The 57,671-nt window shown below is 64.1% G+C and carries 49 protein-coding genes (2 of these 49 cut by a window edge); 13 read left to right on the forward strand and 36 right to left on the reverse strand.

Annotation, left to right across the window (positions count from 1 at the left end):
• Positions 1–646, forward strand: partial view of a DUF559 domain-containing protein gene (locus tag QF015_RS08425; protein WP_310206805.1) — the 3' portion only. 317 nt of this gene lie to the left of the window's left edge; the window shows 646 of its 963 coding nt (coding positions 318–963); its start codon lies beyond the left edge, outside the window; its stop codon occupies positions 644–646.
• 283 nt (positions 647–929) lie between these two features.
• On the opposite strand, the gene QF015_RS08430 is transcribed toward QF015_RS08425, so the two are convergent.
• The 11 genes from QF015_RS08430 to QF015_RS08480 form a co-directional block, all read right to left on the reverse strand.
• Positions 930–1,028 carry a 30S ribosomal protein bS22 gene (locus tag QF015_RS08430; RefSeq protein ID WP_003792170.1) on the reverse strand — a complete coding sequence of 33 codons (99 nt, stop codon included), beginning with the start codon at positions 1,026–1,028 and terminating at the stop codon, positions 930–932.
• 162 nt (positions 1,029–1,190) lie between these two features.
• Positions 1,191–1,403 (reverse strand): helix-turn-helix domain-containing protein, encoded by a 213-nt coding sequence (locus QF015_RS08435; RefSeq protein ID WP_017199160.1) that lies wholly within the window; start codon positions 1,401–1,403, stop codon positions 1,191–1,193.
• A gap of 248 nt (positions 1,404–1,651) precedes the next feature.
• Positions 1,652–2,800, reverse strand: a complete 1,149-nt coding sequence (locus QF015_RS08440; RefSeq protein WP_429388352.1) for a 3-deoxy-7-phosphoheptulonate synthase — start codon at positions 2,798–2,800, stop codon at positions 1,652–1,654.
• Positions 2,801–3,023: 223 nt separating this feature from the next.
• Positions 3,024–4,040: an acetylxylan esterase gene (locus tag QF015_RS08445; protein ID WP_310206810.1), complete on the reverse strand. Its 1,017-nt coding sequence runs from the start codon at positions 4,038–4,040 to the stop codon at positions 3,024–3,026.
• A 14-nt stretch (positions 4,041–4,054) separates the two neighbouring features.
• Positions 4,055–4,783, reverse strand: coding sequence for a DUF1961 family protein (locus tag QF015_RS08450; protein ID WP_429388354.1), 729 nt, complete (start codon positions 4,781–4,783; stop codon positions 4,055–4,057).
• Positions 4,780–5,451 (reverse strand): rhamnogalacturonan acetylesterase, encoded by a 672-nt coding sequence (locus QF015_RS08455; RefSeq protein WP_429388356.1) that lies wholly within the window; start codon positions 5,449–5,451, stop codon positions 4,780–4,782. Before QF015_RS08455 ends, QF015_RS08450 begins: the two co-directional genes overlap by 4 nt.
• A 43-nt stretch (positions 5,452–5,494) precedes the next feature.
• Positions 5,495–6,367, reverse strand: coding sequence for a carbohydrate ABC transporter permease (locus QF015_RS08460; protein ID WP_429388358.1), 873 nt, complete (start codon positions 6,365–6,367; stop codon positions 5,495–5,497).
• Positions 6,367–7,341, reverse strand: a complete 975-nt coding sequence (locus QF015_RS08465; RefSeq protein WP_429388360.1) for an ABC transporter permease — start codon at positions 7,339–7,341, stop codon at positions 6,367–6,369. The genes QF015_RS08460 and QF015_RS08465 overlap by 1 nt, the downstream gene beginning before the upstream one ends.
• Positions 7,338–8,867: an extracellular solute-binding protein gene (locus QF015_RS08470; RefSeq protein WP_429388362.1), complete on the reverse strand. Its 1,530-nt coding sequence runs from the start codon at positions 8,865–8,867 to the stop codon at positions 7,338–7,340. The genes QF015_RS08465 and QF015_RS08470 overlap by 4 nt, the downstream gene beginning before the upstream one ends.
• The gene (locus QF015_RS08475; RefSeq protein WP_429388363.1) at positions 8,864–9,115 is read right to left on the reverse strand and encodes a hypothetical protein; all 252 of its coding nucleotides are present in this window, start codon (positions 9,113–9,115) and stop codon (positions 8,864–8,866) included. Before QF015_RS08475 ends, QF015_RS08470 begins: the two co-directional genes overlap by 4 nt.
• The gene (locus QF015_RS08480) at positions 9,108–9,815 is read right to left on the reverse strand and encodes a YesL family protein (protein WP_429388365.1); all 708 of its coding nucleotides are present in this window, start codon (positions 9,813–9,815) and stop codon (positions 9,108–9,110) included. Before QF015_RS08480 ends, QF015_RS08475 begins: the two co-directional genes overlap by 8 nt.
• 338 nt (positions 9,816–10,153) lie before the next feature.
• Here QF015_RS08480 and QF015_RS08485 point away from each other — a divergent pair, with 338 nt between their 5' ends.
• Both QF015_RS08485 and QF015_RS08490 read left to right on the forward strand, forming a co-directional pair.
• Complete coding sequence (locus QF015_RS08485; RefSeq protein WP_429388367.1) at positions 10,154–12,274, forward strand: DUF6807 family protein; 2,121 nt, start codon at positions 10,154–10,156, stop codon at positions 12,272–12,274.
• On the forward strand, positions 12,271–15,465 hold the full coding sequence (locus QF015_RS08490; RefSeq protein ID WP_429388369.1) for a family 78 glycoside hydrolase catalytic domain: 3,195 nt from the start codon (positions 12,271–12,273) through the stop codon (positions 15,463–15,465). Before QF015_RS08485 ends, QF015_RS08490 begins: the two co-directional genes overlap by 4 nt.
• 58 nt (positions 15,466–15,523) lie before the next feature.
• On the opposite strand, the gene QF015_RS08495 is transcribed toward QF015_RS08490, so the two are convergent.
• From QF015_RS08495 to QF015_RS08520, 6 genes are all read right to left on the reverse strand, one after another.
• On the reverse strand, positions 15,524–16,813 hold the full coding sequence (locus QF015_RS08495; RefSeq protein WP_310206837.1) for an ABC transporter substrate-binding protein: 1,290 nt from the start codon (positions 16,811–16,813) through the stop codon (positions 15,524–15,526).
• 134 nt (positions 16,814–16,947) lie between these two features.
• Complete coding sequence (locus tag QF015_RS08500) at positions 16,948–18,255, reverse strand: MFS transporter (RefSeq protein WP_429388371.1); 1,308 nt, start codon at positions 18,253–18,255, stop codon at positions 16,948–16,950.
• 39 nt (positions 18,256–18,294) lie between these two features.
• Positions 18,295–18,936, reverse strand: coding sequence for a Poxvirus protein I5 (locus QF015_RS08505; protein ID WP_310207076.1), 642 nt, complete (start codon positions 18,934–18,936; stop codon positions 18,295–18,297).
• A 21-nt stretch (positions 18,937–18,957) separates the two neighbouring features.
• Positions 18,958–19,881, reverse strand: a complete 924-nt coding sequence (locus tag QF015_RS08510) for a carbohydrate ABC transporter permease (RefSeq protein ID WP_429388373.1) — start codon at positions 19,879–19,881, stop codon at positions 18,958–18,960.
• On the reverse strand, positions 19,878–20,828 hold the full coding sequence (locus tag QF015_RS08515) for a carbohydrate ABC transporter permease (RefSeq protein ID WP_310206845.1): 951 nt from the start codon (positions 20,826–20,828) through the stop codon (positions 19,878–19,880). Before QF015_RS08515 ends, QF015_RS08510 begins: the two co-directional genes overlap by 4 nt.
• 49 nt (positions 20,829–20,877) lie before the next feature.
• Complete coding sequence (locus QF015_RS08520; RefSeq protein WP_429388376.1) at positions 20,878–22,164, reverse strand: ABC transporter substrate-binding protein; 1,287 nt, start codon at positions 22,162–22,164, stop codon at positions 20,878–20,880.
• A 215-nt stretch (positions 22,165–22,379) separates the two neighbouring features.
• On the opposite strand from QF015_RS08520, the gene QF015_RS08525 reads away from it, so the two are divergent.
• Positions 22,380–24,410, forward strand: coding sequence for a beta-galactosidase (locus tag QF015_RS08525; RefSeq protein WP_429388378.1), 2,031 nt, complete (start codon positions 22,380–22,382; stop codon positions 24,408–24,410).
• Between the two features lie 81 nt (positions 24,411–24,491).
• Here QF015_RS08525 and QF015_RS08530 read toward each other — a convergent pair whose 3' ends face one another.
• From QF015_RS08530 to QF015_RS08540, 3 genes are all read right to left on the reverse strand, one after another.
• Complete coding sequence (locus QF015_RS08530) at positions 24,492–25,865, reverse strand: ABC transporter substrate-binding protein (RefSeq protein WP_310206853.1); 1,374 nt, start codon at positions 25,863–25,865, stop codon at positions 24,492–24,494.
• A 188-nt stretch (positions 25,866–26,053) separates the two neighbouring features.
• On the reverse strand, positions 26,054–26,998 hold the full coding sequence (locus QF015_RS08535; RefSeq protein ID WP_310206855.1) for a carbohydrate ABC transporter permease: 945 nt from the start codon (positions 26,996–26,998) through the stop codon (positions 26,054–26,056).
• Entirely contained in the window at positions 26,991–27,935 is a 945-nt protein-coding gene (locus tag QF015_RS08540) for a carbohydrate ABC transporter permease (RefSeq protein WP_310206858.1), read from the reverse strand. Before QF015_RS08540 ends, QF015_RS08535 begins: the two co-directional genes overlap by 8 nt.
• Before the next feature lie 386 nt (positions 27,936–28,321).
• Here QF015_RS08540 and QF015_RS08545 point away from each other — a divergent pair, with 386 nt between their 5' ends.
• Genes QF015_RS08545 through QF015_RS08555 form a run of 3 tightly spaced genes read left to right on the forward strand, consistent with a single transcriptional unit; the run spans position 28,322 to position 32,816 of the window.
• Entirely contained in the window at positions 28,322–29,548 is a 1,227-nt protein-coding gene (locus QF015_RS08545; RefSeq protein ID WP_429388381.1) for a dienelactone hydrolase family protein, read from the forward strand.
• Complete coding sequence (locus QF015_RS08550) at positions 29,545–31,662, forward strand: DUF6807 family protein (RefSeq protein WP_429388382.1); 2,118 nt, start codon at positions 29,545–29,547, stop codon at positions 31,660–31,662. Before QF015_RS08545 ends, QF015_RS08550 begins: the two co-directional genes overlap by 4 nt.
• Positions 31,659–32,816, forward strand: a complete 1,158-nt coding sequence (locus QF015_RS08555; RefSeq protein ID WP_429388385.1) for a M24 family metallopeptidase — start codon at positions 31,659–31,661, stop codon at positions 32,814–32,816. The genes QF015_RS08550 and QF015_RS08555 overlap by 4 nt, the downstream gene beginning before the upstream one ends.
• A gap of 79 nt (positions 32,817–32,895) precedes the next feature.
• Here QF015_RS08555 and QF015_RS08560 read toward each other — a convergent pair whose 3' ends face one another.
• From QF015_RS08560 to QF015_RS08580, 5 genes are read right to left on the reverse strand one after another with little or no spacing between them, the layout of a single operon-like run.
• Positions 32,896–34,347, reverse strand: coding sequence for an aldehyde dehydrogenase (NADP(+)) (locus tag QF015_RS08560; RefSeq protein ID WP_429388387.1), 1,452 nt, complete (start codon positions 34,345–34,347; stop codon positions 32,896–32,898).
• Positions 34,328–35,503 (reverse strand): mandelate racemase/muconate lactonizing enzyme family protein, encoded by a 1,176-nt coding sequence (locus tag QF015_RS08565; RefSeq protein ID WP_429388388.1) that lies wholly within the window; start codon positions 35,501–35,503, stop codon positions 34,328–34,330. The genes QF015_RS08560 and QF015_RS08565 overlap by 20 nt, the downstream gene beginning before the upstream one ends.
• Positions 35,503–36,408 (reverse strand): 5-dehydro-4-deoxyglucarate dehydratase, encoded by a 906-nt coding sequence (locus tag QF015_RS08570; protein ID WP_429388390.1) that lies wholly within the window; start codon positions 36,406–36,408, stop codon positions 35,503–35,505. Before QF015_RS08570 ends, QF015_RS08565 begins: the two co-directional genes overlap by 1 nt.
• The gene (locus tag QF015_RS08575) at positions 36,405–37,403 is read right to left on the reverse strand and encodes an NAD-dependent epimerase/dehydratase family protein (RefSeq protein WP_310206874.1); all 999 of its coding nucleotides are present in this window, start codon (positions 37,401–37,403) and stop codon (positions 36,405–36,407) included. The genes QF015_RS08570 and QF015_RS08575 overlap by 4 nt, the downstream gene beginning before the upstream one ends.
• A 29-nt stretch (positions 37,404–37,432) precedes the next feature.
• Complete coding sequence (locus tag QF015_RS08580; RefSeq protein ID WP_429388480.1) at positions 37,433–38,845, reverse strand: Gfo/Idh/MocA family protein; 1,413 nt, start codon at positions 38,843–38,845, stop codon at positions 37,433–37,435.
• A gap of 189 nt (positions 38,846–39,034) precedes the next feature.
• Between QF015_RS08580 and QF015_RS08585 the strand changes: the two genes are divergently transcribed.
• Positions 39,035–40,066, forward strand: coding sequence for a LacI family DNA-binding transcriptional regulator (locus QF015_RS08585; RefSeq protein ID WP_310206877.1), 1,032 nt, complete (start codon positions 39,035–39,037; stop codon positions 40,064–40,066).
• A gap of 41 nt (positions 40,067–40,107) precedes the next feature.
• On the opposite strand, the gene QF015_RS08590 is transcribed toward QF015_RS08585, so the two are convergent.
• A complete protein-coding gene (locus QF015_RS08590) occupies positions 40,108–40,806 on the reverse strand; it encodes a FadR/GntR family transcriptional regulator (RefSeq protein WP_310206880.1) in 699 nt (232 codons plus the stop codon).
• A 90-nt stretch (positions 40,807–40,896) separates the two neighbouring features.
• Between QF015_RS08590 and QF015_RS08595 the strand changes: the two genes are divergently transcribed.
• The gene (locus QF015_RS08595; protein WP_429388393.1) at positions 40,897–42,228 is read left to right on the forward strand and encodes an alpha-hydroxy acid oxidase; all 1,332 of its coding nucleotides are present in this window, start codon (positions 40,897–40,899) and stop codon (positions 42,226–42,228) included.
• A 79-nt stretch (positions 42,229–42,307) separates the two neighbouring features.
• On the opposite strand, the gene gdhA is transcribed toward QF015_RS08595, so the two are convergent.
• From gdhA to QF015_RS08610, 3 genes are all read right to left on the reverse strand, one after another.
• A complete protein-coding gene (gene gdhA / locus QF015_RS08600; protein WP_429388394.1) occupies positions 42,308–43,645 on the reverse strand; it encodes an NADP-specific glutamate dehydrogenase in 1,338 nt (445 codons plus the stop codon).
• A gap of 206 nt (positions 43,646–43,851) precedes the next feature.
• Positions 43,852–44,445, reverse strand: a complete 594-nt coding sequence (locus QF015_RS08605; protein WP_429388396.1) for an ArsR/SmtB family transcription factor — start codon at positions 44,443–44,445, stop codon at positions 43,852–43,854.
• Positions 44,446–44,525: 80 nt separating this feature from the next.
• Complete coding sequence (locus tag QF015_RS08610; protein ID WP_310206892.1) at positions 44,526–45,752, reverse strand: acetoin utilization protein AcuC; 1,227 nt, start codon at positions 45,750–45,752, stop codon at positions 44,526–44,528.
• A 103-nt stretch (positions 45,753–45,855) separates the two neighbouring features.
• Between QF015_RS08610 and QF015_RS08615 the strand changes: the two genes are divergently transcribed.
• Both QF015_RS08615 and QF015_RS08620 read left to right on the forward strand, forming a co-directional pair.
• Positions 45,856–47,289, forward strand: coding sequence for a TrkH family potassium uptake protein (locus QF015_RS08615; protein ID WP_310206895.1), 1,434 nt, complete (start codon positions 45,856–45,858; stop codon positions 47,287–47,289).
• Between the two features lie 40 nt (positions 47,290–47,329).
• Positions 47,330–47,968, forward strand: a complete 639-nt coding sequence (locus QF015_RS08620) for a potassium channel family protein (RefSeq protein WP_011775951.1) — start codon at positions 47,330–47,332, stop codon at positions 47,966–47,968.
• A 69-nt stretch (positions 47,969–48,037) separates the two neighbouring features.
• On the opposite strand, the gene proC is transcribed toward QF015_RS08620, so the two are convergent.
• The 7 genes from proC to QF015_RS08655 form a co-directional block, all read right to left on the reverse strand.
• Complete coding sequence (gene proC, locus QF015_RS08625; protein ID WP_310206898.1) at positions 48,038–48,868, reverse strand: pyrroline-5-carboxylate reductase; 831 nt, start codon at positions 48,866–48,868, stop codon at positions 48,038–48,040.
• 343 nt (positions 48,869–49,211) lie between these two features.
• On the reverse strand, positions 49,212–50,045 hold the full coding sequence (locus tag QF015_RS08630) for a sugar phosphate isomerase/epimerase family protein (protein ID WP_429388399.1): 834 nt from the start codon (positions 50,043–50,045) through the stop codon (positions 49,212–49,214).
• A gap of 1 nt (position 50,046) precedes the next feature.
• Positions 50,047–51,171 carry a Ppx/GppA phosphatase family protein gene (locus QF015_RS08635; RefSeq protein ID WP_429388402.1) on the reverse strand — a complete coding sequence of 375 codons (1,125 nt, stop codon included), beginning with the start codon at positions 51,169–51,171 and terminating at the stop codon, positions 50,047–50,049.
• Positions 51,172–51,260: 89 nt separating this feature from the next.
• Positions 51,261–51,695: an SseB family protein gene (locus QF015_RS08640; protein ID WP_310206910.1), complete on the reverse strand. Its 435-nt coding sequence runs from the start codon at positions 51,693–51,695 to the stop codon at positions 51,261–51,263.
• Between the two features lie 66 nt (positions 51,696–51,761).
• Positions 51,762–54,485, reverse strand: coding sequence for a type I DNA topoisomerase (gene topA, locus QF015_RS08645; protein ID WP_310206913.1), 2,724 nt, complete (start codon positions 54,483–54,485; stop codon positions 51,762–51,764).
• A 125-nt stretch (positions 54,486–54,610) separates the two neighbouring features.
• Positions 54,611–55,324, reverse strand: a complete 714-nt coding sequence (locus QF015_RS08650) for an ArsR/SmtB family transcription factor (protein ID WP_429388404.1) — start codon at positions 55,322–55,324, stop codon at positions 54,611–54,613.
• A complete protein-coding gene (locus tag QF015_RS08655) occupies positions 55,321–56,970 on the reverse strand; it encodes a DUF7059 domain-containing protein (RefSeq protein WP_429388407.1) in 1,650 nt (549 codons plus the stop codon). The genes QF015_RS08650 and QF015_RS08655 overlap by 4 nt, the downstream gene beginning before the upstream one ends.
• Positions 56,971–57,063: 93 nt before the next feature.
• On the opposite strand from QF015_RS08655, the gene QF015_RS08660 reads away from it, so the two are divergent.
• Both QF015_RS08660 and QF015_RS08665 read left to right on the forward strand, forming a co-directional pair.
• On the forward strand, positions 57,064–57,507 hold the full coding sequence (locus QF015_RS08660; protein ID WP_429388410.1) for a hypothetical protein: 444 nt from the start codon (positions 57,064–57,066) through the stop codon (positions 57,505–57,507).
• Between the two features lie 64 nt (positions 57,508–57,571).
• On the forward strand, positions 57,572–57,671 hold the 5' portion of the coding sequence (locus QF015_RS08665) for a hypothetical protein (RefSeq protein WP_310206923.1). The gene runs 431 nt beyond the window's last position; the window shows 100 of its 531 coding nt (coding positions 1–100); the start codon lies at positions 57,572–57,574; the stop codon falls past the right edge of the window.

A 57,671-nucleotide genomic window follows, 5' to 3' on the forward strand; every position in this document is an offset into this window, starting at 1 on the left:
TCGGGGCATCATCGGACACACGGTGATCGCGGACGACTCCGAAATCGAGTTCAGCGACGGCATCTGGATGAGCACCCGCCCCAGGACATGGCTGGATTTGGCCCGCCGACTGCCATTGAGAGATTTGGTCTGTGCGGGCGACCAAATCATTCGCATGCCGCGGCAAGAATTTGAAGGACGGAGCACGCCGTTCACTTCAATCGAGGCACTTCGGAAGATGCTTGCCCGCCACAAGAACCTGCAAGGTGTGGTCCGGGCGCGGGAAGCACTTGAATTGATGAGGGTCGGTGCTGACTCCGCTCCGGAAACGATGCTTCGTCTGGCCATGCTCGACGCCGGTCTCGGGGAACCCGAGCTCCAGGTACGACTCCGAGTAGACGACCCGTTCTCTCCATCAGCCGACTTGGGCTTTCGTGCGCGGCGTTTGGCCATTCAGTACGACGGCGAACATCACCTTGAAGACGAACAGTTCTTCAGCGACCGCCGCCGCGACAAAGCCTTCGTGGCGGCAGGCTGGACGGTCCTCGTCTTCGGAAAAGACGATCTGGCAGACGGATTCGCCAAGGCAATACTGCAAATCAAGAAGGCCCTACGGAACGGCTGGATCGATCCTGCCGTTGAGTCGGGTTTCGCGCCGGGACCGTGAACGGGCGCTTCCGTCGACACACCCGAACGGTGAGAGAGCGTCACCAAGAAACCGACAAACGGTGAGAGAGCGTCACCAAGAAACCGACAAACAGTGAGAGAGCGTCACCAGAAAACCGACGAACAGTGAGAGAGCGTCACCAGAAAACCGACGAACAGTGAGAGAGCGTCACCAAGAAACCGACGAACGGTGAGAGGGCGTCCGTAGGGCGAGGCGCGTCGGGGGATGCAAAAATGCCCGCCGCCTTGGGAGGCAACGGGCATTCACGCTTGACGAAGTATCTCTACTTCTTATTGCGGCGCTGGTGGCGGGTCTTACGAAGCAGCTTGCGGTGCTTCTTCTTGGCCATACGCTTGCGGCGCTTCTTAATAACTGAACCCACGAAAGTTCCTTACAAACTAGAAGTTCCTGTCTGTTGGAACAGATCCGCGGAAGCAGACAGTACAACTGACAGATTCTTACATTGACGTAAAACGTTCCTTAACAGAGTACCGCTTCAAAGGGGCACCCCGTGACCACGGTCCGCGGGACGGACTGGGCAGCCTCAGGCGGTCTCGGATTGTCCGTCCACCACAGCACCCTTAAGGTACTGGGCAACGGCCTCTTCCGGAACCCGGAAGGAACGGCCGAACCTCACGGCGGGCATTTCCCCTGAGTGGACCAGGCGATACACGGTCATTTTGGAAACACGCAGGACGTCGGCTACTTCAGCCACCGTCATGAAACGCGCATTCGAGAAGTTAGTCTCTGCGGACATTTCCCATATTCCTTTGCTCTCAGCCGATTAGGACACCCCCAGTAGAACGGTGTGCCGATGCTGAGCCATCAAACAACCATGTGCTAGATACTCTAGAGGCTGATGGGGCCAATGTGAAAGCTTTTCCCGTAAGTGGGATGCCACTCCCCGGCCAACCTTCGCCCATTTCGTGGACTCGCTGCGCAGGAGGCCGCGCGCACGGCACGCTGCGCCGCCAAGCCACGAAACGGTCGCAGCGAAGCCTGTCCCTACGCAGCGGTTGCGACGCGGCGCTTGCGTGCCGAAGCGGCCAGCTGTTCCAGCACCGACGCCGTAACGTCCCATTCCATGCAGGCATCGGTGACGCTCTGGCCGTAGACGAGTTCCTGCTCGCCGGCCAACTGCTTGGCCACATCCAGGTTCTGGGCGCCGCCCACCAGGAAGCTCTCCAGCATGACGCCGGCAATCGGCGAGGTCTGGCCCGCCTCAAGCTGGGCACCGATTTCCAGGGCAACCTCTGCCTGGCGGTGGTGGCTCTTGCCGCTGTTGGCGTGGCTGGCGTCCACGATCAAGCGCGGGTTGAGCCCCTTCGCAGCGAGCTTGGACGAAGCAGCTGCAACATCTGCGGCGGAGTAGTTGGGCCCCTTGCGTCCGCCGCGAAGAATCACGTGGGTATCCGGGTTGCCGGAGGTCGCGACAAGAGCCGCGCGGCCGTCGTCGTCGATTCCCAGGAAGGCCTGCTCAGCGGCAGAGGCGCCACAGGCATCGATCGCCACCTGGAGGTCACCGTCGGTGCCGTTCTTGAAGCCAATGGGCATGGATAGCCCGGAGGCGAGCTGGCGGTGGATCTGGCTTTCGGTGGTACGCGCGCCGATGGCACCCCAGGAGACGAGGTCGGCCATGTACTGCGGGCTGATCGGCTCAAGGAACTCAGTGGCCGTGGGAAGGCCCAGGGCAGTGACCTGCTTGAGGAAGCCGCGGGCGGCGCGGAGACCGGCGGCGATGTCGTGGCTGCCGTCCAGGTGGGGATCGTTGATGAGGCCCTTCCAGCCGACGGTGGTGCGGGGCTTCTCGAAGTAGGTCCGCATGACGATCAGCAGGTCTTCCCTGTGCTTCTCCGCCTGGCTCACCAACCGGCGGGCGTATTCGAGGCCGGCCTTGGGATCGTGGATGGAGCACGGGCCAACGATCACCAGCAGGCGGTCGTCCACGCCGTCCATGATGGCGCGGACCTGGTCGCGGCCGCGGTCGACGACGGCAGCTGAGCGGGCGTCCAGCGGCAACTCGGCGATGAGGCCCTGGGGTGCCGGGAGCGGCTCGAAGCGGGCGACCCGCAGATTGGAGGTGGAGGGTTGCGCGGCGGCTCCCGCTTCAGCGGAGTCAAGGGATTTGGTGGGTTCTGCAGCGATGCTGGTCATTTCTGGGTCCTGTTCCGGGATACGGAGCGGGCCCCTTTTCAGAACCCGCCGGATATGGCGAAGGGCAGAGAATAATCTCTGCCCTGTTGGCTCTGAAGGAAAGTTGGATGCGTGTCAGTTAGACGCGGGCCCCTCCAGAGCCAACGAAAAATACGCATACCAACGCTTAGTCATAGCCACACCATAACCGCGGTTCTTCACCCCGGGCAAATCGTGTCCGTCATCATGACATCAGCTTGCGCAGGAACTGCAGCTGCTTGATCCAGTGGTGTTCCTGGCCGCCCTCGTGGTTGTTGAAACGGTAGACCTCGATGTCCTTCTCCGGCGCACCGCCCTGCTCTGCAGAGCGAACGCCGTAGTTGTTGTAGCTCGCAAAGACGGTGGACGGCGGGCAGATATCGTCCATCTGTGCAGCGGAGAACAGTGCAGGCACGCTGGCAGCACGGCCCAGGTGCACGCCGTCAAAGTAGTTCAGCACGGCCAGCATGGACTCATACTTCCCGCGGTGCCGGCCCAGGAACCCGGCAATCTCGGGGTACGGGCCCCGCGGGGTGATGTCGATCGCGCGGGGGAAGTCCTGCAGGAACGGGACGTCGGGCAGCGCGGCGATGACGCCGTCGAGCCTTCCAGCCACCAGTCCTGCGGCCGCGACGGTGATGCCGCCGCCCTGGCTGACGCCGGTCAGGACTACTTTGGAAGGGTCGACGGCGGGATGGCCCTGCGCCGCTTCCACGGCACGGAAGGCGTCCACATAGACCCGGCGGAAGTAGTAGTTGTCCTGGTGGTCGGCGCCCCGGGTCATGAGCCCGGCATAGTTGGTACCGCCTGCCGATGGATGCGGATCAGGGGTATCTCCCGAAACGCCGCCGTAGCCTTGGCCGCGGGTGTCCATGATGAAGTGCGCGTAGCCAGCTTGGGCCCAGCGGGTGTTCTGGTTGACCAGGCCGCGGCCCCCGGAGTAGCCGATGTATTCGACTACGACGGGCAGTTGCTGCCCGGCCCCAAGGTGCGAGGGCACATGCAGCCAGCCCTTGATGCGGTCTCCCCCGAAGCCGGAGAAGGATACGTCGTAGGTGTCGATCACGGTGAGGTAGTTGTCCACGGGCTCGAACACCGCGTCGAGTGGAAGCGCCCTTGCCTCGGCGATGGTGCGGTCCCAGAAGGCGTCGAGATCCGCCGGGGGAACCGCGCCGGAAGTGTAGGTGCGGAGCTGCTCAAGGGGGAGGTCAAAGAGGGGCATGGAGACATCCTACGTCATGGTTTCGTGTGCCCCGTCACAGGGCTGGTGGGCTGGAGGCTGCTGATGGACAGGTTGCGGTACGCGGCCCTGAGCGGTGCCATCTGGCGGATGCCGAAGTAGCCGCCGCGCAAGGGCTCCGGTGCGGGATCTGTCCACGCGAAGAGAGGCAATTCATTGATGGAGAAAGTCACCTTCGGCCCGTCCTTGACCACTTCCATCCGATAGAAGCCGTCGGCATCCTCGGTGGGTGGCAGCGGATCAGCCCCCTGGGCCACGAGTTCGAAGCCTGCGCTTTTCCGGAGATTGCAGGTGCGGAAAGCACGTTCCGAGGCGTACTTGTGCCGGAAGTAGGAGATGTGGAGGGCATCGATATCTCCCGAGTGGTATTGCGGGTAGTAGCCGGTGCGTGGTGCCAGGGACGGTGAGAACAGGTCCTCGTCTCCTTGCCCCCGGGCGGAGAAGAACACCATGGCCAGCCCTGGCTCTTCCAAGGGCAGGAACTCCCACGTGATGCGCACGCGGTCCGGGATTTCCTCCGGGTACCAGAGGGTCCAATGGGCGTGGTCGCCGTGCTCCTCCGCGTCGAGGGAGCCCGACAGGACCAGTGCGCTGGTCCCGTTGCCACCGAACGCCGGCCCGCCGTCGTCGTGCGTTTCAAGCGGATGCGTGCCGAATTGGACCGGCCCTTCGGCCACCCAGCCGGCAACATCCGCCGGGCCCCGCAACGGGTTGGAAAGAATCACGCACGCGCCCCCGCGCTGAGGGTCGCCGGCAGGCCATAGCCGAGGGCTTCCAGCTGCTCTGCGACAACTACGGCGATCCGCTGGGCGCCCTTCACGTGGAAGTGCGTGTTGTCCTCAAGACCACCGGCCCAGTGCGCGTGCTCGCCGGGAGCAAAGTGGACGAAGAGTTCCTTGGAGCCCTCCTCCCCCAGCTCCTGGTAGAGCCCGCGCGTCCATTGGTTGAGGTCGATGACGTCCAGGCCGAGTTCGGCCCCCAGGCCACGCACGACGGCGGGATACTCGCCGAGCGTGATGTCCAGCTGGCCGTTACTGAAGTGCCGGCGCTCCACCGAAGTGCACAGGATGGGCACGCCGCCCTTGGAACGGACCTCGGCGACCATACGCTTGATGTTGTCCATGTAGCCGGTGCGCGCGGCCAGGTGTTCGCGTTTCTGGTCGTTGTGCCCGAACTGGATCAGGACAAGATCGCCCTTTACCGTCTGGTTGATGAGTTGGTACCAAAGACCCTCCTCGCGGAACGACTCCGTGGTGGCCCCGCCCTTGGCGTAATTATGGACGGCAGCCCACCAGTAGGTCTCGGGCGCGAGGTGTGCACCCCAACCGCTCATCGGGTACTCGTAGCTGGGGCAGGCGGCAACGGTGGAGTCGCCCGCGAGGAGGATTTTCATGGTTGTCCTTTCGTGGTGCAGCACGTCGGTGGAACCTCTGCGGTCAGCCCTTCACTGAGCCGATCAGCATGCCCTTGGCGAAGTGCTTCTGCAGGAAGGGGTAGAAGACCAGGATGGGCAGGGTTGCCACCACGATCACGGCGAACTTGATGCCCTGTTCCGGCGGGATATAGGAGGGATCCACGTTTCCGGTGCCCAGGAGATCGGAGGCGGCGGTGACTTGGCGCAGATACATCTGCAGGGTCCACATATTGTTGTCACTCAGGTAGAGCAGTGGCGACATGAAGTCGTTCCAGATCCCCACCGCGTAGAACAGGGCGAACGTGGCCAGCACCGGCTTGGACAGCGGCAACAGGATCCGCCACAGGATTCCGATTTCCGTGGCACCGTCCATCTTGGCGGACTCCTCCAGCTCGGCAGGGAGTTCCTGGAAGAAGTTCTTGATGATGATCAGGCTGAACGGATTGATGGCGGCAGGCAGGATCAGCGCCCAGTAGCTGTTCAGCAGTCCCAGGTCCTTGACCAGCAGGAACGTTGGAATCATGCCACCTGAGAAGACCATGGCAAAGACCACCAAGGACATGATCAGCTTCCGGCCCCGCAGGTTCTTCTTCGCCAGCGGGTAGGCCATGGTCACGGTGAGTACCAGCTGCACCAGGGTGCCTACCAGGGTAACCAGCACAGTGGTGATCAACGCCCGGGTGAACGCAGGCGTCGAGAAGATGTATTCGTAGGCGCCGAGCGTGAATTGCTCGGGCCACACGAAGAAGGCCCGCCGGGTGATCTCGGCTTCGTTGGCGAAGGAGCCGGCGATCACGTAGATGAACGGCAACAGCGTAATGATGCCGATCAGGCTCAGGAAGACGTAGTTTGCGGCATCAAAGACCCGTCCGCCGCGGGTGTTGTGAATCTTCATTAGAACAGTCCGCTCTGGTTGAACCGCTTGGACAGCCAGTTGGTGCCGAAGATGAGCACGATGCCCACCAAGGACTTGAACAACCCGACGGCGGTGCTGTAGCTGTAGGCGCCTTGGGTGATGCCCACGAAGTAGACGTAGGTATCGAAGACGTCGGCCACGCTGCGGTTGAGTGCGTTGGTCATCAGGTAGATCTGCTCGAAGCCGGTGTTGAGCATCTGCCCGATGGCCAGGATGAGCATGACGATGATGGTGGACCGGATGCCCGGCAAGGTGATGTGCCAGACGCGACGGAACCTGCCCGCACCGTCGATGATTGCTGCCTCGTACTGGTCCTGGTCCACGGTGGCCAGGGCTGCAAGGAAGATGATGGTTCCCCAGCCGGTGTTCTTCCAAATTTCCTGGAGCACGATCAACGGCCGGAACCAGTTGGGGTCGGACAGGATGTCCACGTTGGTACCGAACAGCCCGTTGACGAACTGGAACAGCGGCCCGACGTCCAAGGCAAAGAGCAGGAAGCTCAGCGAGGCAACGATGGTCCAGGACAGGAAGTGCGGAATGTACACGAGTGTCTGGACCGTGCGCTTGAGCACGGAAAGACGGACTTCGTTGAGCAACAGCGCAAGGATGATGGTCAGGGGAAACGCGATACCCAGGTTCAGGAACGCCAGGATCAGGGTGTTCCCCAGCAGCCGGGGGAAATCAGGGTTGGCGAAGAAATCCGTGAAGTTGGTGACCCCGACCCAGGGGCTGCCATTGACGCCCAGGAACGGAACGTAGTCCTTGAAGGCGATGGATACGCCGTACATGGGCCCGTACCGGAAGATGGCGAAGTACAGGACTCCTGGCAACAGCAGCAGGTACAGCCACTTGTAGTGCGCGAAGTGGAGGGCGAATCCGCGCCGCCGCGCCGGGGCGGGCGGCGTGGTGGCCGCCCGCTCCAGGGCTTTGGCTTCTGTGACCGGGGCTGTCACTTCTTGTTGTCCTGCCAGAGCTTATTGATTTCTTCCTTGACCTTGTCACCGCCGCTGGTGTTCCACAGCTTGACGGCGTCCTTCAGGCCCTGCTCGTCGGTCTGCCCGGCCAGGTACTTGATGCGGGCGTCGGCCACGATGTTGTCCAACTGCGCACCCTTGGCAACATAGGTGGGCGAGACGAAGGCCGCTGCCGGGTTGTACACGGCGCTCTTGAGGTCCTCGGCCATGACGGCGACTCGGTCGTCGAAGACCTTCTGCTCGTACTCGGAGGCCTGCTTGACGGGGTAGAAGTTGTTTCCCGTGACGTTGGTGCCGAGCTGCGCGAAGCTCTTGATGTCCGTATTGACCACCTTGCCTTCCGGTGTTTCGGGCTTGATGGTGGCGGCCAGGCCGTCTTCGACGGTGAAGTTCACGCCTTCGATGCCGTTGTTCATGAGGATGGCAACGTCCTTGCTGTTCAACTTGTCCAGGAAGGTGAGCACGTTCTTCAGGTCAGCCTCGGTCTTGACGCTGGCTTTGGGAATGGCGAGGAAGCCCGAGTAACCGTCGGTGGGGTGGGCGTGCAGTTCGCCGTCCGGTCCCTTCAGGCTGCCCACAAAGCCAACCTTGTTCTCGAAGTCGTTCGGGTTGGCCTGTTTGAACAGGTTGATCAGCACGCTCACGCGGGAGTCGACGTCCACGATGATGCCGCCCTTGCCGTTGAAGAACGGTTCGTTCCACTTGGTGCCATCGAAGGTAGCGAAGTCGGGGTTGATGAGTTTCTCGTCCACCATCTTTTTGACGAACCGGTTGGCTTCGAGGAACTCTTCGGTTTCGAAGCTCGGGACCAGCTTGCCGTCGCGCTCGGTCCAACGGTTTCCGGCGCCGTACCACGTCTCGATCAGGTCATACGGGCTGTTGGTTCCCAGTGCGCCCCACTTGGGGATGGTGATGCCGTAGGTATCGTCCTGGCCGTTGCCGTCCGGATCCTGCTCGGTGAAAGCCTTGGCCACCTTGTACAGGTCCTCAGTGGTTTCCGGCGCTTTCAGACCCAGCTTGTCGAGCCAATCCTGGCGGAACATGACCGCTGCACGGATCGGGTTGCGGCCACGGTACACACCGTAGACCTTGCCGTTGACGCTGGCGTTCTGCTGGACTTCCGGGAAGGTGGTGCTCAGGTTCGGGTAGTCCTTGAGCTTGTCCGACAGGTCCCAGAAGGCGCCGGCTTCGGCGTTCTTCACGAAACCGGGCGTTTTGCCCTGAACCACCAGGACGTGCGGGATCTCAGAGGATGCCAGCGTGATGTTCATCTTGTCTTCGTAGGAGGCGTTGGGCGTCCAGGTGATATTGACGTCCTTGCCCGTGAGCTCTTCGAGCTTCTTTTGCACGGCGCCGTCAGCTGTTGGCGGCTGCGCCTCCAGGAACGGGGCCATGATTTTGACGGACGAAAGGTCCGACGCCGGCGCTTCGCCACCACAGGCGGTCAGCGCCAGGGCTGCGGAAACGACGACGGCGGCCGCCAGCGTGTGTTTTCTACGGATCATTTTCTTCCCTGCTCCACTTCTTCGGGGTTGGTGTCGGTCGACGTGTCGGTGGGCTGCCCGCCGGAGAACCTCTTCAGGCTCCACACGTGCTGGCCATCAGCATCTTGATACGTTTCATTAGTTGTCACGCCAAGCTCGGCGGGAATCAGTTCAGCGCTTCCCTGGACATCGAGGGAGCGGTGAAGGACGGGCCGGCCACTCAATACGGGGCGAGCGCCGTAGGAACGTGCGCCGTAGGAATCAGGCAAGACTGGCCTCCGTACTGCTGGTCGGGGTTTTCGGGGGGCTGCCGGCGGCTGCCGATCCGGCGGGGCTGGGCCCTGATGCGCTTTCAGACATCGCCTCATCGTTGGCTGCAAAGAAGCGGTCGCAGAGCCAACCCGTGACATATAGCCAGGCACCCACACCGAAAAACGGGATCAGCCCGGGAACCGATCTGCACACGAACAACGCGGCAGCCGTCACGAACAGCAGAATCACGGTTCCGGCCAAATGCCGCATGGCAAAACGCGATGACATGAGGAAGTACTGGGGGATGGAAAGTTCATAGCGGGCAAACATCGGAAACAGATAGCAAGCAGTGCCGGCAGCAATGAGGGCGGCCAGCAGAATGCCCGCGGACGCTATTTGGGAGCCAAAGTCCCAGCCCGCCGAGAAGTAGCCCCAGTTCAGCACCAAGGCAGCCCCCACCACGATCAGCGGCCAGCCCAAGGCGTTGCCCTTGGCAAAATTCTTCACATACTCTTTCGCGAAGCGCCGCACCAAAGGCGTGGCGTTGCCCCGCACCTTGTCCCGGACCAGGACGTGGGCCGCCGCGGTACTGGGTCCAATGCCCAGGACAACTCCACCGAGGATGGTGAAGAGCACCCACAGCACGTTCAGGCATGCGATCCAGACGAGTGTGTCGAAGAGCGTGTAGGTACGGAAGCCGAATCCACCGGACACCATGGCGCTCCCCCTTTCTCCATCGTTGCAGAACAGGCCCGTTGACCGAGGACGACAGCCGCTGCGAAGTCTCGGAACGGCCACTTCTCCCCTTCAACCGGGATTGGCCCGGCGTGGGCCGTGTCACTAAGTAAACGCTTTCCCGAAAACTTAGACGCTTCGGAAGGCTGGAGTCAAGGCATTTCTTGAATCGTTACATTCGATGCTAAGCCGCGCTACACTGGGCGAAGCCGGATCCGGGAAAGCGCTTGCTAGGTATAGCCTGAACCTGCCCGGCCACTTACGTGAATACCTTGACGACGGCGTCAGCGCCTTCGTTGCAGCGCCAGCAGAGGAGAGCCATGGACACCCCTTCCATCGAGTCCATCACCAGCCCGAACCCGGACGCGGCTGCCCCGGCACATGAAGCGCTGGCAGGAGCCGGATCATCATCGGCACCGCGGACCGCGCCCGCCAGGATTGCCTTGGTGGGAGTCCATGGTTTCGGAGCGCACCACCTCCGCAACCTCGAGCGCCTCAGCACCCAGGGCTTGGTGGAACTGGTGGCTGTGGCGGATCCCCATCCCCCGGCCCCCGGCGCTTTGCCGGAAACCACTGCCATCCACGCCAACCTGGACGGTCTGCTGGCCGGTGACCACCGCCCAGCTGTCATCATCGTGGCAACCCCCATCCAAACTCACGCTCCGCTGGCGTTGTCCGTGCTGGCCTCCGAGGCCGACCTCTATCTGGAGAAGCCGCCGGTGGCCTCCATGAAGGACTTCCTCCGCCTTCAGGACGCGGCGAGCGCAGCGGGGCGCAGTGTCCAGATCGGTTTCCAAAGCCTCGGCTCCCACGCGCTCACGGCCTTGAAGAAGCTGGCTGACGGCGACACCGCGGACGAGCTTCCCGCCATTGGCACGCTCAAGGGGATCTCCGCCACGGGCCGTTGGGTCCGCGACAAGGCGTACTACAAACGCTCGCGCTGGGCGGGGAAGCGCAGTCTCGACGGCGTGGATGTGGTGGATGGTGTCGCTACCAACCCCCTCGCCCATGCGATCGCGACAGCCCTGCGCATCGCCGGAGCCCGCGAAGCTGAAGACCTGGCCTTCGTGGACACCGATCTGTACCGGGCCAACGACATCGAAGCGGACGACACCTCAGTAATCCGCATGAAGACCATCTCCGGATTGCCCATCACCTGCGCACTCACGCTCTGCGCCACCGAATCCGTGGAACCGTACGTCACTCTGCACGGCACTGAAGGAACAGCGGTGTTCCACTACACCGAAGACCGCGTCACAGTCCACACCGAAGCCGGCGAAACTACCCACGTTTTCGGGCGGGACGACCTGACGGAGAACCTGCTCCAGCACCTTTCGGACGGCGTCCCGCTGCTGAGCCCGTTGGCTCACAGTGGCGCATTCATGCGGGTCCTTGAAGCCATCCGGACAGCCGAGGCACCGGCCCTGATCGCCACGGAATTCGTGACGTGGAGAGGAACGGGCGATCAAGCGCATGCCGTGATTCCCGCCATCGAGGACATCCTGGAACGGGCCACCCTCGCCCACGCCACCTTCTCCGAGCTGGGCCTCCCGTGGGCACGGCCCGACACCTCTGGCAGCGAATCCCTCTTCTCCACCGGCTCAGACCCGGAAAGCCCGGACCCGCAAAACACCGACCCGGATACTCCCATCGCAGTCCTCCGTGATGGAAGCAGCCTCAACACCGGGCTGTCACCGCGTCCCTACCTGCATCCGGTGGCCACTCAAAGCGGGATTGTGGTGACCGAACACCTCGCATCAGACCACCCCTGGCATCTGGGTGCCGGCTTCGCGCTCCAGGACGTCAACGGCAGCAACTTCTGGGGCGGCCGAAGCTATCGCCGGGCCGCGGGCAAATACGTGGACCAAAAGGACCACGGCAGAATTGAAATTGCCGGAACCACCCACTATCCGAACCTCACGCAGATGGACCTGCAATGGATGGGCGCAGACGGCGGGCTGCTTCTCGAGGAGCGCCGCACGTTCCGTCGTACCCTCCTCGACCCGCGCACGTGGCGCCTGGACCTTCAAACGGAACTCACCGCCGTCGTGGATGCCTCGCTGGAAAGTCCGGGTTCCCATGGCGCGGAAGGCAGCGGGTACGGCGGCTTCTTCTGGCGGCTCCCTGCCACTACGGTTCCGCGGATCTTCTCCTCAACAGCCGAGGGAGAACCGGCCGTGCACGGCTCCGTCTCGCCGTGGCTGGCGTGGACTGGAGAGTTCGACGGCGGCGCTGCCACTTTGGTGTTTGGTGCACCTCCGGAGTCTCCGGACCCATGGTTCGTGCGGTGCAGTGGCTATCCGGCCGTCGGCTCAGCGCTGGCATGGGATTCGGCTGTCGAGCTTGCCGCCGGGGAGACCCTCGGCCGATCCCTGACCGTGTGGATCAGTGACGGCACCTTGGATGCTTCCGACATTGAGGGTTTGGTGGCCGGCCGATGAGTCCTGGGGCCCCGGCATCGCCACTCGTCGCCACCAGTCTCACTGTCGAGGGCCTGGTGCACTGTCTCACCGCACCGGCAACGCCGAGGTTTGCTTGGCTGCTCGACGCCGGCCCTTCGGCAGACGCCGGGCAATCGTTCCAGGGCGCGTATCGACTGAAGGTGATGGATCGAACCGGAACGGAAGTCTGGGATTCGGGCACCGTTGTTTCGGACCGGCAGCACTGCTTTCCCTCCGCAGGACCCGAGCAGAGCGCAAAGCCGGGCCCCAGCCAGAAATCCAGCCTGGGCCCCAGCCTGGACCCTGACAGCGACTACCACTGGACGGTGCAGCTCACGGACTCCACCGGCGCCGTGGGTGAACCGAGTCCCCCGGCACTCTTCAGCACCGGTCTCTTCGAAGCCGACGCCAGCTGGGCGGCCGAGTGGATCCACCGGACAGCTGGAGGCCGGGCGCCCCTTGAACTGATGGACGGGTTCCTGCGCGTCAGCGGTTCACCCCACCTGCCTTGGCCCGTGTCCACCGGCGACAGCACGGTCATCACCGCCCGCTTCCGTCTTCGCCTGGGAACAGCGGGGATTCTCCTTCGCAGTGACGGGCCAGGGACGGGGCTGCTGCTGGAGATCAATCCGAACCGTACGGCCCTCCTTCGCCTGGCACCCGACTGGCAGATCGGAGCCATGTCGGCTCCTGCCACAGAGCCGCTGGCGGAGACTCCGGCCTTTGCGGCCACCGCTGCTTCCCGCGCAGGGGCCATTCCGCAGGACGGTTGGCAGGACCTGGTCATCACCGACGACGGCCAGCGCATCACCGTCACCATCGACGGCATAACCGCTGTGGAAGCGGACGTCGCAATCACCGGGAGCCAGGGCGTCGCCTTCCACCAGGGACCGCGCAGCCAAGCCGAGTATTTATCGCTCAGTGTCGAGGAAGGCGGCAAGACCCTCCTCAGCAGCGACTTCTCCACACCAGGTGCACTCATCAACTGGACCCCCACCACGTCCCTCCGGCAGCCCGACGAGTGGACCCTTGCGAAGACCGCCATGAAGCTCAAGGGCACCGTGGCACGTGCACGCCTCTACGCGGCGGCGAGCCACCACGCCGCATTCAGCCTCAATGGCAGTCCTTGCCTGGAAACCACCAACTTCGGCTACCCGGGCGAGCACTTCTACAACACCGCTGACGTCACCGGACTGCTGCAGTTCACCGATACCGCAACCCTGACCGCCGTCGCGCATTGGTATGGTCCCGGCCAGGGCCGGGCCGCCGGCCGTCCGGGACTGCTGGTCCAGATGACGGTGGACTACGACGACGGCACCCGGGACGTGTTCGGATCCGGGCCTGGGTGGCTGGTGGCCGAGGCGCCCTACCGCCAGGGCGGTTACCGCAACGACGAGGGCGATCCGATCGAATACTTCGATGCCACAGCGTGGCCGGCCCCCGACGACTGGCATCCGGCGCTTTCGCTCGGAGCCCATCCGGTCCCGGATTTCCCGGGTCTCAGCCCCAACCATGCCGGCATCGCCCGGAAGCATGCTCCCGCCGTCGAAATTTTCACGGCCGCGGATGGCACGCCGGTAGCGGACTTCGGCACAGTGATCCCGGGGCGCCCCGTGGTGGAGTTCCCCAGCGGCACGCACGGGCGGACCGTCATGCTGCGTGCGGGGTACAACCTGTTGGCGAACGGCCGTATAGATGCGGGAAAAACCGCGAGCCAGAACACGGACATGGCCTTCCCCTACACGCAGAAGGACGGGCCGCAGCGCTATGAAGCGGCTGTGCACTTGGGGTTCCGGTACCTTGAACTGCCCGGTGTGGACAGGGGGGATCTCGGGGCGGTAGGGGCCACCATCATCCACGCCGAACACCCAGCCGAGGGCAGCTTCCACAGTTCCGACGAGACCCTGAACCGTGTCTTCACGCTCCTGCGGGACTCTGCGCTGTTCGGTGTGCAGGAACAGTTCGTGGACACACCCACCCGCGAGAAGGGCCAGTTCCTGGGCGACGCCGTGAACATCTCGTACGCCACCATGGCCTTGTTCGGCGAGCGTCACTTCACCGCCAAGGCCCTACGTGAATTCGCTGGGTCGGCGAGACGCTACTGGGACTCGCCGCAGGAAAGGGGCCGCTACAACGCGGTCTATCCCAACGGCGACGGCAAACGCGACATCCCGGATTTCTCGCTCATGATGCCCGAATGGGTGGAGGACTACCACCGGCTCAGCGGGGATGACGCGCTGGTCCAGGAGCTCCTCCCCTGCCTTCAGGACACGGCCGAGTACGTGCTCCGGCATATCCCCGGCAGCGGTCCCACGGCCGGCTTGGTCACTGACCTTGGCGGCGGCGCAGGTCCCTACCTGCACGGCATCGTGGACTGGCCCGCTCCCGGCCGGTTCGGCTACGACATAAACTGCGCGGCGCGCACCACGGTGAATGCCCAGTCCTGGTCAGTGCTCGACGTCGTCAGCAGGCTTTGCGGGGCTGCCGGCCTTGCGCCGGAGGCAGCCAGGTTTGGCCAGACAGCGGCATCGCTTGCCGGGAATATCACTTCGAAGCTCCGGGTGGACGGCGTCATGGTGGATGGTTTGTACGCCGACGGCCGGCCAAGCCTCACTGCTTCACAGCATGCGACGTCGTTCCCGTTGTCCCTGGGCATCACGCCTCCCGGGCACGCCGCCAAGGACGCCGAACGCCTTGCCGGAATGGGAATGCGGCAAGGGCCGATGACGGTGCACCGGTTGTTCCGTGCACTGCTTTCCCAAGGCCGGGTGGACGATGTCCTGGACCTGCTCACGGACCCGGGCCAGCCAGGGTGGGCGCGTTTGCTCGAAGCCGGCGGATCCTTCACCTGGGAGGCGTGGGAACTCGATGAAGGCACTGATTACAGCCAGTCCCACGCATGGTCTGCCTCCGTGGTCCGGGAGATCCTGGAGCACCTCCTCGGTGTCCGCGTGACCGCGCCGGGGGCGTCCGCCGTCGTGATCCAACCGCCGGTGTGCCGGCTGGAACGTGCCGCGGGCAGCGTGCCCACCCAGCGCGGAGTGGTTGCCGTTTCCTGGCAACGGACGGTCGACGGCATGGAGCTGGAGTGCAGCATTCCCGCAGGGGTTACGGCCCAGGTGGTCCTCCCCGACCGCACAGTTTCGGCGGCGCCTGGAAGATGGACGTTCGGCCCGCGAGACGGCAGTTAGCACCCATGTTTCCCGCAAACATTGGGTTTAAGTGCCATCTCGCGGGGTCTCGCTGGGTCTAACTCAGCGCGCTCCTGGCTTCGTCCATGGCCTTCCTGGCAGCTTCCGCGGGTGACATCCGGTTGAAGTGGACCTCCAGGCCGTATCGGCCCAAGGCCTCGACGGCGGAGCTGGAACCTGCCGGCGGAACCGGGACTGCGTCTCCCAGTTCGGAGGAGATCTCGTCGATGAACTTGGCCGTGACTGCATCTTCAGGCGTCAGCTTGGGAAGGACTGCTGCGCGGACCTCAGAGTTGCCCGGGATACCGCGATCTGCCAAGGCGATTTCGCCGGCCTGCACATTGTTCGCGAGGAAGTCAATGAACTTCTGTACCTCGGCCGGGTGCTTGGTGCGGGAACTCGCCGACCAGAACTGGGAGGACTTGTAGAACTGCCGGGCACTCGCGGCGCTGCCGTCCGTGCTCGGAGGACGGTGGATTTCCAGGGGCTGGCCCGAGGCCTTGGTCAGGGCACTCAGCTGATTCGACCAATACCAGGCGAGCCCGAACCTGTTGGTGGCCAAGCCCTGCTGGTCCACGGAGGCGGTGGCGTCCTCGGTCATCACCGAGGCGGGCGGCACGGCTTTGGAATCGCGGAGTTCGGCCTGGTATTCGTACCAGCCCGTCAGGTCGCCCTCGTCAAAGCCGAACTTGCCGTCGGAGGTGAAGAGCGACTTGCCGTGCTGGCGGAACCACAGGTTCATGGGAGCGTCACCGCTGACGGCCCCTGAGCCGTAAACACCGCTCTTGCTGCCTTCGGTGATGGATGCAGCGGTCTTGTTGTATTCGTCCCAGGTCCATGTCTTGTCATCGGGCAACGTGACACCGCTGGCCGTCAGGAGCGACGGGTTGGCCAGAACCACTTGGGCGTTCACGCCGGCGGTGACGGCGTACTGCTTGCCGTCGACCTTGCCGGCATCTGCAACAGCAGAATCGAACTTGCCAAGGTCAACGCCATTCAGTTCCAGGAGGGCACCGCGCTCGGCGTACTCGCCCAGGTAAGCGGCATCCATTTGGATGATGTCCGGGGCGTCCTGCGAGGCGACCTGCGTAGCGAGCTTGTCCCAGTAGCCGGACCAGTCGCCGTATTCGCCCTTGACCTTGATGGTGGGGTTCTCTGCCTCGAAGGCGTCAATGAGTTTCTGGGTCATCTTATGGCGGACATCCGAGCCCCACCAGCTGAAGCGCAGGGTGACTGTGCCGTCGGAGGCGGCCTGCGGCGAACTGCCGCAACCGGTCATGGTGATGGCTACAACGGCCGCGGCGGCTGCAGCTTTGAGCGCGAACTTCTTTGTTGCACGGATCGACATCTGGGGTCCTTGTCTGGGCAGGGTGAATCTTGCAGATGCACGTCGGAGAAAACGCTTTCTCAGGGTAGATGTGCTCTACGTCACCAGTCAAGGGAGTTTTTGTTTGTTTGAGCTATCACTTTTAACAAAAAGGCTCAACCAGTTGTGCGGGTGCGCTTGGCCGAATGCCGCCACAGCAGGAGCCCAATCACCCCTGCGGAGACCATGCCCAACGCTCCTGTGACGACCAGCCCGGTTCGGACGCCGAAGTCTTCCGTCAGCCATCCCGCCAGCAGTCCCCCCAGAGCGTGCCCGCCGAGGAGCAGCGGGAAGTACAGGGCCAACACCCTGCCGCGGACGCTTGCGCCGGCTTCCAGCTGAACGGCGGTGGCTGCACTCGTCAGGAACAGCAACGTCATGAAGCCCACCACAACGAGCATCGCCACAAACCACTCCTGCGTGGGCATCACGGCGGCCAGCAATTGCGTCAAGCCAAAGAGCCCGGCACTGGCCACTATCCCCTTGCGGCCGAATCGCTTGATGCGTGTTGCCACCAGGGCACCAGCCAGGGCCCCCAAAGCGCTGACAGTGTTGAAAAGGCCGAATCCGGCTGGACCACTGTGCCATACCCTCTCCGCGAAAGCTGCCAGGACAACGGGACCGTTCATTCCAAAGGCCCCCAGCAAGCCCGCGAGCAGCATGGTCAGGAGCAAGGGTGGACGGGCGCGGACAAAGCGGAACCCCGCCAGGACCTGCCCACGCCGAGGTTCCTGCCCACGGACCTCCGGTGAATGATGGAGCTCGCCCGGCCTGATGGACACAATCATCACCAACACCGCCACGCCAAGTCCGGCGTTGGCAGCGAACGCCGCCGCCGGACCGGCCTGGGCGATGACCACGCCGGCCAGTGCGGGACCGGCCATGGCACCGAGCTGGCCAATGGCGCTGTTCAGGCCGATGGCTGCGGGAAGCCCGGCGTCGCCCACCACTTCATTGACGAACACCTGCCGGGCGGGTCCATCGATGGCGCTGGTGATACCCAGCGCGATGCAGGACGCGTAGACAACCCAGACGTCGGTGCCGCCCGTGGCGTTCCACACCGCAAGTCCGGCAGCCAGCAGGACGGCCACAGCCTGGCAAACGAGCAGGATGCGTCGCTTGGGGAAGAGATCCACCAACACACCACTGACGGGTCCCACCACCAGCATGGGCAGGAACTGGAGGGCAACGGCCAGGCCAACGGCAGCCGGACTGCCCGTGAGCTGCAGAACCAGCCAGTCCTGGGCCAATCGCTGCATCCACACGCCACCACTGCCCACCAGCGACAACGCGACGAAGATCCGGTAATTGTGGTGCCGCAGCGGGTAATGCCAGGTTTCGGTGGAACGGGGGCGTGGGGCCGGACCGGTGGACTTGGGGGATCTGGTGGATTGAGGGCGCAGTGGGAACGGGCGCGGCGACACGGGGTTGTCTGCTCGATTCAGCGGGTTGGGTTCGGACTGTCAGCGGTGGGAGCGGATCTTGATGGCTGCTGCTGCCAGGACCAGGGTCCCGGGAACGATCACGAACAGCGCCTGCAGCATCCAGACAAAGACGACCGTCATGAAGAGGGCAGCGAGCAGCAGCAGCGAGCCACTCCAGTCGCGAATCGAATCATCCTTGGCGCTCGAGTAGGCAGCAGACCATCGCTGCCGGCCCGGCATCTCAGCAGGTTCCTGACCGGCGTCGCCCTCCCACGTGACGCCGCCGCTCCAGTTGGCAGCGGTCCGGAGCAGGAGGACCGCCCCGGCCGTCGCCAGAATCACTGTGGCCGGGAGGATAAAGGCCCGGCCAGGCAGTTGACCCACCAGGGCGAGCAAGAGGTTAAGGACAATCACGACGGCGGCCACCGCCGTCGTGATGCCAAACTTCCAACTGCCGGGAAGCGCACGACGGAAATTCCCCCACAGGCTGCGGAGGGAATCATCCCTGCCGCTGAGGTGCCTCTCAAGGTGCGCGACGCCGGCTGCATAGGCAGCCGGCGCCGTCACCAAGGGGACGGACAAGAGGAGCACAATGACTCCCGCCAGGATGGTCTCGGCGAAGAGGGCAAAGCGGCTGACCGGAATTCCGGGCTTTCCGGACGATGTGCCTGTGGCATTCATAGTGCTCATTCTCTGTATCCCTTAGCCCTTGAGGCCTTGCGTTGAGACGCCTTCGACGATGTAGCGCTGGAAGACGAGGAAGAAGACCAGGACGGGCAGGAGCGCCAGGACGGACATGGCGATCATGGCCCCGTAGTCCGAGGACTGGGTCTGGTCCACGAAGAGCCGCAGCGCCAACGGCAGCGGGTATTTTTCGGGCGTGTTCAGGTAGAGCAGCGGGCCCAGGAAGTCGTTCCAGCTCCAGATGAAGGAGAAGATCGAGGTGGAGATCAGGGCCGGTTTCATCAGCGGAAGCATGATGGATCCGAAGATGCGGACGTGTCCGGCGCCGTCGATGCGTGCCGCCTCATCCAGTTCGGCCGGGAGGCCGCGCATGAACTGGACCATGAGGAAGACGAAGAATGCATCAGCGGCGAGGAACTTGCCGATCAGCAGCGGCACGTACGTGTCCACCAGGCCAAGCTGCTGGAACACGATGTACTGCGGGATGATCACCACGTGGAAGGGCAGGAGCAGGGTGGCGATCATCATGCCGAAGAACAGTCCGCGCCCCGGGAAGTTGATCCGGGCGAAGGCGTAGGCGGAGATCGATGCCGAAAGGACGGTGCCCACCACTGCGCCGACGGCCAGGATCAGTGAGTTGGTGAAGAACGTCAGGGTGGAGACCCCGCCGATGCCTTCCATGGCCGTGGCAAAGTTGTCGAAGCTGAAGTTGGCCGACCATAGGGCGTTGTTCGCGCCGCCGATTTCGGAGTTCGGCTTGAACGATGACGCGATCATCCACAGCGCCGGGTAGAGGACCATCGCCACCAGCGCCAAAGCGACAATGTGGAAGATGGTGCTCTTGATCCGCTTGGCCGTGGTGGACTCGGACTTCGGGTTGTAGACCGGTGCCGTTGAGGGCTTCGCGGGTGCGGGCTGGGTGGGGGTTGCCATGGTTGTCACTTTGCATCACCGCTGTAGTGGACCCAGGACTTGGAGGTCTTGAAGAAGATCAGCGTGATGATGCCGACCACGATCACCAAGAGCCAGGCCATTGCCGAGGCGTAGCCCATCCGGAAATCGGAGAAACCGCGCAAGTACAGGTAGAGGGTGTAGAAGAGGGTGGACCCTGCCGGGCCGCCTTCACCGTTGGAGATGATGTAGGCCGATGCGAAGATCTGGAAGGCGTGGATGGTTTCCATCAGCAGGTTGAAGAAGATGACCGGGGAGAGCATGGGCCAGGTGATGTTCATGAATTTCCGGACCGGACCCGCGCCGTCCATCGAGGCAGCCTCGTAGAGGTCCACGGGGATCTGCTTCAGGCCGGCCAGGAAGATCACCATGGGGGCACCGAACTGCCATACGGTCAGCAGGATCATCATGCCCATGGTCATGTTGGGGTTGCCCACCCAGCCGCCAAGGTTGATCCCGAAGAAGGACAGGCCCTGGTCCACGGGACCGGAATCGCCGAACATCGCCTTCCAGACGATCGCGATGGACACCGAAGCACCAATCAGGGACGGAGCGTAGAAAGCGGACCGGTAGAAACCCTGGCCCTTGCGCTTGCTGTTGAGCAGCATCGCGATCGCCAAGGCCGCCGCGAGCTTCAACGGGGTACCGAAGACCACGTACTGCATGGTCACGCCTACCGACTGCAGGAACCGTTCGTCCTGGAAGAGGGTGGCGTAGTTATCGAAGCCGATCCACTTAGGGGCGTCAAAGAGGTTGTAGTTGGTGAAAGAGAGGTACAGCGAGGAAATCATCGGGCCAACGGTCAGTGCGATGAATCCCAGCAACCACGGCAACAGGAAGGTGTAACCGGCGCGGGTGTCTGCCCCCCGCCGCCGCGATTTACGCGGCTGCGAGGGAGCGGAGGCGGCGCGCCTGCTCAGGGTTGGGGTTTGAGTCACGAGATCAATCCGTCAGTTGTGAAGCCTGGATCAGACACAGAAGGTCTGCTTAGGCGTTCTGCTTGATAAGGTCTTCGGCTTCCTTGAACCACGCATCAGCTGCGCCGTCCACGGTGAGCTTGCCGTAGTTCAGGTCCTGCGTGACCCGCTTGAACGTGGACTCCAGCGTGCCGAAACCAACGATGGGCGGCTCGGGGGCATCCTTGAGGTACTTCTCGATGGACTTCTCGTAATCCACCACCAGCTTGTCCGTGCCTTCGAACGTGGTGCCGTCGCGCTGCGTCCTCGATGCCGGGACGCCGCGGGAGGTCTTGAAGATCTGGCCGACCTCGGGATCGTTCACCATGAAGTCGATGAAGCGGGCCGCAGCATCCTTGTACTTGGTCTTTGCGCTGGCCACCATCAGCATGGAGGGCTTCAGGAACAGGCCCAGGTTGTCCGGGTCGTCCGAGGGGACCGGAACGAGCTTGAGTTCCTTGGCGCCGCTATCTGCGAGGTAGCCGGCCATGAAGTTGTCCCACGTAACTTCCGTGGCGGTGACATTGGAACCGAACGGCGACTTGGGCAGCAGCTGGGTGGCCTTGTCTTCGCCGACAATGGCGCCGGTACCGCGCAGTTCCGAGGTGAGGTTCCACCACTTCTTCAGGTCATCCTTGGAGAAGCCCAGCTTGCCGTCCTCGGTGAATGCCTGGATGTTGTTTTGGCGCAGCCAGATGTTGAAGTTCCACCAGACACCGGTGTAGTCGGTGCCGCCGAACAACGTCCCGTTGCCTTTCTGGCCCACCTCGGCCAGGAAGGCGTTGAACTCTTTGTAGTTCCACGAGCCGTCCGGTTCAGCGATGCCCAAGGAAGCGAGTTTGGCGGGATCGTAGTAGACCGCGAAAGCATTGGTGCTGGTGGGGATGCCGTAGGTCTTGCCGCGGATCTGGCCTGAGGGAAGGAGGGATTTCTCGAAGGCGTCCGTGTTGATCTTGACGGTGCCGAGGTCCAGGAGTTGGTTCCGCTGGCCATAATCACGCAGGTAGGACAGGTCCCACTGCATGACGTCCGGCAGGCCACCGCCGGCAGCTTCGGTAGCGCGCTTCTGCCAGTACCCTGCGAAGTCGGAAAAGTTGCCGTTGACCTTGATGTCCGGATTCTTGGACTCGAAGAGCGCGATGGCCTTACGGGTCCGCTCCGCGCGGTCGTCATTACCCCACCAGGTGTAGGTGATGGTGACGGGGTTGTCCGCAGAACCAGTTTGTCCTGCAGTCGAGGACTGGCCACACGCTGAGAGGAACGCGGCAGATGCAGTGCCGAGTGCCACCGTGGTGAGGAATTTCCTTCTATCGATCATGAGAGCCTCCTTGCTCAGTTGGTGCAAGCTTCCGAGTTCTCTACAACGTGGCAGTGATCTCGCTTACACTCGTTCTGAATCGATACAATATCCCTAATAGCGAATCTGGGCAAGCGTTTTCCAAGGAACCTGTTTCCGCGCGGTTTCCCCGGTACGCTGCTTGCATACCCTCCAGCCACAGCAGTCACAACACGCCACTTCTACGAAGGAGTTTCATGGCTTCCCCCGAAAAAACCAGCAGTCCATCTGTCTGGAACAGCATCGACGGCCTCGCTTACGGCGGCGACTACAACCCGGAACAGTGGCCTGAAGACATCCGCCTGGAAGACATCGAGCTGATGAAGGAAGCCGGCGTCAACTTCCTGAGCGTCGCCATCTTCTCCTGGGGCCTCCTGGAACCGAGTGAAGGCAGCTACGATTTCGGCTGGCTGGACGATGTCCTGGATAACCTCCACGGAGCCGGTATCAAGGTGGCACTCGCCACCGCCACGGCTTCTCCCCCGGCCTGGCTCGCCCGCAAATACCCCGGGATCCTGCCCGTGACCGCGGAAGGAATCCGACTTGAACGTGGCTCCCGACGCCACTACACGCCGTCGTCGGCTGTGTACCGCAGGTACGCCACCGCCATGACCCGCGTTATCGCGGAACGCTACAAGGACCACCCGGCCTTGGCACTGTGGCACGTGGACAACGAGCTTGGCTGCCACGTTGGCGAGTTCCACGGTGAGGAAGACGCTGCCGCTTTCCGGGCCTGGCTGGAGCGCCGCTACGGCTCCATCGAGGCCCTCAACGACGCCTGGGGCACAGCATTCTGGTCCCAGCACTACGCCTCGTTCGCTGAAATCATCCCGCCAGGTGCTGCACCCACCACACTCAACCCCGGCCAGCAACTGGACTTTGCCCGCTTCAACTCGTGGGTGTTCATGGACTACTACCGCGAACTCCTGGCCGTGATCCGCGAGGTCACCCCCAATATCCCGGCGACCACCAACTTCATGGTCTCCAGCGCCACCAAGGCCTTGGACTACTTTGACTGGTCCAAGGGCATGGACGTGATCGCCAACGACCACTATCTGGTGGCCGCCGACCCGGAGCGGGAAATCGAGTTGGCGTTCAGCTCCGACCTCACCCGCGGCGTTGCGGGCGGGAACCCGTGGATCCTGATGGAACACTCGACGTCGGCGGTCAACTGGCAGCCGCACAACCAGCCCAAGATGCCCGGCGAAATGCTTCGCAACTCGCTCACCCACGTGGCCCGCGGCGCCGATGCCGTGATGTTCTTCCAGTGGCGGCAAAGCAAGGCCGGCTCTGAGAAGTTCCACTCGGCCATGGTTCCCCACGGCGGCCGCGCCACCCAGGTGTGGCGCAATGTGGTGGACCTCGGTGAGGCCTTGGCCAAGCTGGAACCCGTCAAGGGATCACGGGTGGAATCCCGGGTCGCGATCGTCTTCGACTACGAGGCCTGGTGGGCATCGGAGCTGGACTCACACCCCAACAATTCACTGAAGTACCTCGACACGATGCGGGCTTTCCACCGGTCCTTGTACCTCCGCGGGATCACGACGGACTTCGTCCATCCCTCGGCCGATCTTTCCGGCTACGACCTCATCCTGGTCTGCACCTTGTACTCGGTGACGGACCAGGCGGCGGCCTCCATCTCCGCCGCCGCGGAGCGCGGTGCGACCGTCCTGATCAGCTACTTCAGCGGCATCGTCGACGAGCGCGACCATGTGCGCTTGGGCGGCTACCCGGGCGCCTTCAGGGAGTTGCTGGGGATCCGCAGCGAGGAATTCCACCCGTTGTTCCCTGGCACCTCGGTCACGCTGAGTGATGGAACCGTTGGCTCCGTGTGGAGCGAACATGTGCACGTGGCTGAATCCCCCGGCGCTTCCGCGGAAGTCCTGGCCACTTTCACGGATTACCCGCTCGACGGCGTCCCGGCCCTGACGCGTCGCACCGTCGGAACCGGTTCGGCCTGGTACCTCGCAACCCTCCCCGACGCTGCCGGCATCGATGCCCTGACCGCCCGACTCGTGGACGAAGCGGGAGTGACTGCCGTGACCGAGGCGACTACCGGCGTCGAACTTTCGCGCAGGCGCACTGACGACGGCCGCAGCTTCCTGTTTGCCATCAACCACAGCCAGGACGACGCCAGCGTCAAGGCCGACGGCGCCGAACTGCTGAGCGGCGACCGCTTCACGGGCATCGTCCCCGCCGGAGCCGTGGCCATCATCGCGGAAGACTGACCCAACCGACTGGCATGCACAAAAAACCGCGCCCCGGGCTGATCCTTACGGACCAACCCGGGGCGCGGTTCCTGTTAAAAGCTAGCTGATGGCGGACTTCATTTCGTCGACGGCCTTCTTGCCGGCCTCTTCAGTGGACAGCCTGTTGAACAGGACCTCCGAGGTGTAGCGCTTGATGATTTCCTGGATGGCTCCGGCACCCTTCGGCGGAGCTGCCGGGGCCTCGCCAAGTTCTCCCTTGATCTGGTCGATGAAGCCAACAACCTTGACGTCGGCCTTGGCCAGCTTGGGGGCGATGGCCTCCCGTACCTCGGAGTTCGGGTAGACGCCTCGGTCTGCCAGGAGGGCTTCGCCGGCCTTGACGTTGTTGGTCAGGAAGTCGATGAACTTGGCCGTCTCTTCGGGGTGCTTGGTACGCGATGACGCAGACCAGAACTGGGACGCCTTATACCAGAGCTTGGCGTCCTCAGCCTTGCCCGTCTTGGACGGGAAGCGCAGGATCTGGAGTTCGCCGCCCGCAGCCTTTTCGAGTGCCGGGAGCTGGTTGGACCACCAGAACGCGAGGCCGTTCTTGCCCGTGGCCAGGCCACTCTGGTCCAGCGGAGCAGCCTCGGCTTCAACTACCTCGGATGCCGAAGGGACAGCCTTCTTCTCGCTGAGTTCCTTCAGGAAGCCCCACCACTCGGCGATGTCCGAGGGCTCGAAGCCAAGCTTGCCGTCCTCCGTGTAGAGGGACTTGCCATTCTGGCGCAGCCACACTCCCAGGGAAGCTTCATCCGTACCGTAAGCGGCAGCGCCGTAGGTGCCTTTGGGTGACTTGGCCGTGACCTCGGCGGCGATGCGCTCGAAGTCGTCCCAGGTCCAGGTCTTGTCATCAGGGATGGCTACGCCTGCGGCCTGGAAGACGGCGGGGTTTGCCAGGATGGTTGCGGCGTTGATGCCTGCGGCAATACCGGTCAGGCCCTTCTCGCCCTTACCTGCTTCGAGTGCGGCTTCGTCGAGCTTGGAGGTATCGATCTTGTACTTGGAGAGATCCAGCAAGGCGCCGCGCGTTGAGTACTCGGTGATGTATTTCTCGTCCATCTGGATGATGTCCGGGGCGTCGTTGGCTGCGACCTGGGTGGCGAGCTTGTCCCAGTATCCGCTCCAGTCGCCGTACTCGGGCTTGATCTTGATGTTGGGGTTCTCGGCTTCGAACGCTGCGATGGCGGCTTGCGTTACCTGGGCGCGCTTGTCGCCGCCCCACCATGCGAAGCGCAGCTCCACTTTGCCGTCGGCGCTCTTGGCTTCCGAGCCTCCGCCGCCACCGCATGCGGTGAGGGCAAGGACGGCTGCTGCCGTGGCAGCCACCAGGGCTGAGGCGCGAAGCCTGCGCTTGGCGCGCTTGCCCTTGGGGGCCGATTCTGTTGACGCGGCTACAGGGGCGACTGCTTCACCCTTGGAATGTACCGGCACTGTTGTCTCCGATCTTCATTGATCCTGATGCTGATGCGAATGAGAAAGCGTTTTCTTACTGAGAATTATGTTACAAGTCACAATCTTGTATTACAAGATACAAACTTGTCTTAGTTGTGGGACACGCGACGGAGGGACTCACCTGAAGGGGGCGGCAGGCGCCACCCCCTTCAGGCGATACTGCCGGCCTATTTGATGCCGGTGGTGGCGATGCCCTTGATGAGGAACCGCTGGCCGAAGAGGAAGACGAGGAACACCGGGAGCAGCGACACGATGGACATCGCGAAGAGCGATCCCCAGCTGGTGGCGGACTGCGAGTCGACGAAGGCGCGCAGCGCGACGGGGACGGTGAACATGTCCGGGTCCGTGAGGTAAATAAGTGCGCCGAAGAAGTCGTTCCAGGTCCAGATGAACGTGAAGATGGTGGTGGTGGCCAGGGCCGGGACCATCAGGGGCAGGATCACGCGCAGGAAGATCCTGGGGTGGCCGGCGCCGTCGATGCGGGCTGCCTCATCCAGGTCCTTGGGAATGCCGCGGATGAATTGGACCATGAGGAAGACGAAGAACGCGTCGGTTGCCAGGAGCTTGGGCACGATCAGCGGCCAGAAAGTGTTCACCCAGCCGATCTGGGAGAACAGGATGTACTGGGGCACGATCACCACGTGGAAGGGCAGCATGATGGTCAGCAGCATGATGCCGAAGAAAAGCTTCTTGCCGCTGAATTGCAGGCGGGCGAAAGCGTAGGCGGCCATGGAGCAGGAGACCAGGTTGCCCACGATCGAGCCCAGGACCACGATCGCGGAGTTGATCATGTAGTGGCCAAACGGGTGGGTCAGCGCTGACCAACCATCGGTGTAGTTGCTCATTTCCAGGTTTTCGAGCCAGAGGCCGGGTTCGCGGAAGATGAGGTCGTTGGGGCGCAGGGAGGAAACCACCATCCACAACAGCGGGTAGATCATCACGCCGCCCACGATGATCAGGATGGCGTGCTTGACCAGGCCTTTGATGCGGGCGCTGCGGCTGAAGGCCAGGCCGCCCGGCGATTCGCGGCGGCGCGGGCTCTTTCCGGACTTGCCGTTCTTCTTCCCTGCGGAGGAAGCAGAGGCGGCGGGGAGGGTTTGGAGTTTAGTCATCGTAGAACACCCAATACTTTGAAGCGATGAAGTTGATGGCGGTGAAGGCACCGATGATGACCAGCAGGAACCAGGCCATCGCTGAGGCGTAACCCATGTCGAACTGGCCGAAGCCCTTTTGATACAGGTACAGGGTGAAGAACATCGTGGAGTCGGACGGGCCGCCGTTGCCGCCGGAGACGATGAACGCCTGCGTGAACGACTGGAACGAACCGATGATCTGAAGCACCAGGTTGAAGAAAATGATGGGGCTCAGCATGGGCAGCGTGATCCGCCAGAACTGCTGCAGAGTGGTGGCGCCGTCCACCTTGGCTGCCTCGTAATACATGACCGGGATCTGGCGCAGGCCGGCCAGGAAGATAATCATGGGGCTGCCGAAGGTCCAGACGTGCAGCAGGATGATGGAACCAAGAGCCGTATTGGGGTCCGAAATCCACCCCGGCCCCTCAATGCCCACCATCGCCAAAACCTGGTTGACCAGGCCCGTGGTGCCGAAGATCTGCTTCCACAGGATCGCAACGGCGACCGAACCGCCCAGCAAGGAGGGCAAGTAGAAAATGGAGCGGTAGAACGGAAGACCGCGCAGGCCCTTGTCCAGCACCAGGGCGATCACCAGTGCCACAGCCAGTTGCAGCGGAACCCCTACCAGGACGTAGGTGAACGTGACGCGCAGGGAGTTGTGGAGGCGGGCATCGCCGAACATGCGGACGAAGTTGTCCAGGCCCACCCATTCCGGGGGTTGCAGCAGGTTGTAGTCCGTGAAGGACAGGTACAACGACATCAGCATGGGTCCCACAGTGATGGCCACAAGACCAATCAGCCACGGCAGAAGGAAGATGTACGCGGCCTTGTTGTCGCGGCCGTTGGCCTTCTTCTCTTCCTTGGTCATGGGGCCCTTGCGGCGGGTCATCGTTGAGAGTTCGCCTATAGCGCTCATCGCTTCCCCCTCGCCGGCCCGCGAACGCCTTGCGGCGTCCCCGTGTGTAGTACAGCGGCCATGTGGTCTCCTTTGGTCATCGTGGCCATCCACGGACTTCGAGTCTGGTTGGTGCTTGCCTTCCGGGAGGCCGATGTTCCGGCTCTTCCCCCTGAGGGACCAGGATTTCGGGTCCCGGGCTTCAGCGGCTCCGTACCAAAGTAAACGTTTTCTTGACCCATGTACAGCCTTTTGCTAATTTTTGAGAAAGCGTTTTCTGACGAAGCCGCCGAATCCGATTTTCCACGCTGAAGCCGCCCGGCGTGCGCCTTTGCACACCCTTGAGCTTCGATTAGGCAGGTCACTATTGTTTCCCACCGACTACGACTGCCATGAACGCGGCTGACATGGCAGCTACACCCCAGCGGCCCAGCGCCTTGGCACGCTACGAAGACTGGCCGGACTACGCCGTCCGCCATCGCTACGAAGCGGCCTCTCCAGCCGCACAGCACCTGGCCGACACACTCGGCGTCCCTGCCGGAACACCGGACCTTGAGTACACGGCGCACTCCGAAACAGTCCACGACGGCGTCACCACCTCGCGCTTGTCGTGGCAGGTGGGCTTTGGGTCCAGGACCTCGGCTTGGTTCGTGCGGCCCAGCGGCGAATCCGGCCCGCTGCCCGGCCTTCTTGCCTTGCACTGCCACGGTGGAGTCAAGGCGTACGGAGCCGAGCGGCTGGTGTCGCTTCCGGACCAGGAAGAACACCACGACGCCGGGTCCTCCACCGCGGGCGGCTCCGGCCAGGAGCCGCACCCCTTCGGCCCAATACCGCCCGACGTGCGAAAGAAGCTGTACGACGGCCGCGCACCCGCCACCTGGCTGGCCCAGCAAGGATTCGCAGTCCTGGCCCATGACACGTTCATGTGGGGCAGCCGGGGTTTCGGCATGGACCCCCTGCCCTGGCGCACCGCCTCCGCAGTGGATGGCCAGCGGGCACTCTGGCGGGAGGCCGGCGTCGAACCTTCCGCAGCGGAACTGTACAACGCGGCTGCGGCTGCCCATGAGGAGACCGTGGCGAAGGCCGCGACGCTGCTCGGCAGCAGTGTCGCCGGAACCGTGGCCCATGACGATCTCGCCGCGCTGGGCATCCTCGCGACGCTCCCCGGAGTGGACTCCGGACGGCTCGGCTGCCTCGGATTTTCCGGCGGCGGCGGGCGCGCCATGGTGCTGGCTGCCCTGAGTCCCCTGGTCCGCAGCTATGTGGTGACGTGCATGATGACCACTTTCAGTTCGCTGCTGCCCGCGTACCTGGACGCACATTCGTGGTTACTGCATTCCCCCGGCCTCGCCAGGCTCGGGGACTGGCCGGACCTCGCCGTGCGGTCAACCGCCGAAGCGGTCCTGGTCCAGTACGCCGTGAAGGATCCGCTGTTCCCGGAACAGGGAATGCGCGACGCCCACCGCTATCTGGTGGAACACGCCGCCACCCGGTACACCGGCAGTTTCTGGCAGGAACCGCACGTCTTCACCCGGGCCATGCAGGAGGAGGCCGCGGCCTTCCTTTCCGCAGCCCTGCACCCCCTCCAAACCCTCGCTTCCCCCGCACCTGACCTCGCTAGGACAGACTCATGACTCAACCTTCAACCGTCACCGCTGTGGAGGGTCAGACCCGGCTCCCCCGAGTCGCCTTGGCAGGTGTTCACGGTTTCGGCGAACGGCACCTGGACAACCTTGAGCGGTTGTCCGCTTCCGGTGCCCTGGAACTGGTGGCCGTCGCCGATCCCAGGCCTCCCACCGACAGAAAACTGAGCCCCCGGGTTGAGGTCTTCCCATCACTGGACGAGCTGTTGGCAGCAGGCACCTCGCCGGATGTCGTGATCATCTCCACGCCGATCCAAACGCACGCGCCCCTGGCTCTGGCCGCTCTCAAGGCCGGCGCCCATGTGTATCTGGAAAAGCCTCCGGTGGCTTCCATGGCGCAATACCAGGACCTCATGGCAGCGGCCGCGAGCGCGGACCGCCTGGTCCAGGTGGGATTCCAAAGCCTGGGCTCCGAAGCCCTTCCCGCGATGGACGCACTGGTGGCCGCGGGAGGGATCGGTGAGGTCCGTGGCCTCAGCGCAACAGGGATGTGGCTTCGGACCATGTCTTACTTCAAGCGTTCCCGCTGGGCGGGCAAGCGCAGCCTGAACGGGACAGACGTGGTGGATGGCGTGGTCACCAACGCCTTGGCGCACGCGGTGGCCACCGGGCTGCGGCTGGCCGGGGCTCGGACGGTTGCGGACGTTGAATCCGTAGAGACCGACCTGTACCGGGCCAACGACACCGAAAGTGATGACACCTCGGTAGTGAGGGTCAGAACCATCAACGGCACTGGGGTGGGGGCCGGGACTGTGCTGACGTGCGCCTTGACGCTCTGCGCGCCTGAGCAGTCCGCGCCAACCGTCAGCATCTACGGCACCTTGGGGCAGCTGACCCTCTTCTATACCGAGGACCGGCTGGAGATCACCACACCGGCGGGGACCCGCAGCCAGACGTTCGGACGGACCGACCTGCTGGAGAACCTGTTGTCCGCCAGTTCGGAAGAGGATCTGCTCAGTCCCCTCAGTGGCGCAGGCGCCTACGTGTCGGTGCTCGAAGCGATCCGCACGGCAGACGCTCCCCTGCTGATCCACCCGGACTTCGTCACCTGGGAAGGCGAGGGCGACGACGCCCACCCGGTGGTGCACGGCATCGAATCGTTGATACGCCGGGCAGCCGTGGGCCAGGCCACCTTCGCGGACCTCGGAGCACCATGGACGGAGACAGTGACGGACACTGTGACGGACACTGCCACGCCTTCTGCGAGCGGCGTCGCTGCACTGCCCGGATTCCGCGTCAACGGCACATCAGTCGCCACCGTGCAGGACGGCAGCCGCATCCGTCCCACGTCCGCGCCGCGTCCCTACCTGCACCCCGTGCGGACCTTGAGGGGCACCGTGGTCACCGACCACATCCCTGAGGACCACGTATGGCATCTGGGCGCGGGCATCGCCATCCAGGACGTGGACGGCATCAACTTCTGGGGCGGCCGGACCTACACCCGCGCCGCCGGTGCCTACGTCTGGCGCCAGGACCACGGCCGCATCGTCACGAAGTCCGCGGACCATGGTGAGGGCCACCGGCGCGAACAGCTGGACTGGATCGGCCCGGACGGAACCCCCGTCCTCCGCGAACTGCGCCAGTGGCGCTGGGCCGCCGTCGGGAATTCAGCGTGGCAACTGACGCTGGACTTCACGCTGGAGTCAGCCACGGGGCGCCCGGTACTGCTCGGCAGCCCCGGTTCCAACGGGCGGCACCAAGGCGGTTACGGTGGCTTCTTCTGGCGGCTCCCGAAGGTCGGCGACACCACCGTGTGGACCCCGGAGTCGCGGGGCGAGGACGCTGTACACGGCACGGTTGCGCCGTGGCTGGCGTGGTCGGGAACGTTCGACGCCGGAACGGCCGGCGCCGCGCATGTCACCGGCGACCCCGGACTGGGGCACCCGGCGACACTCGTGTTCCTGGCCTCACCCCAGGCACCGGACCCGTGGTTCGTGCGGCACGAAGGCTATCCCGGCGTCGGCCTTTCCTTGGCGTGGGACGCCCCGGTGACCACGGAACCCGGACACCCCCTGCACAGGACCGTCACTGTGCTCATCGCGGATGGCTTCCTGGCAACACACGACATTGAACAACTCATCACTACTTTGGGGGAACCGGCATGACCACGCCTACTCAATCCACGCCCTTGGCCAGTCAGGCACAAACACCGGCATCGACGCCGGCAATGGCCAGTACTGCCACTGCCCGCATCGCTCCCGGGAACGCAGCAGACCGCGTCGTCAAGCGCCGCCGCGTGCTGGACATCCTTGACGCGGCCGGGCGGGACTCGCTCCTGCTGACCTCCAACACGGCCCTCACCTGGTACCTGGACGGCAGCCGGGTGCACATCAGCCTGGCGGGGGATCCCATCGCGGCCCTCCTGGTGGACCGCGATGGCGACCATCTGGTGACGTTCAACAACGAAGCCGGGCGGGTCGCTGCGGAGGAATTGCCTGCAGGCGTCAGCCTGCACACCGTGCCGTGGCACGGGCAGCTGCATGCCGGCGCGGCTGGGCTGGCTGTTGACGGCGACCCGTTGGTGGAAGCTGCCGTTACCGCAGAACTGCGCGCAGCCCGTCAGCAACTGCTTCCGGCGGAGGCAGCCAGGTATGCCGGGCTGTCCGCGGATGCCGCCGCGGCCATGACGGACGTGCTCACGGCCGCGACCCCGGAGACCACGGAATTCCAGCTGGTTTCGGACCTGGCGGCGCGGATCGTGGCCGTCGGGGCAGAGCCCTTGGTGCTGCTCTGCAACGGTGCTGCCCGGAGCGACTTCCGCCATCCGTTGGCCACGCACTCCCCTATCGGTCGGCGCGCCATGGCTGTGGTGTGTGCCCGCCGGAACGGTTTGGTAGCCAACGTGACCCGGTGGGTGGCGTTCGACGCCGGGACTCCGCAAGAGCTCGACGCCGAAGCCCGCATCGCCGCTGTTGAGGCCGACATCTTCCGGGCCACAATTCCCGGAGCCCGGCTCAACGAGGTGTTCGCGGAGATCAAGTCGGCCTACGCGCGCCATGGCTTCGGCGAGGACCAGTGGACACTGCACCATCAGGGCGGCCCGGCCGGTTACGCGGGCCGCGACCCCCGGGTGACGGCGGAGGTCACCGACACCATCGTGCTGAACCAGCCCTTCACGTGGAACCCATCCGGGCCCGGAGTAAAGATCGAGGACACTGTGCTGCTCACCGATTCCGGCCTGCGCATCCTGACCGTAGACGACCGGTGGCCGACCACCGACGTGGACGGCCGCCGTCGTCCGCTGACGCTGCGCCCGTAACATCTGAATCCATACGAAAGTGCGGGGTCACCGATGTGGTGACCCCGCACTTTCGTTTGTGCCTACCCAACCGTGGGCGTTAGCCCAGCGTCAGTACGCCGTCCACGCGCCGCGGGATGCCCAGCGGGTTGGAGTCGCGCAAAGCCGGGTGCAGCACGCTCTCCGGAGCATCCTGGTAAGCCACCGGACGCTGGAAGCGGCGGACCGCGGTGGCACCGACAGAGGTGAACAGGGACGTCGTCGCCGGATACGGACCGCCGTGCTGCTGGGCCCAGTTCACGGCAACGCCCGTGGGCCAACCATCGAACAACACCCGCCCCGCCAGGCCACTGAGTTGCTCCACCACCGCGGAAACGTCCTCGCCCGGCTGGGCATGCACTGTGCCGGTGAGGCTCCCGGGAACCTTGGCGAGCGCCGCGGACAACTCCTCCTGGTCGGTGTACTCAATGAGGAGCGTGGTGGGACCGAAGCACTCCTCCAGCAGCTCTTCCGGGCGTTCCAGGACATTGGCGGCACTGGTGGAGAACACCACGGGTGCGGCGCCATCGGCCAGGCTGTCCTGCTGCACGGTGCCACTGACCACGGCGACACCCGGCTGGTCTGCGACGTTACGGAGCCCGTCCGGGTAGGCCTCGGCGATGCGCCCGGTCAGCATTGCAGCGGTCGGCTTGTCCTTGCTGGCCTCTGCCAGGTGCGATGCGAAGTCCGTACCGGCCGGGATGAACACGAGCCCGGGCTTGGTGCAGAACTGCCCGGCGCCCATGGTGAACGAGCCTGCGAGTCCCGCGGCGAGCTGCTGTCCCCGCTCCGCGAGCGCGTCCGCCGTGATGACCACGGGATTCAGGCTGCCGAGTTCCCCGTAGAAGGGGATCGGCTCGGGGCGGGATGCCGCGAGGTCGAACAAGGCGCGTCCGCCCGGGATGGATCCGGTGAAGCCGACGGCCTTGATGGCCGGGTCCTGAACCAGTGCGGTGCCGGCCTCGCGGCCACTCACCAGGGCAAAGATCCCGTCCGGTGCGCCGGCCTTGGCCAGTGCCTCGGTGACGATCTCGGCGGTCCGCTCGGAGAGACGGATGTGGCCCGAGTGTGCCTTGACGACCACCGGGCAACCCACTGCCAGTGCGGACGCTGTGTCTCCACCGGCCACCGAGAAGGCGAACGGGAAGTTCGACGCCGAGAACACAGCGACGGGACCGATCGGACGCAGGATGCGGCGCAGGTCCGGCTTGGGCGGGGTGGCCGCCGGGTCCGCATGATCGATGACGGCCTCAAGGTAGGAGCCCTCGGTGATCACAGTGGCGAACAACCTGAGCTGTCCACTGGTCCTGGCCACCTCACCGGTGAGCCGGACGGTGCCCAGGCTCGTCTCTGAATCGGCGATGGCCACCAGCTCAGTGACGTTGGCGTCCAAGGCGTCGGCGACGGCGGTCAGCCAGGCTGCGCGCTCGGCGTCGGTGGCCGCTGCGGTCACCTTTGCGGCTTCGGTGGCTGCGGCGGTGATGGCTGTCAGGTCAAGAGTTGCTGTACTCAATGCGGTTTCCTTTGCTCTCGGCGCTCTCGGCGCTCTCGGGTGCGGCGCTCTCGGGTGCGGGCAGCTGCGGGGCGGGCTTCCCGGTGAATTCGAAGCCAAGGCCGGGCCGGCCGGTGCTGCTGAGCCTGCTGACGGTGCTGGTGCGGCTGATCTGTACCGGGGAAGGTCCGGCCAGGATTCCGAGCTGCTCAAAGGACGCGTCTTCCACGTCCTCAACGCTCACGGCCTCGGCCAGGGTGAGTGCCAACTGCCCGGAGAGCTCCGGAAGCAGGTGCGGCGCCACCCTGATGCTGTTGGCCCGGGCCAGTTCAACAATCCTGCGGAAGGGCGTAATGCCGCCCACCCGGACGATGTTGGGCTGGATGATGTCTACGGCTTCGGCTTCGATGAAGTCGCGGAAGCGGTAGATGGTGTGGACGTTCTCCCCCAGGGCAATGGGTACCGGTGAATGTTTGCGCAAGCGACGGTAGGCCCAGAGATCGTCCGCGCGGAGGGGTTCTTCCAACCATTCGAGTCCGTACTCCCCCAAGACATCCAGAGCACGGAAGGTGTGGGCGAGGTCCCAGCGCTGGTTGGCGTCGATCATGAGCAGGCGGTCCGGGCCGATAATCTGGCGGACTGCAGCAACCCGCTCGGCGTCTTCCCGCAGCTCGGGTTTGCCCACTTTGATCTTGACGGCGTGGTGCCCGGCAGCGACCCACCGCTGTGCCTGTTCCACCAGCTGCTCCAGCGGGTAGTGCAGGTTCACTCCGGAACCATAAACTTCCACCGATTCCCGGCGCTGGCCCAACAACCCGGTCACGGAGGTGTCGGCCTCCCGGGCTTTCAGATCCCACAGGCCCAGGTCCACACCGGCCATGGCAATGGTGGTCAAGCCGCCCCCGCCGGCTTCGTGCAGCCGCTTCCAGAGTTGGTCCCACACGATCTCCGGATTCGCTTCGAGTCCGAGGATGAACGGGGCAATGTCGTAATCCAGGAGGGCCTTGACCGCCCGCGGACCAATAGTCGGTGTCCAGGAGAAACCGTGGCCCGTGCCGCCGTCGTCCGTCGTCAGTTCGGTGACGATCACATGGTTCTCGGGCGCTTCGGCACCCCAGCTGCGCAGCAGCGGGACCGTGATCAGCCGGGTGGTGAGGCCCGTGATGCGGGCCGGCATCAGCTGCCGGCCAGCTCGTGGCCCTTGGCCAGGATGGACTTGAGCTCCAGGAGCTGTTCCTCGGAGGGGTCAACCAGCGGCGGACGGACCGGGCCGACGGGCAGTCCCGCGAGGCGGAGGCCCGCCTTGATGAGGGAGACGCCGAAGCCGGGGGTCTGGTCACGGAGCCGGACGAGGGGAGCGTAGAAACCTTCCAGCAGGGCATGGCGGCGCTCTTCGTCACCGGACACGTAGGCGTCGTAGTAGGCCTTGGCAATTTCGGGGGCCATGGCAAACGCTGCCGAGGAGTACAACGGGATGCCGAGGCCACGGTAGGCCCCCTGCGTCAGTTCCGCAGTGAGCAGGCCATTGAACAGCGCGAAGTCGGTGCGTCCGCTGGCGTTGATCGCCGAGACGATTTCCTGCGCAAGACCGATGTCGCCGATTCCGTCCTTGAAGCCAACCACCTTCGGATTGGCGGTGAGGCGGGTGATCGCCTCGGCGGTGAACTTTGCCGTACCGCGGTGGTACACGATCACCGGCAGGCTGCTTGCGGCGGCGATGGCTTCGACGTATGCCACCACACCATCGGCAGGACCGGTCACGAGATAGGGCGGAAGGACCAGGAGGGCATCCGCGCCGGCTTCCTCAGCCACTTTGGCTGCTGCGATGGCGTGACCCAGCGGTCCACCGGCACCGGAGACCACGGGAACGGCACCGGCAACGGCTTCGACGGCGGCAGTCACCACAGTGCGGATCTCATCAAGGGAAAGCGCATGGAATTCGCCGGTGCCGCAGGCGGGGAACACACCGCCGGGGCCGAACGGGAGGCGGGACGTGATGTGCTCCTTGAGCAGGGCAACATCCACCGTCCCGTCTTCGGCGAAGGGAGTGACGGGGAAAAACAATACGCCGTCGAAGTTCATGGTGTCTCCTTGGTTGCTCCCGCCGGAACCAGGCCGGCGTGGTTCTCGTCGTTGAGTGCTGCTTGGTGGGTTGCTGCCGTGTCCGCGCCTTCGTAGGGCGGGTTGAGCTCAGTACGCCAGGACCGCTTCGGCTCCCAGCCGAGGAGATCGCGGGCTTTGTCGATGGAGAACGCTGGGCTGGTGCCGGTCAGGTGCTCTGTGAGGGGTCCGCTCCCCGGCAGGAACCGCGGGAACAATTCCGCCAGGGGCGTCGTTGCCAGTGCGTCCCTGGCCCCGACGAAGAAGACCTGGCCGTTGGGGATGCTGTCCATCTTGTCCAACAGCACGTCCAGGAAGTCAGCCACATCCCGCGCGTCCACGTAATTGAACAGGGCCGGCGCGGACAGTGCGGGATCGTCCAGGCGCTCCCGGATGGTGTGGCCCTGCTGCGTCAGGGCGCCTTCCCACTCTTCCGGGGACAGGACGTAGCAGGGCCGGAAGGCCGCATACCGGATCTTGTCGCCCTGCGCTGCGGCGAACATCTGCACGGTCTGCTCGGCGATCAGCTTGGACAGTGCGTAGGCGTTCCACGGCTTGGGCGGCGTCTGCTCGTCCAAAGGGAACGACGGCGGCAGCCACCCGGCCGGCGAACCATAGCCCAGGGCGGTGGGGCTGCTTGCCGTCACGATCTTGGGGACTCCGGCGTCGGTGGCCGCACTGACCACCGCGTAGGCGAGCCGGGTGTTCGTGCTGAAAATGACGTCCTCGGGTGCGCTGAAAGGTACGGCAATAGCAGCGAGGTGGATGACGGCGTCGGGCGCTGTTTCGCGGATGAGCCGCTCCGCTTCCCCCGGCGCCAGAAGGTCAGCGGTGTACTGCTCGGCTCCGGCGGGCAGTTGCTCCGCGGGGATGGCATCCCGGTCCACCGAGATCACCTTGTGGCCGGCATCTGCCAGGCCGGCCACAACACTGCGTCCCAGGCGACCGGAGCCTCCGGTGACGAAAATCCTGCTCATGGTCTTTTCCTTGCTTGGTAGTGAACCGGTCAGGCCTGGCCGCGGCTGAGGTCGGCGCCGAGGCCAAGGTCGCTGATGCGGACGGGAAGGTCGGTCTCCAGCGACTGGTTGCCGGCAATGCCCACGGACACGGAACGGAGTCCGTCGATGTAGCCGGACGGGCGGCCCAGCGGATCAACGCCGGGACCGTTGAAGAGGTCCGAGAGCAGCAGGTTGTCGCCGCCACCGTGTCCGCCTTCGCCGTTGACGATCGGAACCTTATAGGCAGCTTCCCAGTGGCGCTGGACCACCAGGCGTTCACCGTTGCGGCGTACGGCGTCGTCTTCCTCGATGGGCGTCGCGCTCGGGTCCACCACGGTCTTCTTGTCGGTGCTGGACTCGACGGCGGCGCGTTCCACCACCTCGAGTTCGGCGCGGCCTTCGGTGCCGTTGACGGTGACGCGGTAACCCTCCCACGGACTGTGGGCGTTCAGCGAGTAGCTCAGCGTCGGGCCGCCCCGGTAGTCCACCACCAGTGCGAGGTTGTCCTCGATGGTGATGCCCTCGGTGAAGACGTCCTGGTCGCGGATGTAGCCGTCGAACTTTTCGTTGTCGTAATACAGGGCCTTCAAGCGCTCATCGTCGCGCATGTCCAGGCGGAAGGGGTCGTGCCCAAGTCCATCAACGGTCCCGCGCTCCGGACGGGCTCCCAGGCCACGCTCGGCGGCGTTCTTGTCTCCATAAAAACGCAGTCCACCCGAGGCGAACACGCGCTCCGGAACGTCGTTGATCCACCAGTTGACCAAGTCGAAGTGGTGGGAAGCCTTGTGGATGAGCAGGCCGCCGGAGTTCTTCTTTTCACGGTGCCAGCGGCGGAAGTAGTCGGCGCCATGAACGGTATCGAGCACCCAGCTGAAGTCGATGGACGTGACCTTGCCGATCACGCCGTTCTGGATGACTTCCTTCAGCGCCGTGTTCCGCGGCGAGTAGCGGTAGTTGAACGTCACCACCACATTGCGGCCGGTCTTCGCCACCGCGTCGGTGATGCGGCGGCAGCCGTCAACGTCGATCGTCAGCGGCTTCTCAACCACGACGTCGGCACCCGCCTCGAGTGCCTCCACGATGTAATCCGCGTGGGTGTAGTCAGGCGTCGTGACGATGACCCGCTCGATGCCGTTTGACTGGATAAAGCTGGTGAGCTGGCCGGGCTCGAACGACGCCACAGGCTCTGTACCGCCAAGTTCCTTGATGAGTTCCTGGTAGAAGTCCACGCGGCCCTGGTTGACGTCGGAGAGGGCGATAAGTTCCGCGACGTCCGCGTGCTGCCCGTAGATGGCCCGGATGTACATTTCCGAGCGCCCGCCTGTTCCGATGAGGGCAATGCGTGTCCGCTTGCGTCCCCCGGCCGCGGTTGTCGTGGCGGCAGATCCGGTCTGGGTCCCGGCTGAGTCGACGTTGACCATGTTGGCCATGAGAGATGCCCCTTTCAAAAGGCAGGAGTGAACCGCTTGACGGCCCGGCTTCGTGTGGGAAGAATCATGAGAAAGCGTTTTCTCAGAGCGTTATAAGCTTTGTATCAAGACTCTGGTGGTCACGTCAACCACTGCACCAATGACGGTGCATCCGGGAGACGACCAATGGGAAGGGGCCACATGGCACGCAGGAACACCAACAGGCGCGTCGGGATAGCCGACGTCGCGGAGAAGGCCGGCGTCTCGCACGCCACCGTGTCACGCGTCATGAACGGTAACGCGGCAGTGGATCCCGGCATCGCCGCGCGCGTCCGGGCAGCTGCTGCCGAATTGAAGTACCAGCCCAACCCGGTGGGGCGCAGCCTTGCGCTGGGCAAAACGGACACGATCGGGATTGTGGTGCCGGATTTGGCCAACCCCACGTTCCAGGCCATCCTCCGGGGGCTCAGCATCGCGGCGGCCCAGGACGGGTACCGCGTCCTCATCGCCGACTCGTCCGAAGTCACCAGCGAGGAAGCCATCCTTGCCGGGGAAGCCCGGCGCCGCTGCGATGGCGTGGTGCTCTGTGCTCCCCGCATGGCAGACGCAGAACTCGAGGAGCTGGCACCAACACTGCATCCACTGGTCCTCATCAACCGCACCACAGTTGCCACCAACACCCCGAGCCTGAGCGTGGATTACGGGCAGGGTATCCAGGAACTGGCACAGCACCTGGTGTCCCTGGGCCACCGCCGGCTGGTGTTCCTGTCCGGCCCGGAGCACAGCGCCTCCAACCGCCAGCGCCTGGTGGGCTTGGACAAGTTCCGCACCGAGCACCCGGAGATCGAGCTGCAGATGCTCCACGGCGGGTCCAACTTCGATTCCGGCCACGAGTCCACCGAGGCCATCATTGCCAGCGGCGCCACCGGGATCCTGGCGTTCAACGACCTGGTGGCCATGGGACTCCTCAGCGGTCTGCATGAGCGCGGCATCCGCGTCCCGGAGGACATTTCCGTGACGGGTTTCGACGACATTCCCTTCGCCAAATACACCACGCCGCCGCTGACAACGGCAGCCGTTCCCATCAACGAGCTCGGCAGCCTGGCGTGGCGAAGGATGCGGGAACAGATCCAGCAGGCCGGGGAAAGCTCCATCCAGGCGCAGGACGAATTCTCCCCGCGGATGGAGATCCGCAAGAGCACAGCAGCACCGGCCCTCAAGCCCGCGAGCTGACAGGTGATGGCAATGTTCGGCGCGAACCTTGCCATCGCCTGTCACCTCGGCGAAGGGCCCGAGCCCACTCCGGCCTCTGTATAGAACCCTTGGATGTGGGCGGCCACCAGCTCGGCCGCCCTGCCGCCGTCGTTGTCGTTGACCGCGGTGAGGATGGCACGGTGTTCGGCCCGCAGCCTGTCTGATGTGGCGTTCCAATCCGGAAGGTTTCCGGTCAGCTCCCCGGCATAGTTCTCTATAGCCCCTCTGAGCGAGGCCATCATGGCACTGACCACGGAGTTGCCGGCCGCCTGCGCGAGTGCCACGTGAAAACGGGCGTCGAGGGCCAGGAACGCGTCGATATCCGAGGCGGCGTCCATCTGATCCAGGAGTTCCGCAGCTTCTTCCAGTGCAGGCACCCCCACCTGGGCCCGCTCGGCCGCCCACGACTCAAGCAGGACGCGGGTCTCCACGATGTCGGCGACCGGCAGGTGGCGGGTTGCCACGTGCAGCCTCAGCGTGGAGCCCAGTGCGGAGCCAGGCTCCGCGATGACTACGGTTCCGGCGTCCTTGCCCGAACCCACGCCGGCACGCACCACACCCATGGCCTCCAGGATCCGGACGGCCTCGCGCACCGATGTCCTGGACACCTTCAGTTGCTCGGCCATGGCGCGTTCGCCCGGCAGCCTGCCCCCGAGGGCAAGGTCTCCGTCGGACAGCTGCTTTTCGATCCATTGCAGGACCAACTCGTGGGTACGCATAACGGAATACTAGTTGATGTGGTCCAACCACATGGATTAGAGTGTGGTTGGACCACAGTGGTAAGACCACAGACTTCAAGGGAGAACCGCATGACCGACACCCTCGATCCCAAGATCACGGCCGCGCCGGCCAATGCCGGGAGCGACGAAAACGTGACCCGCCCGCCCCAGCCGCGACCCGCCGTCGTGCAGCCGCCGGCACTGAAACGCCGCGTCCCCAAGGTCTCGGACCTGGCGCCGCTGATGCAGTTCAAGAAGCCCGAATTCAGCAAGGCCGCGCGTCTCAAGCGGGCCAGCACCATCTGGGAACTGCGGGACATCGCCAAGCGCCGCACCCCTCAGGCACCGTTCGACTACACAGACGGCGCTGCCGAAGAAGAAATCACGCTCCGCCGCGCGCGCCAGGCATTCCAGGACATCGAGTTCCGTCCCGGCATCCTGCGCGACGTTTCCAAGATCGACCTCCGCACGGACGTCCTGGGCCAGGAATCACGCCTTCCGTTCGGTATCGCGCCCACCGGCTTCACCCGCATGATGCAGTCCGAAGGCGAATATGCCGGCTCACAGGCCGCCGAGGCTGCAGGCATTCCCTACACCCTGTCCACCATGGGAACCGCATCCATCGAGGACGTTGCCACCGCAGCCCCGAACGGCCGGAACTGGTTCCAGCTCTACCTGTGGACGGACCGCGACCGCTCGCTGGAACTGATCGAACGCGCCGCGAAAGCCGGCAGTGACACCCTCATGGTCACCGTGGACACGGCAGTGGCGGGCGCCCGCCTGCGCGACGTCCGCAACGGCATGACCATCCCGCCGGCACTGACCATCAAGACGGTCCTGGACGCGTCATACCGTCCGGCCTGGTGGTTCAACTTCCTGACCCACGAGCCTTTGACCTTCGCTTCGCTCTCGCGCTACACCGGCACCGTTGCCGACCTGATCAACTCGATGTTCGACCCCACCCTGACCTACGAGGACCTGGACTGGCTGCGGGAAACCTGGAAGGGCAACCTCGTGGTCAAGGGCATCCAGACTGTGGAAGACGCCCGCAAGGTAGTGGACCACGGCGCCGACGGGATTATCCTATCCAACCACGGAGGCCGGCAACTGGACCGTGCACCTATCCCGTTCCACCTGTTGCCGGAAGTCACCACGGCGCTGAAGGCGGACAACAGCAAGGCAGCCGTCATGCTGGACACCGGCATCATGAGCGGCGCCGACATCGTGGCAGCCCTGGCTTTGGGCGCCGACTTTGCCCTCATCGGCCGCGCTTACCTCTACGGCCTCATGGCCGGCGGACGCGAAGGCGTGGACCGCACCATCCAGATCCTGGAAAAGGACATGACCCGGACCATGGCGCTGCTGGGCGTCAGCAAGATCTCGGACCTGAACCCGGACCACGTGCGGTTGCTTCAGCGCTGACCGCACCCCATCAAGTGACAGCACCTGTTGCCATGAGCGTTCATAGCAACAGGTGCTGTTACTGGGTTGCGATGGGGGGCTAGATCAGCCCCTGGGCCAGCATTGCGTCGGCTACCTTGACGAATCCACCGATGTTGGCGCCCACCACGTAGTTTCCGGGCGCACCGTACTCCTCGGCTGTTGCTGCACAGCGGTCGTGAATGCCCACCATGATCTCGGTGAGACGCTGTTCGGTGTGCTCGAAGGACCAGGAGTCACGGCTGGCGTTCTGCTGCATTTCCAGGGCAGACGTCGCAACGCCACCGGCATTGGCAGCCTTGCCCGGCCCGAACAGGATCCCGGCCTCCTGGAACACCGATACCGCGGAACGCGTGGAGGGCATGTTGGCGCCCTCGGCCACGGCGATCAGGCCGTTGCTGACCAGCTTGGCGGCAGCGTCGCCGTCGAGCTCGTTTTGGGTGGCGCACGGCAGCGCCACGGTGCCGTTCACGTCCCACACGGAGCCGACGGCAACATGGCTGGCTCCGGGCCGGCGGGCGGCGTAGTCCGTGAGGCGTCCGCGCTCCACTTCCTTGATCTGGCTCAGGAGCGCGACGTCGATCCCCGCCTCGTCCACGATGTAGCCGGCCGAATCGGAACAGGCCACCACAGTGGCACCCAGCGATTGCGCCTTGGCGATTGCATGGATGGCCACGTTGCCGGAGCCGGACACCACAACGCGCTGGCCGTCGAAGGACCGGCCGCGGGTCTTGAGCATCTCCTGGGCGAAGATCACGGTGCCGTAACCGGTGGCCTCAGGACGGACCAAAGAGCCACCCCATGAGATGCCCTTGCCCGTGAGGACCCCGGATTCGTAGCGGTTGGTGATGCGCTTGTACTGGCCAAAGAGGTAGCCGATTTCGCGGCCGCCCACACCGATGTCACCGGCAGGAACGTCGGTGTATTCGCCGATGTGGCGGTAGAGCTCAGTCATGAAGGACTGGCAAAAACGCATGATTTCCGCGTCGGATCGCCCCCGGGGATCGAAGTCCGAGCCGCCTTTGCCACCACCGATCGGCATGCCGGTGAGCGCGTTTTTGAAAATCTGCTCGAAGCCCAGGAACTTCACGATGCCCAGATACACCGAGGGGTGGAAGCGGAGCCCGCCCTTGTAGGGGCCCAGCGCGGAGTTGAATTCCACGCGGAAGCCGCGGTTTACGTGGACCCTTCCGGCGTCGTCGGTCCACGGGACGCGGAAAATGATCTGGCGCTCGGGTTCACACAGACGCTCCAGGACGGCGCCCTCAAGGAATCCAGGGTGACGATCGTGCACGGGGCCGAGGCTTTCGAAGACCTCAGTGACGGCCTGGTGGAATTCCTTCTCCCCCGGATTCCGTGCCAACACGGTGTCGCGGACAGCTTCGAGCCTTGAATCCATGCGTGTTCCTATCCTCAGTGCGCCGACCCGCGGCGAGACGATCAGTCCCGCCCATGGTTGCACCGAGGGACATGGGATCTCCATCCGGAGCCAATGTGACCCTCATAGCTGAGTTAACACAACTGTAGAAAATCATTGAAAACTCAAGGAAAGCCAAGGTTAACAAAAACTCACAATGTGAGCAGGATCACGTTAAGTGTTGACTGCTACCGCTTGCGTCCGAACTTGGGGAGGTTTGGAAGGTTCGGAAGGTTGGCCAGGAGGTCGGCGGCTTTGGTGGCAGCGCGGCCCACGGTCCGGCCGATCTGCTGGGGCACGGTGTCATCGGATGTGAGGTCTACGGCCACCGCTGTTCCGCTGGCGTGCACCTTCACTGCCTGGCCGATGGCGTCGGCGCGGGTGACCGCTTCGGGCTCACCAGGAGCCACGGCGGCCGGCGCCTGGGCGGGCGTCGCGGCACCTGGAGCAGCCGCAGCCGAAGCCGAAGCCACAGCGGAAGGTACTTCCGTGGAAGGCGCGACGGCGACGGGAGCCGCCGTTCCGACGTCGAACGTTTCAAGCCAACTCGCGACGCCGGCGAGCGGCTTGGGATTCAGGGCATAGAAGCGCTTTTGGCCTTGCGCGCGCATGCTGACAAGATCAGCCTCGCGGAGCACCTTCAGATGCTTGGAGATGGTGGGTTGGCTCGCAGCCAGCTCTTCCACCAGTTCACCTACTGCTTTATCCCCAGAGCGGAGGGAGACCAGGATGTCGCGTCTGGTTGCCTCAGCTATGACGGCAAATACGTCGTCAGTCACCATGCCTCCCACCCTAGCGACATATACGTCAATTGGCATCCCTGTTTCGTTGTGATGCGGGCGGGATTCGGGCTGAACCAGCGTCAGTCGAACCAGGGGTCCAGGCCGTACAGGGGGAAGATTTCCTTGCGGGTGGCAATGACGGTCCGGTCGACCTCGTCCGCGGGGTCGTAGCCGACCTCCCACGAGCGCCACCACACGTCCACGTCATCGCCCATCGACTCCGGGGCCCATACGCCGTAGGTTTCCTTCACGTAGGTCCGCCATGCTTCGGGCACAGGCGTGCTGAGCGGTACGGGACGTTGGGTCACCATCCCTATCAGGTGGCTCCACGCCCGCGGCACCACGCCGGTCACGTCATAGCCGCCACCACCGGTGGCGATCCAGCGGTTTTCGCAGTAACGGGCGGCAAGGCTCGCGACGGCGGAAGCCGCCTCACGCTGTCCGTCAACGCTGAGCGTGAGGTGCGTCAGCGGATCGTCCCGGTGGGAATCACATCCATGCTGGCTCACGATCACCTCCGGCTGGAAAGCACCCACGAGCTGCGGGACGACGGCATGGAAGGCCCGCAACCAGGCAGCGTCGCCGGTGAAAGTCGGGAGGGCCACGTTCACCGCAGTTCCCGGCGCATCGGGGCCGCCGGTTTCATTGGCAAAGCCCGTGCCGGGAAAGAGCGTGAGGCCCGTTTCGTGCAGGCTGATGGTCATGACGCGGGGATCGTTCCAGAAGATACTCTGCGTCCCGTCGCCGTGGTGGGCATCAACGTCGATACTGACGATCCGCTGCACACCGCCGTCGAGCAGTCGTTGAATGGCCAGCGCGACGTCGTTGTAGACGCAGAAGCCGCTGGCCCGCTCGCGCGCCGCGTGATGCATGCCGCCGCTGAAATTCACGGCGCGGACCGCGCGGCCGGAAAGAATCGTGTCGGCAGCCAGCAGTGAGCCGCCGGCGAGGCGGGCACTGGCCTCATGCATGCCCGCGAAGGCAGGATCATCTTCCGTACCCAACCCGCGGCTTTCCTCCGGAGTGGAGGGATCCTCGCTGACGCGGCGAACTGCCTCGATATACCCGGCGCTGTGCACCGTCAAGAGTTCGACGTCGGTTGCCACGGTGGGTGCCTCGACCGCCACATGCTGGTGTCCGAACAGCCCCAAGGACTCGGCCAGCCGCGCTGTCAGTTCGAGCCTCTGCGGGGCCATGGGATGACCCGGACCGAAATTGTAGGCAGTCATGGCTGGATCCCACACCACCGTCGTTGGCAGTGCGGATCGCGTAATGCTGGAAGCAGTTGTTCCAAGCCTGGAGTTCATCCAGAACAGGCTACCTGAGGCTGGCGGGCCCTATCGCCCGGTTACGCCGCGGGAATAGTGGTTTACTACTCAGGAAAGCTTGTTTCAACCGAGGAAGAGCGCCATGTCTCAAAGCCAGTCGCGGTCCACGAGCCCGGCCAACTGGCAACCCAACCAGCAGGAGCGGGAAGGTCTGTGGATCTTCACCCGTGTGCGCGACTTCATCGACAACATTGCCAACACGTCACCGGCCCGTTTGGCGTTGACGGTCTTCGCCGTGGTGATCCTGGTGTTCACCGGCCTGTTGTCCCTGCCCGCGGCTTCCGCCTCGGGCACTGTCACGCCCCTGCACCAGGCAATGTTCACGGCAGTTTCCAGCGTGTGCGTGACTGGCCTGACAGTGGTTTCCACGGCAACGCACTGGACCTTTTTTGGCCAGTTGGTCATCCTGGTGGGCATCTTCGTGGGAGGTCTTGGCACACTGACCCTCGCCTCCTTACTGGCCCTCATGGTCAGCAAACGGCTGGGTGTGCGCGGCAAGCTCATCGCCCAGGAAGCCATGAACAACGCCGGCCGCCTTGGCGAAGTGGGTACACTGCTCCGGATCGTCATCGTGACATCGGTGGTCATTGAGGCAACGCTGGCCATCGCGCTGATTCCCCGCTTCATCCTGCTCGGCGAGGACTTCTGGCAGTCCGTCTGGCACGGTGTGTTCTACTCGATTTCCGCCTTTAACAACGCTGGTTTCACGCCACATTCGGATGGCATCGTGCCCTACGAAACCGACCTCTGGATCCTGATACCGCTGATGCTGGGCGTCTTCCTCGGCAGCCTGGGCTTCCCCGTGGTGATGGTGCTGCAGCAGAACGGGCTCAACTGGAAAAAGTGGAACCTCCACACCAAGCTCACCATCCAGGTCTCCTTTATCCTGCTGGTGGCCGGCACCGTCCTGTGGGCGTTGATGGAGTGGGACAACGTGCGGACCATCGCGCACATGGACCTCGGCGACAAGATCACGCATTCGCTCTTCGCCTCTGTCATGACGCGTTCGGGCGGCTTCAACCTGGTGGACCAAAACCACATGGAATCCACCACCATGCTGCTCACGGATGCCCTGATGTTCGCCGGTGGCGGCTCTGCCTCCACGGCCGGCGGCATCAAGGTCACCACCATCGCCGTCATGTTCCTGGCCATCATGGCCGAAGCCCGCGGTGACGCCGACGTGAAGGTCTACGGCCGGACCATCCCCCAGGGCACCATGCGCGTGGCAATCTCGGTGATCGTTGCCGGGGCCACCTTGGTGTCCGTGGCTGCGTTCCTTCTGCTCTCCATCAGCGGCGCTTCCTTGGACCGGGTGCTCTTCGAATCCATTTCCGCCTTCGCCACCGTGGGACTGAGCACCAACCTCAGTGCCGAGCTGCCGCCGTCGGGCGTTTATGTCCTCACCGTGCTGATGTTCGCAGGCCGCGTCGGCACCGTGACCCTTGCTGCCGGACTGGCCTTGCGCCAACGCAGCCAGCTGTACCACTACCCGGAAGAGAGGCCAATCATTGGCTAGTACCACGGGGGCAGCCAACCGCCCCGCCCACAACGCACCAGTGCTGGTCATTGGCCTCGGCCGGTTCGGATCCGCCACCGCTGAGCAACTGGTCAAGCAGGGCCGCGAAGTCCTTGCCATCGAACGCGACCGCACGCTGGTCCAAAAATGGGCGCCCGTGCTGACCCACGTGGTGGAAGCCGACGCCACCAACATCGACGCCTTGCGCCAGCTCGGCGCCCAGGAATTCAGCTCAGCCGTCGTGGGCGTGGGTACGTCCATCGAATCCTCGGTGCTCATCACCGTGAACCTGGTGGACCTGGGTATCCAGCACCTGTGGGTCAAGGCCATTACGCCCTCGCACGGCAAAATCCTCACCCGCATCGGCGCCAACCACGTGATCTACCCGGAAGCCGATGCCGGCGTCCGCGCGGCGCACCTGGTGTCCGGGCGCATGCTGGACTTCATTGAGTTCGACGACGACTACGCGATCGTCAAGATGTACCCGCCCAAGGAAACCGTGGGCTTCACGCTCGAGGAATCCAAGGTCCGCTCCAAGTACGGCGTGACGATCGTCGGCGTCAAAACCCCGGGCGAGGATTTCACCTACGCCCGGCCGGAAACCAAAGTGTCCGGCCACGACATGTTGATCGTGTCCGGACACGTGGACCTGCTGGAACGCTTCGCAGCGCGCCCGTAACCGATGCAGTTTTCATACAGCTGACGCCCTTGGACGCTCCGTTAGGGCATCAGCTGTACAAAACTCCGGCTAGCCGAGCTGCTTGGTGATCTCCGCTGCCCGGGCGGCAGCCGCGCGCGCACCGTCCGCGATGATCTTGGGGATCCCGCCGTCGTCAAAAGCGGCTATGGCGCGCTCAGTGGTGCCGTTGGGGCTGGTAACCGCCACGCGCAGGGCTGTGGGATCTGCTCCCGGTTCGGCCAACATGAAGCCGGCGCCTGCCACCGTTTCCCGGGCCAGCATCACGGACAGTTCGGCGTCCAGGCCGAGCTCGACGCCGGCAGCGGCCATGGCTTCCGCCAGGTAGAAGGCGTAGGCCGGCCCGGAGCCGCTGATCGCGGACAGGGCATCCACCTGCTCCTCGGGGATCTCCACCACGGTTCCGGCCCCGGCCAGGGCCTTCTTTGTCTTCTCCAGTTGCTCCGGGGTGCAGTGCGTACCGGGTGAAACGGACACGACGCCGCGCCCCAGTTGTGCGGGCGTGTTCGGCATGGTGCGGATCACCGGTTGTCCTTCCGGCAGGGCCGCTTCCAACTGCGCGATGGAGACTGCCGCGGCAACGCTGACCACAATGGTGTTCTTACCCAAGGCCGGGCTGATTTCCCGGGCCAGGTCCGTGATGCCAACCGGCTTGACACCCAGGATGACCATGTCTGAGCCCTTGGTGGCCAGCTTGTTGTTGTCCGGCTCCTCCTCGCCCGCGATGGCCATTACACCGTGGCGCTGGGCGAGTTCGTCGGCCCGCTCTGCACGGCGGACGGTAGCGACAATGTCGGAAGGGTCCGCCCCTGCGGCGAGCAGGCCTCCCAGGATTGCCTCGTTCATGGATCCACAGCCAAGGAATGCGATTCGGTTGCTCATGGCTCCATCATTGCAGTTGGCCTCGGACGGGGTCTAACGGATTCGGATTCCCAGCTTGTTCCCAAGGTTATTGCAGGCAGCACTCATTGTTGGTCCGTAACTTAGTTATTACCTCATTGAGGGTGCGAGTGATGAGGCGGGCATGGGGATGTCCGCCACAAGCACCGGTGGCCGGGCGGGTTTTCCCCCATTTCCCGATTCGGCCGCCGGTGCTTTCGCTTTTAATTCGGCTTTCGCCTTGCGCGTGCAGGCCGGTGAGGCGTGCAGGCAACACGTACCCACGAAGTTTGCCGCCTGACGCACCCTTGCAGGGCGCGCCAGGCGACTGAACCCGTGAAGTCCTTTAGGTGTCTACGCTTCGCAGTGACGGGACGATGAGGTGCTGCCGGGCAAAGCGCAGGGTTTCTGCCAGCATCTCCTCGCGCTCCCCCGCCACCTTGGCCTTGCGGGTGGAAATCTCCGCCACCACTACGCCGTCAAAACCCGTCGATGCCAAATGTTGGAGGGCGTCAGCGCATTGCTGCGTCCCGGTGCCCGGCACCAGGTGCTCGTCCTTGCCGGAACCCGAACCGTCCGTCAGATGGACGTGCCGGAGCTTGTTGCCCAGCGCCTTGATGGCTTCCAAACTGTTGGCCCCGGCAGTGGCTGCGTGCGAGAAGTCCCAGGTGACGTCGTCGTAATCCTGTCCCAGCGGATCCCAGTGCGGCAGGTAGGCCACCGCTTCGCGGCCGCGGACACGCCACGGGTACATGTTTTCCACGGCGATGTGCACCTGGTACATCGCTGCGATCTCCCGGACGCCTTCGACGAAGTTCTCGGCGTAGTTGGACTGCCACCGGAACGGCGGATGGACCACCACGGTGTCGCAGCCGACGTCCGCGGCCATCTGGCACGACTTTTCGATCTTGTTCCAGGCCGTGCCCCACACCTGTTGCGTCAGCAGCAAAGTGGGCGCGTGAATGGAGACGATTTCCTGGTGGTAGCGGTGGCTCAACTGGATGAGGGCGTCCGGGTTCTGACTCACCGCGTTGTTGGTGACCATCACCTCCACGCCCTCGTAACCCAGGTCCTGTGCCACGGCAAAGGCGTCGTGGACGCTCAAGGGGTAGACGGACGCGCTGGACAGCGCTACGGGAATCTGGCGGTCATTCACTTCAGGTTCGACGTCGTTGCTCATCTCAGGAGGCCAGCCCGCCTGCCACGGGGGCTGGGATTGGTGCAGGGGACGGGGTGTTCACAGGGACAGGGAATTCTTTGATCCCGGGGTGGGGCTCATCAGTGTCCACCGTCTTGCCACCGTCCTTGGCTGCTTTCTTTTTGGACTTGTCCTTCTTCTTCCGCTTGCCCACGTGGGGAGCCGGATCGAGCGCTTCTTCGAACACCAGCTGGTCAAGCCGGCGCAGGATCAGGCCTTCCCGCAGGGCCCAGGGACAAATTTCCATGGTGGGGAATTCGAAAAGCTCCAGCGCAGCCTCGGCCACCAGTGCGCCCGCCAACAGCTGGCGGGCACGGGCATCGGAGACACCCGGAAGGTACAAGCGGTCTTCCACTGTCATGGCGGAAATGCGCTGGGCCCACAAGCCCAGGTCCGCCGCGTGGAGTTCGCGCTTAACGTATGGTCCTGCTGCGCTGGGAGCGGCACCGGCGATGCGGGCCAACGACCGGAAGGTCTTGGACGTACCAGCCACCAGGTTTGCCCGCCCCAACTCATGGAAATTACGGACCACAGGCTTCAACGTGGAGCGGATGTAGCGCCGCAGTTCCTTGACGCTCTTGGCTGTCGGTGGATCGTCGTGGAGCCAATCCCGCGTCAGGCGGCTGGCACCCAAGGGAACGGAGGTGGCGAACTCAGGAAGCTCATCCGTTCCATACGCCATTTCGAACGAGCCACCTCCAATGTCCAGGTCAAGGATGGGGCCGGCGCCCCACCCGTACCAGCGGCGTACGGCGAAGAACGTCATGGAGGCTTCTTCGCTGCCCGTAAGTTCCTGGAGGGTCACCGTGGTTTCGTGCTTGACCCGGGCCAGGACTTCGGGGCCGTTGGTGGCCTCGCGGATGGCTGAGGTGCAGAACGCCAGGAGATCCTCGGCCTTGTGGCTGGCCGCGAACTCCCAGGCTTCCAGCACGAACTCAATGAGCTCATGCTGGCCGGCGTCGTTGATGTTGCCGTCACCGTCAAGGTATTGCACCAGCGACAGTGGACGTTTGTGGGACGCGAAAGCCACCGGACGCGCGCCCGGGTGGGCATCCACAAGCAGCAGATGGACGGTGTTGGAACCGATGTCTAGAACGCCAAGACGCATTCTGCCATTATTCACCGATTCGAAGCCCGTGAAGCAACTTGGTGGCGACGTTTCGCCGACGGGTTGGTGGCCAGGGAGCCCCGTGGCCGCTATTCCGCGGGCTCCCCTGCTTCGTCGGCACGCTTGAAGTCACGGCGGATGTTGGCGATGCCCTCTGGGTCGATTTCGAAGCCGAACTCGCTTCCCGGGTTGATGACCATACCCAGTTCATCCCCGATGTTGCCGAGGATCGCTGAACCCATGGTGCCCAGGACGTGCGGGGCTGCTTCAAGGAAGCGCTCATCGACGCGGCTCGGGTGGCTGAAGACCGCCAGGACGGGCTGGCCGTCGGCGTTCGAGAGCACCAGGGGCTCCACCGACGAGTCCGGGCCGTCCACGGCTTCGGAGCTGACGAGGTAGACCTCGTTGTTCAGGAAGGCGAGGATGACATCCACCGGGTTGGCGTCCGGTTGTTCGGCCGTGGCGAGCTTGGCCTCAAGGTCGTTCAAGGGTTCGTTGTCCGGTGAACCGGTCTGTTCAGTCATGCTTCTACTCGACCACGATGCCGGCCGGGACGCAATTCGCGACTGCTGTCCCGGCCATCACCGCACCTACTTCCTGGCTGCAGCTTTCTTGGCCGGCGCCTTGCGGGTGGTGGTCCGCTTGACCGGGCCCTTGGCCCGCTTCTCGGCCAAAAGTTCGACGGCACGTTCCCGGGTCAGTTCCTCCAGGGAGGTTGACCGCGGGACGGTGATGTTGGTGACGCCGTCCGTGATGTAGGGGCCGAAGCGGCCTTCCTTCACCACGATGTTCTTCTCCGAGACAGGATCCGGGCCGAACTCCGCCAGCGGCGGTACGGCCGCGCGGGCGCCACGCTGCTTGGGCTGTGAATAGATCTCCAGTGCCTGTTCCAGCGTAATCGTGAAGATTTCCTCTTCCGAACCGATGGAGCGGGAATCCGTGCCCTTCTTCAGGTACGGGCCAAAGCGGCCGTTCTGCACCGTGATGGGGTTGCCTTCGGCGTCCTCACCGAGGACCCGGGGCAGGCTCATCAGCTGCAGTGCCTCGTCCAGGGTCACGCTGTCCACGGTCATCGACTTGAACAGCGAACCCGTGCGCGGTTTGGCCTTGACGGGCTTCTTCGGCGGCTTGGGCTTGCCGTTCTTGTAGTACTCAACGGGCTGGTTGGCCAGCTGCTCCTCGGTCATTTCCGGGATGATCTCGGTGACGTAGGCTCCGTAGCGGCCGTTCTTGGCGACCACGGTGTGCCCGGTGTGCGGATCCGTTCCCAGGACGCGTTCCTCCGGGGCAGCAGTCTCCATCAGCTCTATCGCCTTGGCGGCAGTGAGCTCATCCGGAGCGAGTTCCTCGGGCACGTTGGCCCGGGAGGACTCAACCACTTCACCGGTTTTCTCATCCACCGTGGGGATCGAGCTTTCCAGGTAGGGCCCGAACTTACCAACGCGCAGGGTGATGCCTTCTGCGATGGGCACCGAGTTGATCTCACGGGCATCGATTTCGCCAAGGTTGTTCACGATGCTCAGCAGGCCGGGATCGGCGTCTTCACCATAGTAGAAGTGCTTGAGCCACGCAGCGCCCGCCGCCTGGCCGTTGGCGATCTTGTCCAGGTCGCCTTCCATGTCTGCCGTGAACTCGTAGTCCACGTAGTCAGTGAAGTGCTGCTCCAGCAGGCGGATCACGGAGAACGCGATCCAGCTCGGAACCAGGGCAGAACCCTGCTTCCTGACGTAGCCACGATCCTGGATGGTGGAAATCGTGGATGCGTAGGTGGACGGGCGGCCGATGCCCCGTTTTTCCAGTTCAGCCGTGAGGGAGGCTTCCGTATAGCGCGGCGGCGGCGACGTTTCGTGGCCGACGGCCAGGATGTCCGATGCCGTGAGTGAATCGCCCTTGGCAACATTGGGCAGGCGCCGGGCTTCGTCGGAATCCTCGTCTCCGCGGCTTTCATCCTTGCCCTCTTCGTAAGCTGCCAGGAAACCGGGGAAGGTGATGACGGTACCGGACGCCGAGAATTCGGCGTCGCGTCCGTCAGCGGCCACTGCACCGAGGCGGATGGTGGCAGTGGAGCCCTTGGCGTCGGCCATCTGCGAGGCGACGGTGCGCTTCCAAATGAGCTCGTAGAGCCGGAACTCATCGCCGCTCAGTTGCTTGGCAACCTGGGCCGGCGTGCGGAAAGAGTCACCCGCCGGACGGATGGCTTCGTGGGCTTCCTGGGCGTTGGCGGCCTTGTTGGCGTACACGCGGGGGCTCTGGGGCACGTACTCGGGCCCATAGAGTTCAGCGGCCTGGCGGCGGGATGCTGTGAGGGCTTCATCGCTCAACGCCGACGAGTCGGTACGCATATACGTGATGTAGCCGTTTTCATACAGGCGCTGGGCTACCTGCATGGTGCTCTTGGAGGAGAACCGCAGCTTGCGGCCGGCTTCCTGCTGCAGCGTGGACGTGGTGAACGGCGCGGCGGGACGGCGGGTGTATGGCTTGGTATCGACCGAGCGGACGCGGAAGTCCGCCTTCTCCAGGCCGGCGGCCAGGGAGGTGGCGAGTTCCTCGTTGAGATGCACCACGTTGGACGAGGTGAGCTGGCCGTTGTCGTTGAAGTCGCGGCCACTGGCAACCTTGGAACCGTCCACGGCGGCAAGCTTGGCTTTGAAGGAACCCGAGTCGGCACCGAACTGGCCCGTGAGATCCCAGTAGGACGCTGCCCGGAAGGCCATGCGTTCACGTTCGCGGTCCACCACCATGCGGGTCACCACGGACTGCACTCGGCCGGCGGAAAGTCCGCGGGCCACCTTGCGCCACAGGACAGGCGAGATCTCGTAGCCGTACAGGCGGTCGAGGATGCGTCGGGTTTCCTGGGCATCCACCAGTGCAGTGTCCACGTCGCGCAGGTTGTCCATGGCGCGGTGGATGGCTTCCTTGGTGATTTCGCCAAAGGTCATGCGGTAAACGGGAACCTTGGGTTTCAGGACCTCCAGGAGGTGCCACGCGATGGCTTCGCCTTCGCGGTCCCCATCGGTTGCGAGGTAAAGGGCATCAGCGTCTTTCAGCTGGGCCTTGAGTTCGGCAACCTTTTTCTTCTTGTCCGGGGAGACGACGTAGTACGGCTTGAAGTCGTTTTCGATGTCGACGGCGAACTTGCCCAGCGAGGTCTTCTTCAGTTCTGCAGGGAGATCGGACGGCTGCGGGAGGTCCCGGATGTGGCCGATCGAAGCCTCGACGATGAAGCCTTCGCCAAGGTACTTGGCGATGGTCTTACTCTTGGCGGGAGACTCGACGATCACGAGTTTCTTGCCGGTTTTTGCCTTGCTGGGCACGGTGCTCCTACAGAAAAAATGTGTCATTGGGCTGGTGCCCATCTTGGCCTAGTTCACCATAGTTTGCAGAATCCTGCGTTTTGGTATGGAAACCAGGGCGGTCAGTCGGTGACCCGTCCGGAGGGTTATTGCCCGGGTGCCACGCGGTCATCCGGGATCATTGACCACAAGGTTGCCACACGTTCTGCACCTTCCGGAATCCGTGTGGGATCCTCGAGTTCGTACTCCCGCACCACCTCGCGGATTCGGTCCGCTAATTCCTTGCGCTGCGGGTTGGTGAGGTAGAGCAGGTTGCTGGAGAGGACCACCGATACCGGTTCATCCCCACCTTCACCCCGCTGCCGGCGTTCGCCCCGCGCTTTGGCGAAAGCAGAAGCACGTCGGCGGAAAGCATCGAGTTCAAGGTCAACCACGGCGATCTCGGGGCTGGCGACGCTGCCTCCCGAAATGGTGAAGTCCGTCCCGGCCGCCTTCCAGCGCCTTTCGCGTGCGTCGCCGGCGTTCTCCGCCGGCGCCACGATTCCCCATTTTTGGAGGGCGCGGAGGTGGTAGCTCATGGCGCTGGGAGTGAGGCCCGTCCTGGCAGCAAGTTCGGTGGCTGTGTGGCTTACCTGGGTGGCATAAAGCTCGGAGATGACCTCGATGCGGGCAGCGTGCGCCAAGGCGCGGATGGCCTTGGGATCGGTGATCTCAACCGTCTTCTCCGCCCGCTTCCGCCGCGGAACGTCGCCTGACGTCTGGGATGTCTCGTTGTTCGCAATCACTTGATCAGTGTAGTCAGGGTCACTTGCGGGACCACCGGAGCTCCTCCCCGGCGGCGTCGCGCCGCTGCTGCTCATGCTTCTGCCCGGGAAGGGTCAGGAAGCAAAAAGCCCTCCAGCACGAGGTTGGTGACCTCACGGTACAGGCCATCCTTGAAAGCATCCTCGTCAAAGTCCCCGGCACCTCCCAAAAGCGATATCAGTGCCGAGATGATCTGCCGCACCGACAACTGTCCGTCGCACGCCGAAGCAAACCCGGCAAGCTCGGTGCTGAGCAGGTTGGTCCTTCGCAAGCCCGCGCCCTGCCTCAGGAGAATGACCCCGGGATGGGCGGCGCCGGGGCGCTGGTGCCGTTCCTCGGTAACGTCCTCCGCCACGACCAGATGCGCATCAGGCATCGGGGTGGCGGCCACCCAATCAGCCCGTTCCACGGCAGCACCCAGGTGGGGACCAATGGGTTGCTCGATGGGGTAGGTGATCTCCTCGAAACGCCTGATGATGGGCTGATGCCCGGATTCGGGGCGGCGCAGCCAGATCATGCCGAACCCCACCCCATCAACATTCCTTGAGGCGAAGTCATCAAGGTAGGCGGCGTATGCGTCCTTGTACTGCTCCCGATCACGGTTTTGCGACGCGTCCTGCAGCCAGGTCTCCGCGTACTGCTCCGGGCCCACCTGCTCCCGCTGAATGAACCAGACATCCAGTCCTGAATCCTCCAGCCAGGCCATGGGGCGGTCCTTCCAGTCAGACCCGGCAGTGACCTCCCAGTTGCCCAGCATCTGCGCGGTGCCCCCAGGTTCGAGGACGCCCGCCAGGGACTGCACCAAGGAGGCCACGATCCCGTCGCCGGGAAGTCCGCCGTCACGGTACGTGAATTGGTCCGAAGCAGACTCTCCGCCGGTCCGGGGAGTGATCACGAAGGGTGGGTTGGAGACCACCAGGCCAAAATGTTCGCCGGCTACAGGTTCCAGGAGCGACCCCAAACGAAGGCTGACCCGGCTGTCCAGGTCGTAGGGGTCCAGGTCCAGCTCTGCTGCGTTGAGCAGCAAGTTGAAACGGGTGAACGCCAGGGCACGTTCGGAGATGTCCGTGGCGGTGACATGCTCGCAGTGGTGCAGGAGGTGGAACGTTTGGATCCCGCATCCGGTCCCCAGGTCCAAAGCGCGTTTGGTGTGCTGCCTGAAGGTCGTCTGGACCAGTGTTGTGGATGCACGTCCGATGCCCAGGACGTGGTCATGCCGCAGGACACCGGGCTGCTGGTGGGCTGCGAGGTCACTGGCGACCCAGAGGTCGGCACCACCGCTTCCGTCAGCGTTGGCGTCCCAGCCGTAGGGGCGCAGGTCCACGGTGACCCGGACCGTGCCCGAGTCCACTGCAGCCAAACCCAGTTCCACGAGCCCTTGGGTGCGTATTCCGGGGAGGGCTGAGTCCACGTCAGCCACGGACTGTGGAACGGCGAGCAGCCAGAGCCGGACAACGACAGCCAAGGCCCGGGCTGCCGGATCATGGGAATCCTTCAGCCGCTCGGTGGCCAGGAGCGCAGGAACCAGCTGGTCCCTGCTGAGCGCCGCGGAGGCGGACTCCCCCACCAGGGCAGCCACGCCGTCCACCGTGTATGAGATGGCACGAAGGTCCCCGGCGAGCACCCGGAGGAGTTCAGGTTGATCGCTCCGGGGAGCATCGTCCGTGGCGCCGGTGGTAAAAAGGAAAGCTGCGTCAGTCACCTTGCAAGTGTAGGGGCGGAAGGCCGGGACGGGCGGTCCTCCAGTTGGGCTATGTGGACGAACGACCCCACCGGAACCCGGTAGCGTGGAATCATGCTCAACTTCTCCTCCACAAGGCGCCGCGCGGGCCTTGTTGCCATTACTGCCGGCGCCCTGCTGGGAGCCAGCGCATGCCAGGCACCAGTCAACATCGCAGACGCCGACGTTCCCGCATGGAGGGACAAGGTCCTTCCGGCAGCGAACGGGGCGGTGCTGGAGGACTCAGGCAAGATCCTTAACCGGGATCCCCTGGTGAAGGAATCACCAGGAGTCGAGGCCGGAACCTACACGCTCACCATGGCCTGCGACGGCGGCGGCAAGGCTTATTTCGCCGTCTCTTCAGGCGGAAACAAGATCGCTGACGCGGCAGCAGCCTGCAATGGCAGCCTCGATGTGGTGAAGATCAAGGTCCCCGGAAATGGGGCAGTGAGCATCTCGACGAGCAGCGTCGACGCTCCGCTCATCTACGCCTACCATCTCGTTCCCGCGGCCAGTTAGAGCACCCCGGAACCTTCCGCAGACAGGCCTTCAGACAGTGGCTCCACGGGCGTAAAGTCAGTCCATGGGCAGCAAGGCAGCTTGCTCGGTGAGGTCACAGCGGTTGGCGAGGGCCGCCGTCGTGCTTCTTGTTGTCCTGAGCGGCAGCGTGGCTGGCTGCGAGT

Source organism: Paenarthrobacter sp. TE4293, from assembly GCF_050435325.1.
Lineage (GTDB): Bacteria > Actinomycetota > Actinomycetes > Actinomycetales > Micrococcaceae > Arthrobacter > Arthrobacter nitroguajacolicus_C.

Coding starts and splice junctions, on each gene's coding strand:
- QF015_RS08540 (WP_310206858.1), bottom strand. CDS start 27,935: ATGAGCGCTATAGGCGAACTCTCAACGATGACCCGCCGCAAGGGCCCC.
- QF015_RS08505 (WP_310207076.1), bottom strand. CDS start 18,936: ATGAATGCCACAGGCACATCGTCCGGAAAGCCCGGAATTCCGGTCAGC.
- QF015_RS08480 (WP_429388365.1), bottom strand. CDS start 9,815: ATGGTGTCCGGTGGATTCGGCTTCCGTACCTACACGCTCTTCGACACA.
- QF015_RS08455 (WP_429388356.1), bottom strand. CDS start 5,451: ATGAAAATCCTCCTCGCGGGCGACTCCACCGTTGCCGCCTGCCCCAGC.
- QF015_RS08610 (WP_310206892.1), bottom strand. CDS start 45,752: ATGAACTCCAGGCTTGGAACAACTGCTTCCAGCATTACGCGATCCGCA.
- QF015_RS08535 (WP_310206855.1), bottom strand. CDS start 26,998: ATGACTAAACTCCAAACCCTCCCCGCCGCCTCTGCTTCCTCCGCAGGG.
- QF015_RS08435 (WP_017199160.1), bottom strand. CDS start 1,403: ATGTCCGCAGAGACTAACTTCTCGAATGCGCGTTTCATGACGGTGGCT.
- QF015_RS08585 (WP_310206877.1), top strand. CDS start 39,035: ATGGCACGCAGGAACACCAACAGGCGCGTCGGGATAGCCGACGTCGCG.
- QF015_RS08650 (WP_429388404.1), bottom strand. CDS start 55,324: ATGAGCAGCAGCGGCGCGACGCCGCCGGGGAGGAGCTCCGGTGGTCCC.
- QF015_RS08570 (WP_429388390.1), bottom strand. CDS start 36,408: ATGAACTTCGACGGCGTATTGTTTTTCCCCGTCACTCCCTTCGCCGAA.
- gdhA (WP_429388394.1), bottom strand. CDS start 43,645: ATGGATTCAAGGCTCGAAGCTGTCCGCGACACCGTGTTGGCACGGAAT.
- QF015_RS08565 (WP_429388388.1), bottom strand. CDS start 35,503: ATGCCGGCCCGCATCACGGGCCTCACCACCCGGCTGATCACGGTCCCG.
- QF015_RS08495 (WP_310206837.1), bottom strand. CDS start 16,813: ATGTCGATCCGTGCAACAAAGAAGTTCGCGCTCAAAGCTGCAGCCGCC.
- QF015_RS08445 (WP_310206810.1), bottom strand. CDS start 4,040: ATGCCCCTCTTTGACCTCCCCCTTGAGCAGCTCCGCACCTACACTTCC.
- QF015_RS08575 (WP_310206874.1), bottom strand. CDS start 37,403: ATGAGCAGGATTTTCGTCACCGGAGGCTCCGGTCGCCTGGGACGCAGT.
- QF015_RS08485 (WP_429388367.1), top strand. CDS start 10,154: ATGGACACCCCTTCCATCGAGTCCATCACCAGCCCGAACCCGGACGCG.
- QF015_RS08605 (WP_429388396.1), bottom strand. CDS start 44,445: ATGGTGACTGACGACGTATTTGCCGTCATAGCTGAGGCAACCAGACGC.
- QF015_RS08490 (WP_429388369.1), top strand. CDS start 12,271: ATGAGTCCTGGGGCCCCGGCATCGCCACTCGTCGCCACCAGTCTCACT.
- QF015_RS08595 (WP_429388393.1), top strand. CDS start 40,897: ATGACCGACACCCTCGATCCCAAGATCACGGCCGCGCCGGCCAATGCC.
- QF015_RS08660 (WP_429388410.1), top strand. CDS start 57,064: ATGCTCAACTTCTCCTCCACAAGGCGCCGCGCGGGCCTTGTTGCCATT.
- QF015_RS08545 (WP_429388381.1), top strand. CDS start 28,322: ATGGCAGCTACACCCCAGCGGCCCAGCGCCTTGGCACGCTACGAAGAC.
- proC (WP_310206898.1), bottom strand. CDS start 48,868: ATGAGCAACCGAATCGCATTCCTTGGCTGTGGATCCATGAACGAGGCA.
- QF015_RS08550 (WP_429388382.1), top strand. CDS start 29,545: ATGACTCAACCTTCAACCGTCACCGCTGTGGAGGGTCAGACCCGGCTC.
- QF015_RS08555 (WP_429388385.1), top strand. CDS start 31,659: ATGACCACGCCTACTCAATCCACGCCCTTGGCCAGTCAGGCACAAACA.
- QF015_RS08580 (WP_429388480.1), bottom strand. CDS start 38,845: ATGGTCAACGTCGACTCAGCCGGGACCCAGACCGGATCTGCCGCCACG.
- QF015_RS08630 (WP_429388399.1), bottom strand. CDS start 50,045: ATGAGCAACGACGTCGAACCTGAAGTGAATGACCGCCAGATTCCCGTA.
- QF015_RS08590 (WP_310206880.1), bottom strand. CDS start 40,806: ATGCGTACCCACGAGTTGGTCCTGCAATGGATCGAAAAGCAGCTGTCC.
- QF015_RS08440 (WP_429388352.1), bottom strand. CDS start 2,800: ATGACCAGCATCGCTGCAGAACCCACCAAATCCCTTGACTCCGCTGAA.
- QF015_RS08615 (WP_310206895.1), top strand. CDS start 45,856: ATGTCTCAAAGCCAGTCGCGGTCCACGAGCCCGGCCAACTGGCAACCC.
- QF015_RS08525 (WP_429388378.1), top strand. CDS start 22,380: ATGGCTTCCCCCGAAAAAACCAGCAGTCCATCTGTCTGGAACAGCATC.
- QF015_RS08520 (WP_429388376.1), bottom strand. CDS start 22,164: ATGATCGATAGAAGGAAATTCCTCACCACGGTGGCACTCGGCACTGCA.
- QF015_RS08460 (WP_429388358.1), bottom strand. CDS start 6,367: ATGAAGATTCACAACACCCGCGGCGGACGGGTCTTTGATGCCGCAAAC.
- QF015_RS08640 (WP_310206910.1), bottom strand. CDS start 51,695: ATGACTGAACAGACCGGTTCACCGGACAACGAACCCTTGAACGACCTT.
- QF015_RS08635 (WP_429388402.1), bottom strand. CDS start 51,171: ATGCGTCTTGGCGTTCTAGACATCGGTTCCAACACCGTCCATCTGCTG.
- QF015_RS08470 (WP_429388362.1), bottom strand. CDS start 8,867: ATGATCCGTAGAAAACACACGCTGGCGGCCGCCGTCGTCGTTTCCGCA.